Genomic DNA, 57,671 nt, shown 5'->3' on the forward strand with positions numbered 1-57,671 from the left:
GTGATAATGTTCGTATTCAGGCTCAGTCAGGAGTAACTAAGAATTTAGAGAATGGTGCGGCAGTACAAGGTAGTCCAGCATTACCTCATAGTGATTTTTTAAAGTCATATAGTTACTTTAAAAACTTTTCTAAGATTGTTAGTGACATAGAGTCAATTAAAAAGAATATAAAATAAGAGCCTTTCAAAATATTTAAAGAGATTTAATTATGGTTAAACAAAAAACCATCCAAAGCGAAGTAACACTTAGTGGTGTAGGTTTACATACAGGTCAATTGGTAACAATGACTTTAAAACCTGCTCCAATCAATAATGGTTTTACTTTTGTACGTATGGATTTAGAGGGACATCCAATTATAGAAGCGGATGCTAATTATGTTGTAAATACACAACGTGGTACAAACCTTGAAAAAAAGGGAGTAAAAATACAAACAACAGAGCATGTATTAGCAGCTTTTGTAGGATGTGATTTAGATAATGTTATCATTGAGTTAAACGCATCTGAGCCTCCTATTATGGATGGGTCTTCTAAATACTTTGTTGAAGCAGTTGAAAAAGCAGGTATTGTAGAACAAGATGCTGAACGTGAGGAGTACATCGTAAAAGAAGTTATTTCTTTTGTAGATGAACAAACGGGAAGTGAGATAATCGTTATGCCTTCTGATAGTTACCAAGTGACTGCAATGGTTGATTTTGGTACTAAAGTATTGGGTACACAGAATGCTACATTGAAATCAATGTCTGACTTTAAAGAAGAGATTTCTGAAGCACGTACTTTTAGTTTCTTACACGAGCTAGAAGCATTACTTGCTAACGGATTGATTAAAGGAGGAGATTTAAATAATGCTATTGTTTATGTAGATAAGGATATATCTCCAGAAACAATGGAACACCTTAAGAAAGCATTTGGCAAAGAAGAGATTGCTGTTAAGCCAAATGGAGTTTTAGACAACTTAACATTACATTATCCTAATGAAGCTGCACGTCATAAATTACTTGATGTAATCGGAGATTTAGCTTTAATAGGAACAAGAATTAGAGGTAAAGTTATTGCAAATAAACCAGGACATTCAGTGAATACTAACTTTGCTAAGAAAATGTCTAAGATTATTCGCAATGAAAAGCGTAACCAAGTTCCATCTTATGATTTACATGCAGAACCATTAATGGATGTAAATAAAATTATGGCTTTATTACCTCACAGACCTCCATTCTTATTAGTAGATAAGATTTTAGAGATGTCTGATAAGCACGTAGTAGGACTTAAGAATGTAACGATGAATGAACCATTCTTCGTTGGACACTTCCCTGGTGCACCAGTTATGCCAGGAGTTCTTATCTGTGAAGCAATGGCTCAGTCAGGAGGTATCTTGATTCTGAGTACTGTACCAGATCCAGAGAACTATCTTACTTATTTTATGAAAATGGATAATGTGAAGTTTAAAAACAAAGTACACCCTGGTGATACTTTAGTGTTTAAATTAGAGCTTATTACACCGATAAGAAGAGGGATATGCCATATGCAAGGGTATGCGTATGCCAATGGAAAATTAGTAGCTGAGGCTGAATTAATGGCTCAGATTTCAAAAATAACAAATAACTAAGAATATGAATCAGCCTTTAGCATATGTACATCCTGGAGCTAAAATAGCTAGAAATGTTGTTATAGAACCTTTTACAACCATTCATAATAATGTTGAAATAGGGGAAGGAACATGGATAGGATCAAATGTTACTATCATGGAAGGAGCTCGCATCGGAAAGAATTGTAAGATTTTTCCTGGAGCAGTTATTTCAGCAGAACCACAAGATTTAAAATTCGAAGGAGAAGTTACAACAGTAGAGATAGGGGATAATACAACTATTAGAGAATGTGTAACAATCAATAGAGGAACAAAAGATAGATATAAAACTGTTATCGGTGATAACTGTTTAATTCAGGCGTATAGTCATATTGCACACGATTGTATCGTTGGTAATAACTGTATTTTTTCTAACTCTAGTACTTTAGCTGGACACGTTACTATAGGAGATTATGTTGTATTAGCAGGATTAGTTGCTGTACATCAATTCTGTACTATCGGATCACATTCATTTGTGACTGGAGGTACATTAGTACGTAAAGACGTTCCTCCTTATATTAAGGCAGCACGTGAACCTATTTCTTATGCTGGTATTAACTCAGTAGGATTGAGAAGAAGAGGATATTCTCCAGAAAAAATCAGAGAGATTCAAGAGATCTATCGTATTTTATATCAAAAGAACTATAATACAAGTCAAGCACTTGAAATTATAGAGGCAGATATGGAAGCAACTCCAGAAAGAGATGAAGTTTTAATGTTTATCCGTAATTCATCAAGAGGAATTATGAGAGGATATTCAGGAATATATTAGTAATACTAAATAAAATAAAAGAATGGCAACAACAGCTGATATTAGAAATGGTTTATGTATCCAATACAACAATGATATTTATAAAATTGTTGAGTTTTTACACGTTAAACCTGGAAAAGGGCCTGCATTTGTTAGAACTAAAATGAGAAGCGTTACTAATGGAAGAGTATTAGAGAATACTTTTTCTGCTGGTCACAAAATCGATACTGTAAGAGTAGAAACACATAAATTCCAATATTTATACCCAGAGGGAGATCAGTTCCACTTTATGAATGTTGAGACTTATGAGCAAATTACGCTTTTAAAAGACGTATTAGATGCTCCAGGCTTATTAAAAGAAGGAGAAACTGTAATGGTTCAAATTAATTCAGAGACTGAATTACCGTTAGCAGTAGATATGCCTGCTTCTGTAATTCTAGAAGTAACTTATACTGAGCCAGGAGTAAAAGGAAATACAGCTACAAATGCTACAAAACCTGCTACTGTTGAAACAGGTGCTATTGTCAATGTACCTTTATTCATCAACGAAGGTGATAAAATTAAGATTGATACATCAAACAGCGCTTATATGGAGCGTATCAAGGAGTAATCACTTTTTAGAAGAAGAGAGATGCGTTTTGCAAAAGTTCAAGATTTACAGACTATAGCAGAGATTATTGGATGTAAGTTTGTAGGTGATGCTAATTTTCCAGTTTATGGAATGAACGAAATTCACGTTGTACAAGAAGGTGAAATCGTTTTTGTGGATCATCCTAAATATTATGATAAAGCGTTAAACTCTAATGCGACAATCATTTTAATTAATAAAGATGTAGAGTGCCCAGAGGGTAAGGCTTTATTAATATCTGATGATCCGTTTAGAGATTTTAATAAATTATCTAAGTTCTTTAACCCGTTTAAACCAGCAACTGAGGTTCAAGCTAAAGATGCTATTATCGGGGAAGGAACAATCATTCAACCTAATGTATTCATTGGTCATAATGTAGTGATTGGTAAAAATTGTGTTATTCACCCTAATGTAGTTTTATATGATGGAACTATTATAGGGGATAATGTAGTTATTCATGCTGGAGCTATACTGGGTGCTGATGCGTTCTACTATAAAAAGAGACCAGAAGGATTTGATCCATTAGTATCTTGTGGTAGAGTAGTTATCGAAGATAACGTAGGTATCGGTGCTGCATGTACTATAGATAGAGGTGTGACAGGAGATACTACTATTAAAGAAGGTGCTAAAATAGATAATCAAGTTCATATTGGACATGATACTGTGGTAGGTGTACGTTCTTTAATTGCGGCTCAATGTGGTATAGCTGGTTGTGTGGTCATAGAAGATGAAGTAACGCTATGGGGACAAGTAGGTACTACAAGTGGTATCACTATTGGAACTAAAGCTGTTGTTTTAGCTCAATCTGGAGTATCTAAATCGTTAGCTGGAGGTAAAGTTTATTTTGGGTATCCTGCAGAGGAATCAAGAGATAAATTAAAGCAACTAGCTAGTATTAAGAGAATACCAGAATTAGTAGAGAAAACTAAGCATTTATAGTATTTGACATTCGTGTCTGACATAAATCAGGTTTCTTGAGATTGAAAACAAAGAATGTTATTAATTAATCAATTAATCTTATTTATAAGAGGGTAAAAAGTTTTAATAGTAATTAGAATTGTTTATTTTTGTGTAAGTAAGTTTAAATAAATAAAAACAAGATCATGAGTGTTTTAGTAAATAAAGATTCAAAAATAATCGTTCAGGGATTTACTGGAAGTGAAGGTACATTCCACGCTTCACAAATGATTGAGTACGGAACAAACGTAGTAGGTGGTGTAACTCCAGGAAAAGGGGGGACTACTCACTTAGAGCGTCCAGTATTCAACACAGTTTCAGAAGCTGTAGAAAAAGCAGGTGCTGATACATCTATTATTTTCGTACCACCAGCATTTGCTGCTGACGCTATAATGGAAGCTGCTGATGCAGGGATCAAAGTTATTATCTGTATTACAGAAGGTATTCCAGTAGCGGAAATGATCAAAGCTTACGACTATATCAAAGGTAGAGATTGTAGATTAGTTGGACCTAACTGTCCAGGGGTTATTACTCCAGGTGAAGCTAAAGTTGGTATTATGCCAGGTTTCGTATTCAAAAAAGGTACAGTTGGAATCGTTTCTAAATCAGGAACTTTAACTTATGAGGCTGCTGATCAAGTTGTAAAACAAGGTTTAGGTATTACAACAGCTATCGGAATTGGTGGAGACCCAATCATTGGAACAACTACTAAAGAAGCTGTACAATTATTAATGGCTGATCCAGAAACTGAAGCAATCATTATGATTGGTGAGATTGGTGGTCAATTAGAAGCTGATGCTGCTCGTTGGATTAAAGAAAATGGTAATAAAAAACCTGTTATCGGATTCATCGCTGGAGAGACTGCTCCTAAAGGAAGAACAATGGGACACGCTGGTGCTATCGTAGGTGGAGCTGATGATACAGCTGCTGCTAAGAAACGTATCATGAGCGAATGTGGAATCCATGTTGTTGATTCTCCTGCTGAGATCGGTAAAAAAGTAAAAGAAGTTTTAGGATAATTCTATTCTAAAATAAAACAAATAAGGAAGGCCTATACATCATGTATAGGCCTTTTTGTTTAAAAATATTTTTGCTGTATTTTCAATATTCTTGATTACTCATCAGCTTTTTTTAAATATCTCTTTTATAAGAGATCTTCTGTTTAGTATATTTAGGTTTGATATCATAATTTATACTTAATTGAAGGTTAAAAATTAAGTATGTTCTTAATGAATAATTTATTAGCTTGTGTTTAATAATGTAAATTAACAGAATAAAAAAATAATCCATTTTAATGATAGGAGTATTTGTGCTAATAAAAATCTTATGTATATTGTAATGCACTTACAAAATAAGTAATAGTTATGTCTTTTTACTAGTAAGTATTGATTTAGAACCCTAACCAAACTATAACTATAGCAATTGAAAAATTGTTTTATTTCAAAAAGAGACTCTTTATTAAGAGTCTCTTTTTTTATTCTTTATCTAATAAGTATAAGTAAGCAGGAGGTAAGTGGTGTGACATTATATTTTCAGGTTTATGAAACTTGATTTGATATTCTGTATCCTTGAGTCCATCTAATATAATTGGGTTACTACATCTCGCATAGTTACTATTTAGAACATATTTAGGCTCTACTAATTCTGGTAATTGTTTTTGAATTAGGTTAAAGACAAAGGAACCTAGATATTTGTTATATTTCTTGACACTTTTTTCGGTAGGCTTTTTTATACCATTAAAAATACTAGTAGCAACCATTCTCTTAGGCCAAGTTACTTTTTTTAATGCTTTTTTTACCTCATGATCCGCTAAAGGGCTAATTTCGTTAAAGTCTCTAAAAGTCTGTGTTGTTGGTGGAAGTTCAGGAACCCAGTCTTGGGTATTAATAACAGAGTAACTCCAACTTTTAGCTAGTTTCTCATATTGATAACTAAAGTAAAGATTTCCAGGTTTAGGAGGTGCAATCGCATAAGTCTTAAACTGTAAGTCTTTTGGTAATTTTCCTTCTAGTTGTTGATTCATTAGATTTGCTGTTATTAGATAAGCTATAGCAGCACCTTGGCTATGACCAGAGATGATAAAGTCTTTATGGTTTTTCTGAACTAGACTATCCAACTTAGGTTTAATATCTTCCATTAAGTACAGAGAGGCTATAGTCCATCCTGCATGAACAGTAGCTCGTTCATCTTGAGATAGTTTGTAACTAACTTTTTTAGTATTATCTAACTGTATTTCTCCTGATGAAGGAATCATAGCTGCATAGTAATTAGCTAACCAACTAGCTCCCTTGTTTACAGATCCTCTAATAACTATTTCTACAGTATTTGTTTTATCATTGTGGTATAATGCCCACATATTGGTTAACCCCATTTCTGGTGATCTATACGTATTCTTATAACCAGTAAGATTATAAAGTGAATCTGTGGGGAAAGCTTTGTGTATATCAGTAGCTAGTTGTAAGCTATTGTATATTTCTTGTTTATCAGCTATAGGCTTTAAGTTTTGTGCAAAACTGATAGAAGTAGAACAAAGTAAAAGGAGATAAATTCTTTTTATCATAGAAAAGGACTTTACTAGTGTTATTTAGTTAAATATTTACACGATTCAAATCAAAGTTACACTTTTAAATTTTTGAATGCCGTTAAAAATGTATAAATTAGATGTAAACTTTAAAAAAAGAGATATGGCTAATTCATTTGTAAAAACTGTAAAAGATCGAATTAAGAACTGGTATATACCTGTAATCATTGGTATACTTTTTATAATAGGAGGAATATATATGTTTAGTACTCCTATTACAGCATATGCTTCACTAACTATTATCTTTAGTTGTATGTTTTTAATTGCTGGTATTTCAGAGATTATCTTTGCTTTTTCTAATCATGATCAACTTGATGGTTGGGGATGGTTGCTTTTTTCAGGAATTATAGATGTGGTATTAGGTGTTATTTTAATTGGAACGCCTACGTTATCGGCAGTAGTTCTTCCTATTTATGTTGGTTTTGGATTAATGTTTAGATCTATTAGAGGAATGGGAACAGCTTTTGACCTTAAAAACTACGGTGTAAAATCATGGACTAGCTTATTTGTTTTTGCTTTACTTGGGTTAGTATTTTCATTCTGTATGTTATGGAATCTTGAGTTTGGTGCATTTACCATTGTATATTGGACAGCATTCTCATTCATATTATTAGGAGTTTACAGTTTATTGTTTGGTTTCTTCTTGAGAAGGATAAAAAAATATTCAGGAAAGGTTGATCAAGAGCTGTTAGAGCAATATGAAAGGATTCAAGAAGAAGTTCGAAAGAGATTACACGATAAATAAGTATAATTATTTGATAAAGTTTATTGGGTGTTGTAAAAAATCCATATTTTGCAAGTAATAAATAAAAGAGATTATGAAAAAAATTGCAATGCTATTTGCCTTTGTAGCTACATCACTATTAGTTGGGTGTGAAGGGTCTACTGGACCACAAGGACCTCCAGGACCTCCAGGAGTTGGGGAATTTCCTTATGTAATGGAGACAACCCTAAGTTTTGATAAAAATTTAAATGATAGTTATTTAACACTCCCTGTTAAACATCCTGTGGAATTGTTTAAAGGAGATGTTATTTTAGTATTCATTAAGGATGTAGATTCTAGTAGTAAAGAACCAAGATGGTATGCACTACCTAAAAAATTCTATACTAAAGTAGATGGGGTAGAGAAAGATTTAGAATACAGTTATGCTTTTAGCCCAGACCAAGTGGATATTATAGCAGAAGCTAATGCACCATTAATTAATTTTAATGGAAATAATACTACTCCTAGTGTTTTGAGAAATCAAGTATTTAGAATTATGTATATTCCAGGGGCTGACCCAAAAATAAGAAATAATAGCTTAAATGTATCAACTAAAGGTGCTACTACCTTATCATACGAAGAAGCTGTACGCAAGTATAATTTAGAAGATGTAAAAGTAGTTAAGAAGTACTAGAAAATAATATTTAAAAGGTAGAGGCGCTAAGTTTCTACCTTTTTTTGTTTCTATAGGTAAAAATATAAGGGGGAGGGAGTGCTCTTGAGTATACTTTTTTAAAAAATATTACAAAAATATAGGGGGTGTGTGTTGTTTTTAATGACTTTTATTTAAATTTGTACTCATAAAACAGGGGGTGTCCCTTCAAAAACTATTAATTATGTCAACATTTCGTTTTCGAGCAATTGAAAAAGCAGCATCTAGAGAAGCTGTAAAGGTAGAAGAACTGGGTAGAAAATCATTGATCTTTGGTGATCACGTATTTAATGACAAGTCAATGCGACAATTTTTAACTCCAGAAGCTTATCAGGCAGTTAAGAATGCACAACTAGGAATTAAAATAGACCGTCGATTAGCTGAGTACATTGCATTGGGAATGAAAGAGTGGGCTCTATCGAAAGGAGTAAGTCACTATACGCACTGGTTTCAACCACTGACAGGAACGACAGCAGAGAAGCATGATGCTTTCTTTGAGACGTCTTTTGATGGTGATCCTGTTGAAAAATTTAATGGTAGTCAATTAGTACAACAAGAGTCAGATGCATCTAGTTTTCCTAACGGAGGAATTAGAAATACATTTGAAGCAAGAGGGTACACAGCTTGGGATCCTACATCTCCTGCCTTTATCTTTGGTTCTACATTATGTATTCCTACTGTATTTATCTCTTATACTGGTGAGGCTTTAGATAATAAAACTCCTTTATTAAAAGCGCTTAATGCAATAGATGATGCTGCAACTGAAGTAGCTAAATTCTTTGATAAAAATGTAAAGAAAGTAACGACTACTTTAGGGTGGGAGCAAGAGTACTTTTTAGTAGATAGTGCTTTAGCTGCTTCTAGACCTGATATTCTTACTACAGGAAGAACATTATTAGGGCATACAGCTGCTAAAGGACAACAATTAGATGACCACTATTTCGGTTCTATTCCAACTAGAGTACTGAATTATATGCATGATTTAGAGAATCACTGTATCTTATTAGGTATTCCTGTTAAGACTAGACATAATGAAGTAGCTCCTAATCAGTTTGAATTAGCACCTATATTTGAGGAAGCTAATTTAGCAGTGGATCACAACTCTTTATTAATGGATGTAATGAAAAAGGTAGCTGAGAAGCATCACTTTAAAGTATTATTCCATGAGAAACCATTTAAAGGAGTTAATGGTTCTGGTAAACACAATAACTGGTCATTGGCTACTGATACTGGTGTGAACTTGTTGAGTCCTAGTAAAACACCTAAGAGCAACTTACAGTTCTTAACCTTCTTTATCAATACGATTAAAGCTGTAAACGATAATGAAGAGCTTTTAAGATCAGCTATTGCTTCTGCAAGTAATGATCACCGCCTTGGAGCGAATGAAGCACCACCGGCAATTATGTCTGTATTTATTGGACAACAATTGACTAAGGTTCTTAATGAATTGAAAGAGGTGACGGATGGTAAACTTTCTCCAGAAGAAAAAACAGATCTTAAATTAAATGTAGTTGGAAAAATTCCAGATGTATTATTAGATAATACAGATAGAAATAGAACTTCTCCATTCGCTTTTACAGGTAATAAATGGGAATTTAGAGCAGTAGGATCTACAGCTAACTGTGCTGGACCGATGACTGTATTAAATACAATAGTAGCTAAACAGCTTAGAGACTTTAAAAATGAAGTGGATGCACTAGTAGAAAAAGACGGATTAAAAAGAGATGAGGCAATCTTCAATGTATTAAGAGAATATATTAAAGATAGCGAGAGAATCCTTTTTGAAGGTGATGGATACGGTGATGAATGGGAAAAAGAAGCAGTAAAAAGAGGATTGAGTAATAATAAGACAACTCCTTCTGCTTTAAGAATTAAGAAAGACCCTAAAGTGATTTCAATCTTTGAAGAGATGGGAGTGATGACTAGTATAGAGATGCATGCTAGATATGAGATCGAGCTAGAAGAATATGTAAAACGTATTCAGATAGAAGGACGTGTATTAGGAGATATCGCAAGAAATCACGTAATACCAACAGCTATCAAATATCAAAACTTAGTAATTGATAATGTGAAAGGTCTTAAAGAGATATTCGGTGCTGAAGATTTCGGAACGATTGCAGCAGAACAATTACAAATGATTAAAAAGATATCTCATCATATAGAGCAAATTAATGCTAAGGTTACTGAGATGACAAATGAGCGTAAAAAAGCGAATCTAATAGAGGATGTTGAACAACAAGCTCATGCATACTGTGATGTTGTAAAACCTTATTTTGATATTATCCGTTACCACAGTGATAAATTAGAATTAATGGTAGATAATGAGCTTTGGACATTAACGAAGTACAGAGAATTGTTATTTACGAACTAAAAATAGTGATAAATTGAAAAAAAGACGACTTATGCTTCTTAGCTAAGTCGTCTTTTTGTTGGTATATATAAAGAGTTTTATGGTATTATGTATAGTATTACCGCTATTTGAGGATGGTGTTTATTGTATTTTTCGTGATTAAAGTATATTTTATTTATTTTGTTAATTAGTATGTAAAAATATATTACTTTAGAAAATTCTTAAGAATTACGAAATTGACAGTTGTTGTGAAAAAGTAGAGTAGGAATGCTCTATTTTGGAAGACATAATTGTGACACTATGGAACAAAATACATCAATAAAATTATCAGTACAGAAGTATAGTTACTTCAATTATACTTTTTGTATTCAGAAATATCACTTTATACAACGTATCCTAATAGATAATCTAGAAGAAAGTTATGAAGGGGTTAAAGTTCACATCTCATCGCAACTAGGTTTTTTTGAGGATAATGTTGTGCCTATTGAACGCTTAGAGACTAATACTGCCTATACTATAACGAAGTTTGATTTTAAATATAATCTACATTTTATACGTAATGTAGTAGAGAAAGATATTGATACGGTTCAGATAGCTTTAAAGTTAGATGACGAAGTATTAGCAGAGACTTTCTTCCAAATAGAGGTGTTACCTATAGATTACTTTGGAGGAGTGGAGCTTTTTCCACAATTACTAGCGTCGTATATCTTACCTAATCATGATGCTATTTACCCTATTAAGTCTAATGCTGTTAGAATATTAGAGAAGAATAAACTAGTTCCTTCCTTCGAAGGATATCAGTCAGGTAGTCGTGAACGCGTATTACAGATGGTATCTGCTATTTATCGATCTATACAAAGTATGGATTTAGTATATAGTGCTTTGCCACCAAGTTATGAGCGAACAGGCCAGCGTATTCGATTATTAGATCAAGTGATAGAGACCAAGTTTGGTAACTGTATGGATATAACATTGCTCTTTGCAGCATGTTTAGAAGCAATAGATTTAAATCCTATTCTTATTCTGACAAGAGGGCATATATTTGTCGGTGTTTGGTTAGTAGATGATAGATTTGATTCTATGGTTAATTATGACCAGACAGCGATTACTAAACGTGCAGCAACGAGTATCAGCGAACTTATCGTTATAGAATCTACCATGGTCTGTAAGGGGGCTACTTTTACACTTAAAGAAGCAATGGCATCTGCAGAAACTCAGCTGTTACAAGCTTCTGATTTTATCTTGTCTATTGACGTTAAGACTTCTCGCATCAATAATGTATTACCTTTACCAGTATATAGAAAGAGTAGTGGAGAGTTTATTGAGAACCACGATTTTGAAATTAGTAGAAAAAAAGATAGTATAGATAAGCGATTTGCTCAGTCTAATGCTTTTAGTGATTTAGAACTAGGAGAAGGAACTGTTTTATCTAAACAACGTATTTGGGAGAGGAAGCTATTAGATTTATCCCTTAGAAACAATCTTTTAAACACTCGATTTACTAAGAGTGTTCTACAGTTAATCGATGTAAATGTAAGTGATTTAGAAGATTCTTTAGCGGAAGGTAAAGCGTATACTATACAAGGAAGTAGCCAGCAAGAGATATTAAATAAGTACAATCTATATTATCCACCATTACATTCATCAGAAGAGCTATTCGAAGTAGTAAATTCAGAGTTTAAGAATAATAGACTATATAGTTACTACAATGAACATGACTTAGATAATATCTTAGTTAATCTATATCGAAATTCTAAATTAGCTGAAGAAGAAAATGGTAAGAGTACCCTATATCTAGGGATAGGATTGCTTAAGTGGTATGAACCCAAATCTGAGAAAACAGTAAGATATGCCCCTATATTATTAGTGCCTGTGGAGCTTAATAGGAGGTCTATTAACTCTAAGTTTGTACTAAGAGGGAGAGACGAGGAGACGATGATTAATATCACGTTGTTAGAGTATTTACGTCAAGAGTTTAAACTTGATATGACTGCCCTAGAAGATTTGCCGATGGATGATTTAGGTGTTGATGTACCTAAAGTTCTTGCTTTAGTTAGAAAGACGATAATAGATTTAAAAGGTTGGGATGTATTAGATCAGATTATCTTAGGGACTTTTTCGTTTAATAAATTGATTTTATGGCAAGATATTTCTAAGTATGCAGATGAGATTCAAAAGAGCTCTATTGTTAATAGTTTATTGAATGGTAGCTTGTCAGAATCAATAGAAGTACTCGATAGTAATGATGATGAGTTAGAACAATTGACATCATCAGAATTGACATTACCTATCTCTACTGATAATTCTCAATTAGAAGCAGTTAGAAATGCACATGCTAATAAAAGTTTTGTTTTACACGGGCCTCCAGGTACTGGTAAGTCTCAGACGATCACTAATATCATTGCAGATGCATTAGCAAATGGTAAAAAGGTCTTATTTGTAGCTGCTAAAAAAGCTGCACTAGATGTAGTACACCATCGATTAGAAAAGATAGGACTAGGACCATTCTGTTTGGAATTGCATTCTAATAAAACACGTAAATCTGATGTATTAGCGCAGTTCGAAGCTACATTAGAAGTGCCAAAATATAAGGGTAACTATGACTTCAAGGAAGCTTCCAATAGGATAGATCAACGCAAAGCAGAGTTGAGAAAGTATATAACTCAGCTACATCAACGTTTTAGTATTGGATGGAGTTTATATGATACCATAGCCTATTTAGAGCTTAACCATGTGGCTGTTAATAGCGATTTACTTGTAGATATTGATTTAAATGAGATTACACAGTCTACTTATACAAGTTGGAAGGATTGGATAGTACAATTTGCCTCTATATGTCAGCGCATAGAGAGCCCTTTGTCACATCCTTTGCGTTCTTTAACGATAAAAGAACATAAATACGATATCCAGAGTACAGTTAAGACTGTACTGTCTGATTATAAATATACAGCTCGTGAATATGAGCAAATCAGTGCAGAGTTTAACTTTAAACTTTTGTCTGATAAAAGAATTGATGCTAATAGTTTACAGACGATGTTTGAATTATTAGCTAAGAGCAATTTATCTTATGAATTAATTGACTTATACTTTGATGCTAATCAATTCTCTCTGTTACACAAGTGGATGGAGTTACATCAGAAGTGTATACGCATAGAGGATTTAATTACTCAACAATTTAATAAGAAAATACTTGAAGTAGATTTATCACTTCAAGAACAAGAGTGGAATAAATCTAAGCACCTTTGGTTCTTGCCTAAATGGCTTAAAAAGAGAAGAGTAAAGTCTTTCTTGAATGGATATTCTAAAGCAAAAATTAAATCGGAGCATGATGTTAATCTTCTGTTTAATCAATTAGATGACTTCAAGAGGTTAAAACTAAGCTGTGAGGACTCTAATTATAGGGATATTAATAGACTATCTAAAATCTACTATACTAATGATAGATTAGACTTTGAAGCTATTTATACAGAAATAGAGAACCTAAGTGGACTTTCTAAACTGGCTCAACAGCATGGTTATTATGGAATAGATAAATGGTTATTAGATTTTTATAGAAACCAAAATGTAAGAAGAGGAATCTCCGAGATTACGACATTCTTAAAGACATTTATGGTAAAATACCACGATGTTCAGGCATTCTCTTCGACAGCACCTTTAAGTGATGAAGTTGACGGTATCTTAGCGAATCTTGATAAGTTAAGTGATTGGATTAACTATAATGTCTATAGAGAAGAGGGAACTAAGCTTGAACTAGATTGGTTTATTGACTTATTAGAACAAGGTAGAATAGAAAAGGACAATCTAGAAGTAGAGCTAGAGCGAATATTGCACATCAATTTATTTATTAAAACAGTAAGTAACTCTTTTGCACTTAGTGGTTTTGACGCTAAGATATATGAGACTCTAATCAAACAGTATCACGATATTCACAATGAGTATACCGAATTAAATAAGAGTCAATTAGTATTAAAATTAAGTAGTCGTATTCCGAGATCATTCTTTGACTCTATTCAGAGTTCCGAATTAGGAATGCTAAAACGTGCTATTCGCAGTAGAGGACGAGGGTTGAGTTTGAGAAAACTATTCGATCAGATGCCTAATTTACTTTCTCGCTTAAAGCCGTGTATGCTGATGAGTCCTATTTCGGTAGCACAGTACTTTGATGTTAGTACAGAGCATTTCGACTTGGTTATTTTTGATGAGGCTTCTCAGTTACCTACAGCCGAGGCTATTAGTGCCTTAGCTAGAGCTAAGCAGGCTATTATCGTAGGAGATCCTAAGCAGATGCCTCCGACTAGTTTCTTTGCTTCTAATAAGGTAGATGAAGATAATTTAGAATTAGAAGATTTAGAAAGTATTCTAGATGATTGTTTGGCTCTGTCATTGCCGTCTAAGTATTTGTTAAGACACTATAGAAGTAAGCACGAGAGTTTGATATCATTTAGTAATGCTAATTTCTATGACAATAAGTTATTGACTTTCCCGTCTAAGGATGACTTGGATAAGAAAGTAACTTTTGAATTTATAGAAGGCGGTATGTATGAGAAAGGAAAGTCTCGTACAAATAAAAAAGAAGCTATAGCTATCGTAGAATATATAAAACAGCACTATAGTCAAATAAAACCTAAGTCTCTAGGTGTAGTGACTTTTAGTCAAACTCAACAGACTTTGATAGAAGATATGTTGTCAGATATGCTGATCAAGAACCCTGCTGTAGAGGAGAAAATGCTAGGAGCTTCAGAATCGCTTTTTATCAAAAACTTAGAGAATGTACAAGGAGATGAGCGTGATATTATATTGTTTTCTATAGGGTATGGCCCTGATGAAGAAGGTAAGGTATCAATGAATTTCGGACCTTTAAATAGAGATGGAGGATGGAGACGTCTTAATGTAGCTGTGACTAGAGCGAGGTATGAGATGAAGATATTCTCTTCGCTTAGAGGGGATCAGATAGATCTTAGACGTACTAATGCAGAAGGAGTGAAGGGATTGAAGAATTTCTTAGACTTTGCAGAAAAAGGATATGTAAATATTGCTGAGAGTGAATCTGTTAAACAAAGTGATAAATTGATTCAATCCATTGCTACTTATCTTAAAGAGAATGGATTTGATGTTAAAACGAATATTGGTACTTCTAGTTATCGATTAGATATAGGTGTCGTTGATAAGAATAATCCGAATGAGTATGTAATGGGAATCCTAGTAGATGGATTAAATTACTACAACGCAAAAACAACCAATGATAGAGAATTATTAATTCCTGGTGTATTAAAAGGACTTGGATGGAATATATACCGCATATGGACGATTGATTGGTTTAAGAATAAGGAGTTAATTCTACAAGATTTACAAGCTAAGATAGATGAGACCTATCAGAAGGCTGAAGAAGTGGAGATGGAGACAGGATCAAGTGATTTTATTAGCAAACATTTAATCGAAGTGACTGATAAGGCGGCTGTATCTAGACAAAGGCCTTATGAATCTGCTAACTTTAATGCTATAGCGGATGGTAACTCTGAGACAATATACCTTCAAAACAATAGAAATCTAGTACAGAATCAATTGTATCAAATTATTCAGACGGAAGGACCTATTAGTCAGAACTACTTGTTTAAAAAAATGATGACTATATGGAATATTTCTCGTACTGGTACGAAGTTGCAGGCATATTTAGTCGAATTGATTAACGAGATTCCTAATTGTACTAGTGTGCTCTCTTATCAAGAGTTTTATTGGAATGAAGATCTTTATAAAAGAGGGTTGACTCATTATAGAGAAAATACTATAGAAAAGAGAAATATAGAAGACATCTGTCCTGAGGAGATAGAGGTAGCGATAATAGAGTTACTAGAAACTAACTTTAGTGTGCCACATGAAGATTTAACTAAAGCTATCGGAAGAGTTTTTGATTTTACTAAATTAGGAAGTCAGATGGATCAAGTGATTCAACATGTGATTCAGAAGATGATGGTAGAGGACAAGATTATTAATCAATTTGGCAAAATAATATTAAAAGAATAATCACACGATAAAGATAGTTTATAGGATATGCCTTGATAGTTCTTATAAATTCTCCTATTTTTACGTAATCAATTAAATTAGGAAGAAGATGAAGACATTAGAAGTAGGGCAAAAAGCTCCAGCGTTTAAAGCATTAGACCAATCAGGAAAAGTACATCAGTTAAGTGATTATAAAGGAAAGAAATTAGTAGTATTCTTCTACCCAAAAGCAAGTACACCAGGATGTACTTGGGAAGCTTGTAACTTGCGTGACAATTACGCAGAGTTAAAAGCAAAGGGATTCGAATTACTAGGTGTTAGTGCTGACTCAGCTGCTAAACAACAGAAATTTATTGAGAAGAATAACTTGCCTTTTCCTTTATTAGCTGATGAAGAGAAAGAAGTATTAAATGCTTTCGGTGTATGGGGACCTAAGAAATTTATGGGACGCACGTATGACGGTATTCATAGAATGACGTTTGTGATTAATGAAGAGGGAGTTATATCTGATGTGATTAGTAAAGTGAAAACTAAAGATCACGCTGCTCAGATTCTAGAGACAGTATAAGTTTTTAAAAGAAATTATAAAAAAGACAGTATCTAATCGGTTAGATACTGTCTTTTTTTCGTTTTCGACTTAGAATACCATGTGATAGTATCTCCCTTTTTTCAGCTAATCTATGAGCAATCTAGGGTGTATTCTAAGGTGAAGTAATACAACTTTCAATAAATTGTATTACGTTTGAGAAAATAAAAAAGAAGCATGAAAGAAAAGATTGATAAGGGAGATTTATATCTTCTAAAAGAGCATAGCTCACTCTCAGATTCTCAGTTAGGAGAATTGTTAGAGCAGAAGAGTTATGCTAATATCACAGATTGGCAGAAGTTTGTCAAGTATTTGACACTAGCCTTAGGAGCAGGGTTTTTACTGTCAGGTATAGTATTTTTCTTTGCATACAATTGGGCAGATCTACATAAAAACATCAAGTTTTTACTTGTATTCATTCTTTTAACTATCAGTGTTATAGGAGCCGTGTACCCTAAATTGAATACTGTGGTAAGACAAGTTAGTTTGTTAAGTGCGAGTATATTAGTGGGGGTGTTATTCGCTGTATATGGTCAAGTGTATCAGACAGGAGCTAATGCTTACGATCTCTTCTTTATGTGGGTATTAGCTATTACACTATGGACAGTATTGAGCAGATTCTCTCCTCAGTGGTTATTTTATGCTGTACTAGCTAACACAACTTTGATTCTTTATTTCTTACAAGTAACGAGTGATGAACTATTGTTCTATAGTGGATTATTTCTTTTACTATTGAATGTAGTATTATATTTAACACCTATATATTTAGCCAAAAAAACGAATTATAAATTGGATAGATATTATACGGGACTACTTTCTTTAGCCTGTTTTTCAGTTGCAACTAGTGGTATTATTACTTTTATTTTTGTAAGTACAGACCGCTATATTAAAGCTGATTTAAGAGGGTTATATATGCTAGTAATAGCTTCTATCGCTTGGTTTATTGGAAGTTTCTTATGGAGTAGAAAAGCTAAGGATTTATTGTTGTATAGTTATTTTTTACTTTCTGTATTTGCTATTGTATTTGCTTTAATTATCAAGATTGCTGATATCAATGAGGCTTCGTTATTATTATATGCATTATACTGTATAGGAGGAACTTTTGGAATTGTGAAGTTGATTATAAACCAGAAAAAAGTGTGGAGCAATGAACAGTAATCAATTTAAAGATATAGTTACTTCTTTAATCCAAAAAGGAGTAGAAGTAGAGCAAGATGCCCTACAAGTGGCACAAAGCAAATTAGCGCTTAAGTCAATTATAATTAGAGTAATATCAGTAATAGGAAGTCTTATAGGTTTAGGACTATTTATGGGGTTTATTGCTTTGATATCGAGTGATTTGTTTTCTAATAATACCTTTTTAAGTATTATGGGATTACTGTTTTTAGTAGGCTCATTTGCATTGAATAGAAGTAAAGACAGCGCTGTAACAGATAGTATTGCTGTTTCTTTATTTATTATAGGATATGCTTTTTTAGTCTTTGGACTAGCAGAAGCTACAGATTTAGCAGGTCTGATTATGTTAATTACTGGCGGAATCACATTGCTACTTTATAATAATCAGATTATAGCATTTTTGAGTAGCTTATGTGTATTAGTCTCTATTCACGTAATATTATTTCAATTAGAAATAGAAACTTTCTATCATATTTATTTAGCTATTGTACTATTGTTCACTGTTTATTTATTTTGGCAAGAACAAGGATTAAGAACAATAAATAAACTGATAAGAGATAGATATTTAGCTGTTTTTACTGCTTCTTTTTGCTATACACTTGTAATGGGGATTATTGCTTCTACTATGAAGTATGGTTATTATTATTTTAGTGAATATAGAGGAGTTCACCTTTTTTTAGTTATTACCATATTAGCCCTAGTAGTAGCAACGGTTTATTTAGTACTAAATAAAATGAAAGTAACTCAAGTCAGCATTAAAGTGATGGCTTATGGCTTAGTCCTTATCTTTAATGTACTAGTAGCATTTAATTATCCAGCATTTGGTATTGCATTTTTATTGATGCTTTGGAGCTTTAAAAGGCAATATAAAGTAGGTTTTGCTTTAAGTATTGCAACTCTAATTTGGGCAATGGGCATGTTTTATTATGACTTAGGCATCTCTTTATTAGAGAAATCTCTATCTATGATGGGCATAGGAGTGTTATTCTTAGGTATCTATTATTTAATTCAAAAAGGTGAGGGACAGACAAATGAAAAATAAGAAGAACATAATTATCCTAGTTGTATTTGTACTTATTGGTATCTTCTTTGTAAAAGCAGTATTACAAAAGGAAAAGACAATAAAAGAGGGGCAATTCGTATTGCTAGAATTAGCTCCTGTAGATCCTAGATCCTTAATGCAAGGAGATTATATGAGTCTTAACTATGCGATATCAACTAGAACAAGTACTTTTGATCAAAGTATTCTAGATTCAATAACACCTGTTAGTGAGAATGAGATTCTTACAACTACAGAAGAAGAACTATCAGCTAGAGCTGTGAACGATATTGAGGAGGCTGTAGAAAAGAGCAAATTGAATAAGCGTGGATATGTCTTACTGTCTTTAGATAAGGATAATGTAGGGAGTCTGGTGAAGATGGTCAATGAATTGGGAGAGAAGAAAGCTAATCAAGTTTACATCAAATACTTTAACTATGAAGGCTGGAGATTTAATATTGGGGCAGAGAGTTTCTTCTTTCAAGAGGGGGATGCAGAGAAGTATGAACAAGCTAAATATGGTGGACTACGCGTAGATGAAGACGGGAATAGCGTTTTGGTAGGGATGTACGATAAAGACCGCAAATTAATTGGGAATTAGGAATTTAAAATTAAGAATTATTTGCCTACGGCATTTAGTATAAACAAACAGGGAGTTTATCCTGATGATAACCTCCCTGTTTGTTTTACCTATTTCGCTTCGAAAGTTAGCGTATGTGTTTCTTCTGAAATTTCTTCTAAATAATTGTAATTACTACTGATGGTAATCTCAGTAAAACCAACAGCTCTTAAGGCTAGTTTAAATTCTTTTACTCCCCAAAAGCGAAGGGAGAACAAATCTATTTCAGAGTTAACTAATCCTTTCTCATTATCCCAATGCTCATACCTCAATTGAGATATAGTAGTCTGCTTAAGATAAGATGTTTCTACTCTAGATTCTGTTAGTGTAAGCATTCCATTTTCTACATTCCACTGTCTAGCTAGCATAGGAGCTTCTGCTAATGCAGATAAAGGAGATAAGTCTATTATTAATCGGCCACCTTCTTTTAGAGCTGATTTAAAGCGTCTTAATACCTCAATAGCTTCATCAGTATCCGTTATAAGCTGAAATGACCCTGCAGGGATTATAATTGCTTCATAAGAGGTAGTAGAGGTGAAGGTATTAAACATTTCTTGTCTAAAGATACCATTGAGACCTCTTTGTTTACATTCTTGCTCACAGTAAGAAAGCATTGCTGCAGAAGCGTCAAACCCTTCTATTTTTAATCCTTTTTCTAATAGAGGGATTAGTATTCTTCCATTTCCAGATGCAGGTTCTAGGATTACTCCTTCTGTGTTTTTTAATCTTTCACTATAGTATTCTACATCTCCAAAGGATCTTCCAATAGGTTTATCGATATGATACACCCATGAAGCTAGTGATCCATATCTATTTGTTAATTCTTTATTACTCATATTTTTTGATTATAGGACTGTAAACATAGAATAAAAAAAACTTTTAATCTGATTTTGATTAAAGAAAAGACAGTTTTGTTCTGACCTGCTAGAGGATTGCTTGAGGGGTTCTTGCACCTTTCTTCGAGAAAACCACCTTCTAGGCAAGCAAAGTGCTAGAAAACTGCAAGGAATCCCCTAGAAAGTGCAAGCTACGTACAGGTACTTACATCATTCTAAAACAACATTATTATACAATTAGGTATAAGACCTTTTTAGTCAAACAGCCTTTTTTAATAAAAATATCGTTCAAATAATTGTTTAAAACTAAAAGTAGATATACATTTGCATCAGTATTAACGAATAATAGTCTAAATGTACACAACTAAGTAAAGATTGGTTATATATAACCAATAGATAAAAGGACAAACTTCAGTCCGACGAGTGGTTATCATCTTTATAAATTGACAACAGTCTTGTGTTGTCATAATACTTAGTATCGTGTAAATACATATTTTTTGACCGTGAGGAGTGGTGTACGGGCCACGTATGGATTATTCACAGCAGTAAACCAAGAATCAGCCTCAGCCAAATACTATAAAGCAGTTCTACTTCATAGCTCTTTCATTAGTTCTAAAACCATACTACAGTATGATTGTATCGCTAATTCAGACCTATTTTGTATACTTACTTTTCGTTTATTGGTCTATTACTTATTCTGGGTTAAATTTTAAAAGACTATGAGCATAGTTATATCAAATTTATCTTATTATCACGCAGATAAGACACCTTTATTTACAAATATTAGTTTATCTATTAATGCAGGAGAGAAGGTTAGTATCATCGGTCAAAATGGTACTGGCAAAACAACATTACTTAAACTAATCGCTAGAGAATTAGAGTTAGCGGAACCTGCTATTCATATTAATGGGACAGTATTCTACTTGCCACAAAATAAACAATTAGTTGAATCTCACACTATTTATGAAGCAGTAGGGGTAGTTGATAAGGTTAGGGCACTCCGTGCTATACTAGCGGGTTCTGTAGAAGAACAGGACTACGAAGTACTTAATGATCAATGGGACATAGAAGAACAGATCGCTAAGGTATTAGCGTATTGGGGATTAGAGACGATATCACCAGATACTACGATGGATTGTCTGAGTGGAGGACAGCAGACGAAGGTTCTATTTGCGAAGATGATGCTAAGTCAGGCAGACACACTGTTATTAGACGAACCTACTAATCACTTAGACTTAGAAACCAAGGAATTATTCTATAAGTATATACAAGAGTTTAAAGGTACTATCGTTATTGTCAGCCATGATAGGGTATTACTTGAGTTAATGCCTATTACTTTTGAGCTAACACCTAATGGAGTGTTTAAGTATGGAGGGAATTACAGCCTATACAAAGAACAAAAAGAACTGCGTCTACAAGGTATCCAGAGTAAAGTAGATCATCTGTCTAAAGAAATGAAAGATGCTAAAAAAGCGGATATTAAACGTACAGAGCAAATAAGTAAAGATAAGGCTCAGAACAAAAAAGCAGAGAAAAAAGCAGGTCTTCCAAAGATTGTTATTAATGCGATGCGCAATAAAACAGAGAACAGCGTAGCTAAGCTACAGGATGTTCACCAACAAAAGAAAGAGGGAATACAATCTGAATTATTAGAATTAAGAACCCAATTAGAACGAGATAAACTGTTTGCTATTCGTTTTCCCCAATCTACTTTGCATAAAGGGAAGTTGTTATGGGAAGCTAAAGAAATGAACTATCGTTATTCTCCTGCATTTGCTCCAATATTTAAGACGAATCTTGACTTTAAAATCATGAGCGGAGATAGAATCTTGCTCAAAGGAAAGAATGGTTCTGGTAAGTCTACGCTGTTTAAATTGTTACAAGGAATTTATCTACCTACTACAGGAGAATTATACCGTGCAGATGCTAAGGTGGTCTATTTGGATCAATTTTACTCTTTACTAGATCATAGTTTAACGCCTATAGATCAGTTAGAACTGGCTAATAAAGGGAAACACTCTCTGGCGGATCTTCGCAATCTATTATTTCAGTACGGAATAGGGGTAGGCTTATGGACAAATAAGATAAGTACATTTAGTGGAGGAGAGAAACTGAAGCTCGTGTTGTGTTATCTGACTATTTTAGCTTCAGAGATAGATGTGTTACTATTAGATGAACCTACGAATAACTTAGATATTATTAGTATTGAGAGTTTAACTAAAGCTTTAAGTGAGTTTAATGGAACCTTAGTAGTTGTTAGCCATGATGAGAGTTTTATTAAGGAATTGGGAATAGTAGACGTGATAAATTTAAATTAAGTCAAAAGTAAAGCTTGTTTTTGACTTAATTCTAACAAATATTAATTTTAGATTTCACTAAAAAAGATTTAAATTGCGAGAACAAAAACAATACAAAAACAATTATAATGTCGAACAAAATGACTTCAGCTCATGCTATTGAGCTAGAAAATAAATACGGAGCACATAATTACCACCCACTACCAGTAGTATTATCTAAAGGAGAAGGAGTATATGTATGGGACGTAGAAGGTAAGAAATATTATGATTTTTTATCAGCATATTCTGCTGTAAACCAAGGACACTGCCACCCAGCTATCGTTAAAGCGATCGCTGATCAAGCGGGTACACTAGCATTGACTTCTAGAGCATTCTACAATGATAAATTAGGATTATACGAAGAGAAAATCACTAAGCTTTTTGGTTTTGATAAAGTTCTTCCGATGAACTCTGGGGCAGAAGCTGTAGAGACTGCTTTAAAAATCTGTAGAAAATGGGCTTATGAAGTAAAAGGTATTGCTGAGAATCAAGCGAAAATCATCGTATGTGAGAACAACTTCCACGGAAGAACGACTACGATTATTTCTTTCTCTAACGATCCTGATGCTCGTAAAAACTACGGACCTTATACAGACGGATTTATCCGTGTAGCTTATAATGATGTAGAAGCTTTAAAAGCAGCTTTAGAAGCTAACAAAGGAACTATTGCAGGTTTCTTAGTTGAGCCTATTCAAGGTGAGGCTGGAGTTTATGTACCAGACGCAGGTTATTTAACTGCTGCTAAAGCGTTATGTGAGGAGCACAATGCTTTATTCATTGCAGATGAAGTACAAACAGGTATCGCTCGTACAGGTAAAATGTTAGCTATCGACCACGAAAATATCAAAGCTGATATCATCGTATTAGGTAAAGCATTATCAGGAGGAGCATATCCTATCTCTGCTGTGTTAGCAAATGATGAGATTATGAATGTAATCAAACCTGGACAACACGGTTCTACTTTTGGAGGTAACCCTACTGCTGCTGCTGTAGCTATGGCTGCTCTAGATGTAGTATTAGACGAGAAATTAGCGGATAACGCTGAGAAACTTGGACAATTATTCAGAGCGGAGCTTAACAAGTATATTGCTACTAGTAATATCTGTACTTTAGTACGTGGTAAAGGTTTATTAAACGCTATTATCATCAACGATACTGAAGAAAGTGATACAGCTTGGAACATCTGTCTTAAATTAAGAGACAACGGATTATTAGCAAAACCAACGCATGGTAACATCATCCGTTTCGCTCCGCCATTAGTAATGAACGAAGAGCAGTTATTAGACTGTGTAAGTATTATTACTAAAACATTAAAAGAATTCGAGAAATAGTATATCTCTTTATAAATATAAAAGCTCACGTTAATTCGTGGGCTTTTTTTAGTTTAGGAAGGTTGTAAATAGATTGAGACAATTTGTGATTTATTTATAAGAATAAGGCTATTTTTGTTGTTGAGAACAATAGATTCTCCGATGTGATTTTTAAGAAAGTAAGTATGAAAAGAGTTTTGTGTATTTTATTTATTTCAGTTTTATTCATAAACTGTGCTAAAAAAGAAGTTCATATCAATGATCTTCAAGAGCGTAATGGCTTGATGTATGAAGTGAATTCAAAAGAGGTATTTACAGGAAGTGCAAAGAGCTATTATGCCAATGGAGAAGTAGATTTAGAAGAAAACTATACGCAAGGAAAGTTAGATGGAATAACTAAACGCTATTATGAGGATGGACAAGTAAAAGCTGAGGCAAACTATAAGAATGGAGTATTGGATGGCAGTTTTAAGGAATATTATAAAAGTGGAAAGCTAGAGCTAGAGAAAACGTATAAGGATGGAAAGCTAGAGGGAAGTAAGAGAAGCTATTTTGAGGATGGACAAGCTGCAATTGAAATGACGTATAAGCATGGGAAGCTGGAGGGAATGACTAAGAAGTATTATGAAGATGGGCAACTAGAGATAGAAATGACGTATAAGAATGGGGTAGAACACGGTATTATCAAAGGATACTATGAGCATGGTCAAGTAAAAGTAGAGGCGAGTTATAAGAATGGAGAATTGGATGGAGTGAGTAAGGAGTATTATAAAAACGGACAATTACAAGGCGAAACAAGCTATAAGGATGGTGTCTTAGACGGAGCGATGAAAGGATATTATGAGGATGGAAGATTAAAAGGAGAGGTAAATTATAAAAATGGAGTAATAGACGGAGAAATAAAGAGGTATTAATCAAGAGAGGTATCTTAAAGCTTCTTTATTTGAAATTATTTAATATTTATTCTATACTAGAAGAAGAGTTCATGACTTTTTAGAGTTAAGATATTATAAAAAATAAAACATGTTAAAAGACACTGCTACATTAGAAGCAAAGTATAAGAGATTTATAAAGAGAATCTGTGAGACCGAAATAATCTATGCCTTAAAAGAACCTCGTGTTTTTGCTTTCTTATATTCTAATGATTTTGAAGACGAAGAGGGGGAAGAGGCTTTATTATTATGCTTTTGGTCAGCGAATGCTTATGCAAATGCATGTAGACAAGAAGGATGGGCTAATCATGAAATAGTCGAAATACCATTAGATTTATTCTTAAAGAATTGGGCGATAGGTATGAAAAGAGACTCTAATTATGCAGGAATAGAATGCGATAGTAACCTATTTTGTATTGAGAAAGATCCTATTCGGTTAGCCCTAGATATCTTAGATGAATTGGTTAACCAAGAGAAACTAGAAGGATTTGTTGAATATGCCAAAATGTATAATGAATACTTATCTTAAAGATTAGGATAAAATAAAATGTCTGCCGATATCGGCAGACATTTTATTTTATTCAATACAGAGGTCAGACTCTTATTCTTAGTTCGATGAAGTTTCTTGACTTTGAGGTATTCGAAGTGCTTAATGAAAAAGCCCGTCTGTGAAGATGGGCTTTTTCTTGTTTTTGAGGGTAGTAAGAAAAGTGGTATATTTAAAATCAATGTATTAGGTGATTTAGGTAACAACTATGTGGCCATGAATAACTATAAGATGAATAACTATCAACAAAGGGGATCTATACGCTTAAAAGGGTATGATTATGCATCTGAGGGATTATACTTTATCACGCTATGTGTACAGGATAGGGAGAATATCTTCGGATCTATCCAAGACGGGGTGGTAACATTGAATGAGATAGGTGAGATTGCAAGGGATGAATGGCTGAATACAGCAAATGTGAGAGATAATGTGATTTTGCATGAGTTTATCATTATGCCTAATTCATATGCATGCGATAATCGAGATTGCGAAGAATAAAACAAAGGCAGGTGATAATAAAGGGTTTAAATCTCCGTCTCAAACGATCGGGGCTATCGTCAGAGGTTATAAAATAGCCACAATAAAAAGAATAAAGGTAGGGATGAATTGCAATTCGTTTTGTGTGGGCGAATTGCAATTCGCCCGTTTATAATTGGGTAAACAATATGCCATATAATGTTTGGGACAAACAATTCACGATGTGGGTATTTGTGGTGCAGGTATTCGTTGTGTGGGCGAATTGCAATTCGCCCCTACGACGCACAATTGGTAATACGTTGTGTCTGTAAATTACCTGATATTGGGGTGGGCATTCACGCTGTGGGCGAATTGCAATTCGTTTTGTGTGGTTTTTTCTGTTTTACTTAATTATTCGTAGCCTTTATGGTTTTCCTCTTGTATGGTCAAGGGGGAGGTGGTATATTTACAGTTACTTACCAAATTTAGTATGAATAAAAAAGCTTTATCAGAAAGAAAAGGAGATATTAGATGTTGTCTCTAAGAAAGAGAATAAAAACTTCGTTATGGCTATAAATAACTTGTTACAGATTTATAGTTTGCCTTTTATTAATAAAGAGACCGATAAAATAGAGTTGTTTAATACTGTATTGAAGATTTACGCAGACTTAAAAACAACTAACGTTGATTTTGTGTATCAAGCAATGAAAGATTGGAAGATTAAACAAAGTGGTTTTAAGTCAAAAGCAGAGAAGTTTAGCAAGGAAGATACAGAGAAGATGATAGAATTATTACTTAATAGAGGAGTGATAAAATAGATATTAGAAAGCCCACTCATCGAGTGGGCTTTTTCATTTATACTTCTAGAGATAGGAGATTTCTGTTATCTGGTGAAATTTGCTAAGGAGCAGACATTTTTACCTTAACACATAGATCAAAAAGAAGTTAATCACTAAACATTTTAAGGATAGGAAGGTAAAGGATTGTATTGAGAACTTTCTATTAATCATGGTTGCTACTACTAAGACTGGTAGGATAAATAAGGCATATAGCATCGGGGTATATGCTTCTTCATAGATCCATTGGAAGGTCTCAGAAGTATTCGTCCTGATAACGTATAAGCCACGCATGATCCATAGAATCAGATTAAGGGTGCACAATAGAAATAAACTTATATCTATAGTTTTGATCCAAATCATTTTCATATCTAAAAGAGATTTAGCGTTATATTTAGTCTAAACGAGGTTTGTGCTCTGCATTTAGAATAGTCCACGCTGTAGCAAAAGCTAATTGTGTACGTTTTTTCATTAATTCAAACTCTATTTTGTCATAGGTATCTGTAGGTTGATGATAGTCAGCATGTGTTCCATTAAAGTAGAACATAGCAGGGATATTGTGCTTTGCGAAACTGTAATGGTCAGAACGATAGTAAATTTGTTCAGGATGATTGACATCGTTATAAGTATAATCAAGATCGATATTGACTGAGTTTGCATTTGATTGTTCAGACATTTGATGTAATTCTTTACTCAACCTATCAGCGCCTACTACATAAATATAGTCCCCATCTTTCTTATATTTATCACTTGTACGCCCGATCATATCAATATTAATATTCGCTACGATATTTTCTAATGGTATAATAGGGTTTTGAACATAGTACTCAGATCCAAATAGTCCAAATTCTTCTCCTGTTACATGTAAGAATAGAATGGATCTTTTAGGTTTTATTCCTTTGCTTTCAAGGTCTTTAAATACACGAGCTAACTCCATTACAGCTACTGTGCCAGAGCCATTGTCATCAGCACCATAGTAGATTTTGTCAAGCAATATTCCCATATGGTCAAAGTGAGCTGAGATGACTAGTACTTCTTCAGGTTTTTCACTTCCTTCTATAAAAGCCATAATATTCTCGCTATCCTTTAATCTCATCATGCTATTTCTCATAAAAGCACTAGGAACAGGCTGTAGGTAGCCATCTGCTTGTTTAGGATACGCTATATTTCTCTTTTTATAGAAGTTGGTAATATATTCAGTCGCTTTTTTTTGTCCAGGTTCTCCTGTTCTTCTTCCTTCAAATTCTTCTGAGGCTAATACTTTTAGGTTTACAGCCATAGAGTCAGCAGATATTTCTTGCCAATAAGTAGAAGAAACTGTATGGTTGTTAGAAATAGAACTAGTTGTTTTACAGCTAGTCATTGACATACTAAGTGCTAATAGGCTAGCAGCTAATATAATTTTATTCATGAGTGAGTCTTAATGTGTTTGGGGTAAAGATAAGAAGAATTAGTATGTTTTGCTTGGTTGACAGTTTACAGTTTACAGGGAACAGGGAATAGGGAATAGGGAACGGGGAACAGGGAACAGGAAACAGGGAACGGGGAACAGGGAACGGGGAACAGGGAACGGGGAACAGGGAACGGGGAACGGGGAACAGGAAACGGGGAACAGGAAACGGGGAACAGGAAACGGGGAACGGGGAACAGGAGGTGTGGTGGTTCTGGGGGAATAGAAAAAGAAAACAACAAAGCGACAGTAAGTATTCTTCATTGAATATTTTTATCTTTGTTCTAAATCAAGAAATACAATGAGTAAAATCGTTTTTATTACAGGAGGATCTTCTGGTATAGGTAGGAGTGTAGGAGAATATTTGACACAACATGGGTGTAAAGTATATGGAACAAGTAGAAATCCTGAGAGAGTAGTAGATTCAACAATTCCTTTAGTACGCTTAGATGTACGCGATACGGCTAGTATTCAATCTGCTATAGAAGAAGTCATTGCGATAGAAGGAAAAATAGATGTATTAATCAATAATGCTGGTGTAGGAATCACAGGACCAATTGAAGAAATCCCTGCTGATCAAATCTTAAATAACTTCCAAACGAATGTATTTGGGCCTATTGAAGTTATGAAAGCTGTATTACCTCATATGCGTGCTAGAAAAGAAGGTTTAATTATTAATGTTACTTCGATAGCAGGATATATGGGATTGCCATTTAGAGGGATCTATTCTTCTTCTAAAGGTGCTCTTGAGTTAATTACAGAAGCTATGCGAATGGAGTTAAAGCCCTTTAATGTAGAAGTGACTAATGTAGCACCTGGTGATTTTGCAACTAATATTGCTGCAGGTCGCTATCATGCTCCTGTATTAGACCATTCGGCTTATAAAGAAGTTTACCAAATGTCATTAGACATGATGGATGAGCATGTAGACAGTGGTGGAGATCCAATAGAGATGGCTAAAGCTATTCATAAAGTGATCAATACACCTAAGCCAAAAGTGAGGTATAAAGTAGGGGAGCCTTTGCAGAAGTTCTCATTAATCCTCAAAAAAATACTACCAGGGAAGGTGTATGAGAAGATGCTGATGAATCACTACAAGATTAAAGGCTAATAAAGGGAAAATCATTACTATTTGGGACTCAGTGAATAGGGATTAGAGGTGTAAGTATTGTTATAAAAACTCTCTAAGAATCGCTCTAGTGATGAATATATATCGTACTTTTGGGTTACAACATAACATAATATAATAATATAGATTATGAAGTTTTTTATTGACACAGCTAATTTGGATCAAATTAGAGAAGCTGAGGCACTGGGGGTATTAGATGGTGTTACCACTAACCCTTCTTTAATGGCTAAAGAAGGAATCACAGGAGCTGAAAACATTTTAAATCACTACAAAGCTATCTGTGAGATAGTAGAAGGTGATGTAAGTGCAGAGGTTATTTCTGTAGATTACGAAGGGATGATTAAAGAAGGTGAGCAACTAGCTGCACTTAATCCTCAGATCGTAGTAAAATTACCAATGACTAAAGAAGGAGTAAAAGCATGTAAATACTTTTCTTCTAAAGGAATCAAAACTAATGTAACATTAGTATTCTCTGCAGGGCAAGCTTTATTAGCGGCTAAAGCAGGTGCTACTTATGTATCTCCATTCATTGGAAGATTAGATGATATCTCTACTGATGGTCTAATATTAATCGAAGATATCCGTCTTATCTATGATAACTACGGATTTGAAACACAAATCTTAGCTGCGTCTGTACGCCATACTATGCACATCGTAAACTGTGCTAAGTTAGGTGCGGATGTAATGACAGGACCTTTAAGTGCTATCACAGGTCTTTTAAAACACCCATTAACTGATAATGGATTAGCTCAGTTCTTAGCTGACTACGCTAAAGGAAATAAATAAGAAGAAAATTCTTATACACATATTACAAACTACAAACAAAGAAAAAGGTTACCCTACGGTAGCCTTTTTTGATTCAATCAAGTAAGTCTTCTTCTATTCTAGTAAATATAAAACAATAGTTATGCTATAGGAATTGAAAAACATCCCCACTAATAGGGATTGTCTCCTTCTGCTTATCTCTTTAATATTGTTACTTATCCAATACAAAAATGAAAAGTATGAAAGTAGCTGTATTAAGTACCCTTTTGATATTGATATCTATTATAACTTATGCTCAATTGAGAAAAGACAAATCCTCTTTAAATATGCCTCAAGTAGAACCTACTCAACTTATTCCGTTTTTAACTAAACAGAATGACTTCATCTATGTAAATAAGGATAATTTAAAACCTTTTAACGGGATAAAGTATAACAGCGCATCTGCTTATACTTCGACAGGTTATGCGATGGTTATAGATAATAAGGGAGCTTCTGTTGTTATAGATACCAATGGAAAAGAAGTACTTGAAGTAGGAGAGAGTGAGATAGAGGTAGAAGTGGTGAATGGGCTGACATTCTATAAGAAACAGAGGGAATATGAGAGAAAAATGCCTATTTGGAATTGGGAGTGGAATATCTTAGGTGGAGCTATTAAAAAAGAACAAACCTATCATAGTATAGAGATTGGGGTAATTGAAACCAAGCAGATCTTATTGCAAAAAGAAGTCCCTTATTTAGAAGATAGTTACACTCTAAATCCTGAAGCAGTAGATGGTGAGCATATTTATTGGAATGAGACAATTTATACAATTAAGAATCAATATTTAAAGAAAAAGGAGTCTGATATCATCACAACCTTAGCTGATAAGCGATTTATAAAAGGTTCTAATGGTTCTTTTTCTATTTATGATATACAGCAGAAGAAAGCAATATATCAGGGCTTAAAAGGTATTAATACGCTTACTATAAAGTGTGGTAATGAAGACCTTGTACTTGATCAGTTGATGCAAGAACGCTTTGAACCAATCGTTCCTAAGTTATTAAAAGATAGAAATACAGGAAGTGTCTACCCATATCCTCAATATGATAAAGCCTTTCCAAAAGAAATTACAAAGGCTACAACAGAACAAGTAGCCTTTATAAAGAATGCCACCCTTGTGTATTCTATTCACAATTCTCCTTATTTTTTAATAGGTGTTTTTAATTATGATCACGATATTTGGGCTTATGATTGGTTGTATCTAGATATAAACGGGCAAGTGCTAGAACAGCTTGATTTGGATAGTTTTAAGGTGTCAGATCAAATAGGGAGGCTTGTATGGCCTGCTAAAGAAATGGTTATACCTCATCAGAAGGTCGCTTCAGTAAAGTATTATACCGATAGTGATGAATTGTATCTTGTCAATATAGAATGCACAGAGGGAGATAGTAAGTATGGGGTATGGGATAAAAGCGCTCAACTATGGAGTATAGAGCCTGAGTACACTTCTATACTTGCTTTGGATATTGCTAAAGGTATTTATGCCTTGCAGAAAGAGAAGGATGAGAATTATACACTTTACAATCAGATAAAGAAGGAAAATATAGGTGTGAAGGCTTATAAATACATCTATTCAGACGGTTTAGTTCAAGTAAAACTTGAAGGTGAAACAGTAAGTTATTATATAGATATTTATACGGGTAGAGCGTATTTAGAAGAATAGAAAGGTGATGAGCATTTCCAAGAAATATAAAGATAAAGTTATGATGAAAATTAATTTAAAATCACTTTTCTGTTTTAAAAAGAAACCAAAAGAAGAACCAAGTGGAAAGATAGATTATGACCAACACGTTGATTTTTATTATTCATGTCTGATAAATTCAATTATATTGTTTGCATTGAATGTTAGTCAATTAGACGAATTATCAGAACCTACATTTGATCCTTTGTTTGAATTAGAATCTGAAATTGATTATGCCTTCACTCCAGTTATTTTTGAAACAGTCTTTAGAAATAAAAGAATAGATATTTTGTTAAGACAGGAGTTACTTGAGTTTAAGAAGGAGATAGATGATATTCCTCAAGAACTTTGGGAATGAGAATATCTGAATACGCATCAAGTATGGAATAAAATAAGAGCTAAGGCAAACTTATTATTAGATAAATTAGAGATAACAGATAGAAATTATAATAAATAGTTTTATAACTCTAAAACCACTGTAATTAGGGATGTTTAATCTTGAATGCTTGTACTACCTTAGAACAATGAAATACCTTATGATTTTAGCATCTATATTTAGCTTATTTGGTTGTCAGATTAAGGCTCAAACATTGCAAGTCTCAGCGATATATACTGCACCTAAACAAGTGACAAGAGAAGTGCCTGAAACAGGTAAACAACATACTTATACCACTTATCAGGAGGTTACAGAGAGATTTGTACCTGCTGTTTCTTTAGTTTCTAAAGAGGATAAAGTGTTGCGATTTAGCATACAAGGGAATATTAAGTCTAGAGGGTTACAGATTCGCAAAGTTTCTAAGATACGCTTTGAACAAGGAGAACAGTTTGGCAATGGTATAACGCTTAAGTACTATGTAAATATTAAGCATATAGCTGGTAAAGAAGGAGCTTCTATAGCTGGGTATAACTACAGTGAAGAAAAGGAGTATAGGATACCTACTCATGTGAAAGTGATCCATATAGAAGTATATGAAGAACATCCGAATCAAGAACCTAAGTTAATAGCAGAGAAAAAGTTTGACTTCTTTGCCAAAATATAAGTTTAAAAAACAATAAATGAACTTAGAACAATTAAAAGAGAAAGCGCAGACTTTGATCAGAGAATCACACCTTTTTGTAAAAGCAATACCAGGTGATGAGCAAATCGCTTATGTCAATGAAGAAGAAAGTATCAGCTTTATAATCAAATACCTAAATCAATGGATGGCTTTAATAGAGAAGGATGAAATATTCTCGTTCGAATCCATTGATATCCAATCAATAGATTTAAAGAAATACACAGCTCTAACAACTAAAATTCAACAAGTATACCCAAACTTCGAGCATTTGATGCATTTTGGAGATGCTGAAGTTCAACAGTGGGTTATAGATAATGACTGTAATAGTGATGATCTATCTGATTTACAATCTATTTATAATGACGATTATATAGACTTATGGATGCAGAGCCATCCGATGTATCATAATGAGGGAATATATGGATATGCAGGAGGCTGGGCTATGATTTGGCCAGAAGAAGATACTCCGATGCAATGGGATGAAAACTTAGAGTTTAAATATCAAATAGGATTACAATATGAGCCTTTTATAGATATTTATTTCAATAAGAAACAGAATAAATATATTTGTATTGAGCGTAATACCTAATATCTTGTATTTTTTGAAGAAATCTTTATATACCTTATCGCATTTAAAGTTGAGCATGAAGAGAGTTTCTCTTTTGACACTTGTGTTATTGGCTACTGCCATAGAGCCTGTGCTTGCTCAATCTTTAGAAAGTTGGGAACAAAAGTATAAAGCAGAAGTAAGTACTGGTACTGTTCAGAATACTGTGGTAGTGTCTTATATTTCTGCTCTTTATACGAATAAACAATATGATAAAGCTGAGCAGGTATTCACCCAAAATCTAAATACAGCCTTAAAAAAAGGAGATTATAATAGTGTAAGTATATTATATTGTATAGAGGCTGTAAATAGGCGTATTAGAGAGAATAATTTGGGTGCAGTAAAAAGCCTTGAATTAGCCAAACAGTATAGCCTAAAGTTAAACGATGCCGAGACTAAGGGCTATGTAGCTTATTGTGAGGGATGGTTATACAGTAGGGATGGTAAGCAGGATAAGGCTGTACACAGTATTATATCAGCTATTAAGCTTTATGAGGCTGCTAGTAGTTCGCCTACATTAAATAAGAGAAAAGCATTTGCTAATAGTGAGTTAGGTGTTATTTATGGTCAGTTAGGAGAGAAAGAGCTACATGAAAAGTATACTAAAACAGCACTTAAATATGCGTTATCACAGTCAGATCCGCAAGTAAAGTTTACAACCTTTATGCAAATGGGGAATCTGTATAATCGTCTATATGAGAGTCATTCTTCAGATATTAATTATAGAGATTTAGCGGAGCGATATTTCTTGCAATCGATAGACATCTTTAATCAGAATAAGGACGTAATGTATAACTTATCTGATTTATCTTTTGCCAATAATAATTTAGCGAGTTTATACCTATATTCTTTCCCAGATAGTTATCGTACGAAAGCTTTAGAATACGCTAAAAAAGCTAATCAGATTGCCCTGAAAATAGACCAAGCAGATCATATAGCTTCTTCGTATGGTATTATTTCTACTATCCATTTGGCTAATGGTGATAGTGATGCGGCTATATTATATTTATTAGAAGCGCAACAAGCTATCCAAAAGTCAAGTATTGTTGATCACAATATAGAATTGAATATTTACGAATCCTTAGTAGAGATTTATGTAGAACAAGGGAATTATAAGGAAGCTTTTTACTATCAACAAGAGTATTTAGCCCTATTCAAAAAGCTTTATAACCAAGATAAACTACAAATTGTAAAGAAATTAGAAGCTGAGTTTGATAAAGAAAGACAACAACAGAAGCTGATCAAACTTCAGTTTCAATCGGATCAAAATACACAAAAGATTCAACTGATGAGCGCTTTAGCTCAGCAGAGAGAACAACTGTTGAGCAATCTAAAATTGACAGAAGAGAATCAACGTAGTAGATTAAAATTTTCTGAGCTTGAAGCACAGAAGAATGCACAGCAACTACGTCTATCACAGTTAGAAACAGAACAGAAGAATAAGGACTTATTGACTTATAAGAGTATTGTAGCTTATAAGGATAAGCTCAACACCTTCTACGTTGCTTCTATGATATTCTTTATTTTAGTCGTGTTTTTATTGTTATATGCCTATAGACAACGTCTAAAGACGATGAAGCAGAGAGATACGCTACATAACTTAGCCATAGAACAAGAAAAACAAAATTCTAAAATATCTACTTTAACGGCTCTATTAGAAGGACAAGAGCAAGAGAGAGGGCGTTTGGCTCGTGATTTACACGATGGTTTAGGTGGTCTGTTATCAGGTACCAAATTACATCTTACGCAGTTAAATGATAAAGTAGAAGGTCAGGCTAAGCAGGGATTAGATAAATCCATTAATCAGATAGATGCTGCAGTCACAGAACTTCGTAAGGTAGCACATAATTTAATGCCTGATTTATTGGTTAATTATGGTTTAAAAGAAGCTTTAGACGAATTTGGAATTCGTATGTCTAATGATACTTTAGATATTCATATCGAATTTTTGAGCTATACGAATTCTCTATCTCAAGATCAACAATTGTTAGTCTATCGCATTATACAAGAGTTAGTAAACAACGCTATAAAGCACGCTGCTGCCTCTCAGATTATTATTCAGTTGGTAGAAGAAGAACACGAGATTATTGTCACAGTAGAAGATGATGGAAGAGGTTTTGATATTAATAAATTAGACTTAAAGAAGTCAGCAGGCTTCCACAATATACAATCGCGTATACAGTTTATGAAAGGTACATTAGCTGTACACTCAGAAGAAAATATAGGAACAAGTGTGGAATTTAAATTTCCTAAAAAGTAATTATGATAAAAGTTGCCATTACAGACGATCATCCTTTATTATTAGAAGGATTAAAAAATATATTAGGGTATCAATCAGAAATAGAAGTAGTCGCTTGTTTTTCGGATAAAGAAAGCATGATGCAAGGGCTCTTAACTACAGACACGGATATTATACTATTAGATATCAATTTAGCAGATATCAATACATTGGAGTTAATTAAACCACTTAAACAGAAATTTCCTCAGTTAGAGATTATCATGTTGAGTGTGCACAATGAATATGCTGTTATTAATAGTAGCTTAGCAGAAGGAGCGAAGGGGTACATTCAGAAGAATGCTTCTGTAGAAGAGATTATCTCAGGAATTAAAACTGTATTTGCAGGAGAAAAATACCTTTGTTCACAGTCTAAAATAGTCTTAGACAAAAAAGAAGAAGTAGGCTTAAAGCAAATCCCAAAACTGACTCGCCGTGAGAAAGAAATCTTAATAGAAGCCGCATCAGGTCTAACCACAAACCAGATAGCAGAGAAACTGTTTATCAGCCATCATACAGTAGAGAGTCACCGCAAAAACTTAATCGAGAAGTTTCAAACTTCTAATCTGAGTACAGCTATTAAAATGGCAATAGAGTATAATCTGATACAGAAATAGAGACCAATATATTCTAATCGATGTATGATTAATACAATTCTGCTCAGTAGTTAAGTTTGTTTTCGTTTAGCTGAATTTATGCTATTGCAGTTATTCTTTACATACCTATTTATAATCGAGTTGTTTATGATTCTTTTATATGTATTGATAGGATATGCTTGGGGAGTGCTAGAGGTATGCTTGCACCTTTCTTCGACAAAACGGCCTTTTAGGCTAGAAAACTCGAAGAAGACCCCTAGCATACTCCTAGAATCAGCAAGCGAAGCATGGAGTACTATTATTAAGAATAGATATAACAGAAATATATTATAAAATATTGTTTATTAATGCTTTAGTTTGGTAAATTTGTATTTGATATTATATGTGGTTATTCTAATATATTTAAAAACGCAGAGATATAATGATTCATTTAAGAGATTTAGAAGAGACAATAAGAATTAAAAAGAATTTAATTACGTCTCTAGAAGTTGTGGTGGCTAGCGGTAAAGATGGTGAGTATTATGTAGCTATTTCTCCTTCATTTCTAATAAGTGGATATGGAGAATCTGAAGATAAGGCTTTAGATGATTTTAAGTATAATGTAAATGTTTTTATAGAGGATTTAAATAAAATATCACTGAAAGAAAAAGTTGATTACATCCAATCACTAGGTTTTAAAAATGATAAATTACATAAAAAGAATTACTCAAAGGTTTCTATAGATGATAATGGTGTCCTACAAGGGCTTGAAAGACCTAGTCTAAAAACATTAGAACTAGATGTAGTCTAAAGAATAGGAGGATGGGAAATAATAGACCTGTTAAAACTAAAGATTGGGTGGCATACTTAAAGTTTCTAGGATGTACTTATATTAGAACAACAGCATCCCATGATCACTATAGATGCCCCAAATGTATCAGAACTATTACCCACAGAGAAAAAGATAAAGAAATACCAGCACTTCATTTAAGAACTAATCTTGCAACACTAGGGAAGAAGTTAAGTGATTTATATGAATGGATAGAAAGTAATAGATAATATATTTTATTATAAAGTAGTATGTATAAAAAATAAAGCCGAGAACTATGTCTCGGCTTTACTGTTTATGATAATACTATTTTGTATTCGGTTTCTCTAGGTAATCAAAGAAATACTGTGCTATCTTGTCATTTAAGTGAACTCTGTCTACTCCCATAACATTGTGTTCATGAGAAGGGTATAAGAAGTAATCTACTTGTTTCTTTGCTTTAATAGCCGCTTCTATAAACTCCATAGAATGCTGCTGAACCACTACAGGGTCTTGAGCTCCATGAATAATTAAAAGCTTGTTGTTTATTTTATCTGCTTTGTTAAGTAAGCTTGTTTTTTCGTATCCATCAGGATTTTCGCTTGGCATATCCATATAGCGTTCTCCATACATGATTTCGTACATTTTCCAATCCATTACAGGGCCACCTGCTACACCTACTTTAAATACTTCTGGGTGGTTAACAGATAAAGTTGTAGTCATAAAACCTCCGAAACTCCATCCATATACACCTATCTTATCTTGGTTTACATAAGGAATTGATTTTAAGTAATCTACCCCTTTCATTTGATCTGCCATCTCAGCTTGACCTAATTGTCTGTGGATTACTTGTTCGAAGTCACGTCCTCTATTAAAACTACCTCTACTATCTACCGTAAATACGATGTAGCCATGCTGTGCCATATAGTTAAAGAACAAGTTCGCTCCACCTAACCATGTGTTGGTTACTAACTGTGCATGAGGCCCTCCATATACGTATACCATCACAGGGTATTGTTTGTTTGCGTCGAAGTTAGTAGGGTAGATGATACGTGCATTTAAAGGAGTTTTTCCATCTGCAGCTGTAATCGTCTTAATCTCTGTCTTAGGCATTGTCACAACACCATCAAAAGGATTTTTAGACTCTAACACTTGTTGCTCTTTTTTAGAATCAGCATTGACAATAGTAACTTTGTTAGGGGTCTCTAAGTTGTTAAACTGATCTAAGAACAATGACTTACTCTTGTTTAAGACAACACTATGTGTTCCTGATAACGTAGTGATCTGTTCTGTTTTACCTTTTTTAAGGTTTGTTTTGAATAACTGTCTATCTAATCCTTGATTCGTAACTCCTATATAGTAAAGGTTTTTAGCGTCTTCGTCGAAACCTAAGAACTCGTTTACTATCACGTTTTCATGCCCTAATTTCTTGATTAGCTTGCCATTTGTGTCGTATAAGAATAGTTGTCTATATCCATCTACTTCAGAGAAGTATAAGAATTGATCAGGTGCACCAGGTACAAATACTAGACTATTAGAAGGTTCTGTATACGTTTTAGATTTTTCTTCGAATAACGTTTTTTCAAAGGCACCTGTAGCAGCGTTGTATTGATTTACTTTTAAATGATTTTGTTCTCTATTAAGAACTCCTACATAAACATAGTTTCCTGAAGGATCCCAAGTAACCATGGTTAGGAATTGGTCTGCTTCACCAGTTTGTAGAGTTACCTTTTTACCAGTATATACATCATAGATTACTAATGATACTTGCTCATTAGCCATACCAGCCATAGGGTATTTGATGTTTTTTACTTCTGCCACGCGCTCACTCCATTGAATGATAGGGTATGAAGTCACCATACTTTGGTCTTTTCTATAGTATAGAAGTTGGTCTTGTTTTGGGCTCCACCACATTCCTTTTTTTATACCAAACTCATTGCGGTGAGTATCACTACTTCCGTTGATGATATCTAGAGCAGGATCATCAGTTACTTTAACATCACCACCTTTATTAGTAGTCACTACGATATTATTATCTTGTAACCAAGCGATGTGATCTCCATTGCGAGAGATGATTTGTTGGTCACCATTAAGATCAAATTTAAATGAGTTGACTACCTTTTTATCAGTAAGGTTAACCTTGAAGTAATACTTTGATTTAAAAGTAGAATCAGGAGTATAAAACTCGATTTCATTGTCATTTAACCAAGTTAGGTTAGTCGGGATGATTCTAAGGTTAAATGTAGTCCCTTTAACTGTATTATTGATTACTTCTTCTAATTGTTTAGCAGTAAGAGCTGTTTGTGACTCCCATTTGTTAGCTTGACTTTTTATTAAAAGGCTATCTCTATTTTTAGTTACAAAACTCAGGGTATTGTCATTCTTCCAAGATGGTTGAAGTATTCTTTCTGTAGCAAACTGTCTACCTTGTCCTAGTGTAGCCTCTGTCATATCAAAGTTGCGTTGTGCAAACATGATGTTTCCAGCTAGCAAAAAGAATAATACTGATTTGTTCTTCATAATTACTATAGTTGTTTTTATCGTCGCTAATTTAAATCCAAATATGTCACTAGCCAAATTAGAGTATAAAAAAAAACAATGTATGAGCCTTTATGACAAGAGAGAATAGTTCTTTTTTTATATCTTTATTCTTTAAATAATCCATAAAGAATAGTATATGCAAAAAGTAGTGTACATCACAGGAGGTACTAAAGGTATAGGAAAGGGAATTGCTCAAGCTCTTTTAGAACAAGGATATAAAGTAGCAATATCAGGTAGGAATATAGATACAGTTAACGAAGCTATTGCTGAATTAAAGCATACAGATAATATATTAGCAATTCAATCTGATGTAAGGAAGTATGAAGATGAAGAGAAGGCAGTGGAACTAATCGTAGAGAAATTCGGAAAATTAGATATTGTGATTGCCAATGCGGGAGTTGGTATCTTCTCATCTATAGAAGATATGAGTCTTGAGGATTGGAATACAATGATAGATACGAATCTAACTGGGGTATTTCACACTTTAAAGGCGTCTGTAAAGCAATTAAAGCAGCACAAAGGGTATTATATCAGTATTGCCAGTCTAGCAGGGATAAACTTTTTCGCTAATGGAAGTGGTTATAACGCTAGTAAGTTTGGTGTAGTAGGTTTTACTCAAGCAGCTATGTTAGACCTTAGAAATGCAGATGTAAAGGTGACAACAATATTGCCTGGTTCTGTGACTTCTAATTTTAATAACCACCAGCCGTCTGATGCAGATCACTGGAAAATACAGCCAGAAGATATGGGACAGTTGGTAGTAGATATCTTAGCGATGAATCCTCGTGTGCTTCCTAGTAAAATAGAAATAAGACCAACTAAAACTAGCTAATATATCTCAAAGTCACAAGACTTTAAGGAGAATTAAGAAAGATCAATTAACACAAGGTATTATTTCGGTTTTTTGTATTACAAAATCACGAAATAACAGAATTACAAAAAAACAGTAGTATATGAATGCAGATTTTGGAAAATTCCTATTGAGATTAGGTGTTGGAGGACTAATGATCTTCCACGGGATCCATAAATTAATACATGGACATGATTTTATTATTAACCAGTTGAAAGCACATAATCTACCAGAGCTGCTTTGGATAGGAGTGCCTATCGGTGAGATAGTAGCACCTATATTTTTACTGGTGGGGTTTGCTACACGTATTTCTGCTTCTATTATAGCATTTACGATGTTTATGTCTCTATTCTTAGTAAAGGGAATGGGAAGCTTTGGCTTAGATCCTAATACAGGAGGGGTAAATGCTGAGCTGAACTTATTATATCTATTAGCTGCCTTAGCTATAGCCTTTATAGGCCCTGGAACTATTCGTTTTTATAAAGGGAAAAAAGGGATGTGGGTCTAGATGTTTATGTGATGTTGTTTTCTTGTAAAACAAAATATCTCCTTAAAAGAGTAAAATCACAAAACAATATCACGATATCACAGCATCACAAAAAAACAATAAAATGAGAGTATCATTTGATTTTGATGGAACATTGACAGAAGCAGAAGTAGCTCAATATGCAAAAGAGTTAACTAATAAAGGAATAGACGTTTTTATCGTAACGGGGAGGTATAATGAATTGCTTTGTGCTATGAATGGAGGGGGAAGTAATGATGATTTATTCTTACTAGCAGATAAAATAGGTATCGCGCATAAGCATATTATATTTACCAATAGAGCAGATAAAAGCTACACTATAGGTGGTAGTGGTCTTATTTGGCATTTAGACGACGATTTAAACGCTCTAAATGATATTAACAGATATTCTGATGTTAAGGGAATTTGGATAGGAGAGGACAACTGGAAAGAGCAATGTGATAAATTAATAAAGGAGGCTAGTATCTAATACATAGCCTCTTATTTTTTTCGTAAGACAACTAATCTCTCGGTAAGCGTCTCAATTTGATAATCAAAATGCTCTGCTATATATTCAATAGTTTTGAAGGTGTAAATAAAAACATGGGTTTGATCCTTGCGATAATACCAATTTTTAAAATCAGCTTGTTCTGTAAACAAATGCGTTTTAATGATGAGTAAGCCTGATTGTTTTAAAATCTTCGTTAGTTTATCAATTTCTTTATAAGGGGTATAAAAATGCTCAAATACTTCACAGCTAAAGATATAATCATATACTCTATCTAGATAAGTAAGGTCTGGATGAAAGAAAGGATCATAAAGATCGACAGTATAGCCTTGTTCTACCAGTTGTTTTGTAATTACAGGGCCTTTCCCACATCCATAATCTAGACCTAGCATAGCTGGTGTGCAGTGTGCTAATACAGTATTCGTTACAGGAGCTGTAAAATGTTGATAACCGATATCATTCACATCATTATTATGACATTCATAGTGGCTTTTTTCTTTGTCTTGATCAAAGTAAAGTACTTCATCCTTTAGGTATGCATTACACGTATGGCAGATATAATACTCTTCATCTGCCTTAGTACTTAAAGGTGTATTACACAGTGTACAATTCATGTTTATGTTTTAATTAGAGTACAAAAGTAAGTATTTAAGTCCATTGCCTCTCTAAAATGATTAAATGGATATTGAGACATCGTTTTTTGTAGTTTCATTCTATAAAACAGTAAGCTGGTGTATTGATTATGTTGCTTGATGTCTTCTTATAACAACAAACTAAAAGAGAATACTCGTTTGTTATACATTTACTCCTTACTAATTAATAGGGAAGTTATATAAATAATTATGGCTAAAAATAACAACACACAATGGATTCCATATCCAACAGTATTAGAAGGTACAACGGTAGATCTTATTCCTTTAGAAAAAGAACATTTAGAAGAATTATATCAAGCTAGTGCGGATAAAGAACTTTGGAGATTAGTACCTACAGATTGTTCTGATAGAGATATTTTTTATGACAACTATCAAAATGCTTTAGCTGCAAGAGAAAAAGGAATACAATATCCATTCGTTATTATCGATAAAAGAACACAGAAGATCGTAGGTTCTACACGATTCTTTGAGATATATGAAGCAGATAAGAAGTTAGAAATAGGGTGGACTTGGATAACACAAGAGTATTGGGGGAGTGTAGTAAATCTAGAGTGTAAATTACTACTCTTAACCTATTGCTTTGAAGTACTAAAAACAAATCGTGTACAACTGAAAACGAAAGATACTAATATTCGCTCTAGAAAAGCCATAGAGAAGATAGGAGGAGTCTTTGAAGGTATTCTGAGAAAGGATAAAATACAGAATGATGGTACTACTCGTAATGCGGCTTACTATAGTATATTAGACGATGAGTGGGTAATATCTAAAGAAAAGATACAGTTATTGATTAAAAATATAATTTAGGTTGTATTTATACTGTTAAGTTTAATCTATTTTTAACACATAATTGAGTTGTATGAGCTAATTATATGATAATAATCATACACTAGCAATTATTCTCTTTTTGAACTACTTAATTAACAATATATATTCTTGTTCTGGCATATAATGTGATATATTTAATATTGACCAATAATTTATCATTATGATGAATATGAGATTATTAAAAAAATATGGGGCTGAGACAGTTGTTTATGAAAAAGATGATTTCATTTTTGAAAAAGGCATGAAGGCAGAATACTTTTATTATATCGTAAATGGAGAAGTGAAGTTAAATATTTATGACGACGATGATAGTAGAGAATTTATATTTAGTTTTTATTCTCAAGGACAAAACTTCGGAGAAGGAACTATATTTTTAGAGACAACCTATATCTGTAATGCCATTGCTGTTGAAGAGACAAAAGTATTAAAATTAGACAAAGAAAACTTTCTAAACCTTATTAAGGAGGATCATGATTTCTCTTTACTGATAAACTATAATCTATCTAAGAAATTGTATTTTCAAGGAGTGATGGCACCTAAGATTTCTGCTCAGGATGCAGAATTGCGCGTACTAACGTTATTAAATTACTTAAAGACCAATTGGCAACATCCTTTGATTCAACAGGAGCTGTATATTGTAGATTTAACTCGACAAGAAATTGCTGACATGACAGGTTTAAGAGTAGAAACGGTAATCAGGAGTATTAAGAGATTGAGAGAAGACAATAAATTAAGAATTATAAAAGGAAGAATTGTATTATAGAAAAGCCTCTATTTTTTAGAGGCTTTTATTTTAGTTCATGTTCTAATCTTTTTGCTAACCTATTTAAATGTTCTTTCCATTCTTCAAAACAGTCTGAGTCTCTCCATAATTCAACAGATTCTCTTTCTCCATCTTCATCAGGTACTTCATTTATCATATCTTGCATATATCGCAGTAAGAATCCTAGGGCTAATTTATCTCCCTTAAATTCGGTTAGACGTAGCTTAAGCCCTTCTTGGATCTCATTACCATTACCGTAATGAAGATAGCCATCATCTTTAAAAATAAAGTATAGCTCCGTTAAAGCCATAGCTGTATTATCATAGTAAAAATCTATATCGTCAAAGCTCTTACCTAGAGCCCCTATGTCTTGTAGTCTTTGGACTAGCTTCCCTAGATCTAAGTGAAACTTATCAGATGAGGAATAATTATCCTCGATATAGTCTTCGATGTAATTAATTGTGTCAAATCCATCATCGCTTTCTAATGCTTTATATCCCCATGCTCCCCCCATAGTTGTTTAAGTTCGAAGTATTTTTTCCATTGTTTTTCCTTTTGCGAGTTCATCAATTAATTTGTCTAGGTAGCGTATATTTTGCATAAGTGGATGTTCAATATCCTCTACGCGGTAACCGCAGATAACTCCTTTGATAAGCTTAACATTAGGGTTCATGAGAGGAGCATTAGCAAAGAAATCCTCAAAGTTTACTTTCTTTTCTATTATTTGCTTCAAATCATCCTGATTATACCCTGTAAGCCATTTTATGATCTTATCTACTTCTTCTTTTGTTCTGCCTTTTTTTTCTGCTTTAGTAATATAATGAGGATAGACACTCGCAAAGGAGGTGCTGTATATTCTATGATTCTCCATGTCTTTACTTACCATATTTCAATTTCTTTTGTGAATACTTGATCACCATCTACTTCTATAATAACCTTAGAAGGAACAAAACTATTGCCTTTATACTCCGGAAAAGCTTTGTATTGTACTTTATAGCCTTGTTGAAGTAAGTCAACAATATAATTATCTATTTCTCTTTTTTGAAGAGCAGCTTCTGGTGAAACATATAAAATATTAAAAGGGGAGTCATCTCCACCAAAAACTAAACCAATAAGATGTAGCTTATCTAAATGACCTTTATTAAAATGTCTTTCTGCTTCCTTATGACTACATATTTGAGTGTAATCACAAGTATCTGTTGGTTCAACAGCAGGTGGTTTTCTTTTAAAAATATCAAAAATCCCCATTGTATAATCGTTTAGTTAGTTAATAGTGAGTTCAATATAAACTATTTTTTTGATTCTACAATCGATAAATATACTAGGAGTAGTCATTATATTAAAATAGCACTCTAGAATTAAAAGTTACATCTTTTAACTCTAGAGTGCTATAGGTTAAACCAATAAAGTGGGGACTATAGTTTTCCTTTTTTAGATAGAAATACAATACCTAGTGCTAAGAAACTCCACAACAGCATTTGGGTTAAGGATCCGAGCCATCCATTGATACTCCAGCTAATCAACCCAAAGAACGTTCCTATACCAGCTCCTATGAAATAAGCAGTCATATAGACTGTGTTTAATCTACTATGAGCTTCTTCACTAAGCGCGTAGATACGAGTAAAATTAGTGATTTGTGTTGCTTGGACTCCAATGTCTAATAAGAATATAGCGATAATCAAGATTATAATAGAGTTGGGGAAAATAAGCATTCCCACAAGACTAATAATTACTAATGATATAGTAAGGAACAAGTTTTGAAAGACTTGTCCTTTATCTGCTAATTTACCAAAATAAGGGGCTACTAAGGCTCCTCCGATAGCGACTATCGCAAACATACCTATCATAGAAGGGGTATAGTTAAAGGGCGCTCCACTTAAGTGAAAAGTAAGTGTAGTCCAGAAAGAACAGAAAATCCCAAAGGTTAAGGAACCTAATAAGGCGGCTTGTCGCAGTGTTTTGTGTTCTTTGACTAAGCGTAGTGTAGATTGCAATAACTGAATATAACTACCCTTAAACTTAATAGGTGCATTAGGTAGAAATTGCCACATCAATATAATACTAATGCAGATCATAATTGCAGAGAAAGTAAAGACGCTCTGCCATCCCCATAGATCTGTTAACCATCCACTGACTAGACGTGAGCCAAGAATACCACATAGTATTCCACTAAAAACAATCCCTACACTTTTCCCTCTATTCTCTTTGTTTAACAGAGCTGCCATAGGTAAGATAATTTGGGCAGGAGTAGAGCATACCCCGGCTAAAAAACTCAAGATTAGCAAGAAGTTTAAATGAGTGGTATTAGCAATACACATTAATACAAATATCTGTATGATGGATATCGCAATGATTAATTTTTTTCTATTGATCTTATCTCCTAAAGGAAGTAGGAAGAACATACCTATACCATAACCTATCTGAGCTAGCATAGATACTTTGCCTACTGTAGCTTCAGATTCTCCGAGTGTTTCAGCAATGTTTTTTAGAATGGGTTGGCTATAGTAGACATTAGCTACAATAGTCCCCGCAGTAAATGCCATAATAGGGATAGCATATTTTTCTTTGTTTTTGATTGACATATTGTTTAGTTTGTTAAGTTGGCAAATGTAGTAGAGTTATCAAATACACTTTTGTATATTCTGTTATATTAATAGTATATTTCGCTATGTTTGTAAGATGAAGTTAGTACAGTTCGAACCTTTGTTTTTAAGGCATTTTCGCACAGAAGAGTGGCCATTTACTTACCATAATCACAATCATTATGAATTAATGCTGATCAGTGAGGGGAGTGGTATACACGATTTAAATAAAGAACAAAGAAGAACAAACACGATTTAGAGTCATCAAGTTTTTGCCTAGCGCAGTTAAAGATGGAGTTAATTCTAGTATAACAGATTATTGGGATAACCTACTGATTAACTTAGGCAGGAAGTGGGAAGTTAGCAAACAAAATAGTATTGATATAGAGTTGGTTAATAAGATTATTTCAATTGTTGATTTAATGATTACAGAGTGGGAACAGAATGATCATAGAACGACAGAATTACATACTAACTTATTGAGAAGTGTACTAATTCTGATGGATCAATCTACCTCTCAATCGACAGTATTAGCAGAACAATATAATACTTCTAAAATAGAGCGAATACAGAATTATATTCATGCTTATATTCATTTGCCAGATTGTTTAGGAGTAAAGCATTTAAGTCATGAATTTGGTCTTTCAGAGTCAGGATTTAGAAACTATTTTTCAACCAATATGGGGATGAGTCTGACACAATATGTAAATGGTTTAAAAATAGAAATGATCAAAAAGAGAATTAAGCATAGTGATCATAATTTATCAGCAATAGCATTAGAGTTTGGTTTTACTGATGCTAGTCATTTTACGAAGTATTTTATGAAGCACACTGCCCTAACTCCATTACAGTTTAAAAGAGATAATAAAGTATAAAAAAGGGACACTCCATCTTTAGGATAAAGTGTCCCCAAAAAAATATATATGAAAAAATCTACTTCTTATTTCTATAAGCCCAATAGAATACTTGTGGTAAGATAGTAAAGGATAAAATCATACAGATAATTAGTCCTCCTACGATCATAATTGCTAATGGTTTCTGTATTTCAGATCCCATTCCATTTGATAAGGCTGCTGGAAGTAATCCCATAGACCCCATCAATGCAATCATTACTACTGGTCTTATTCGGCTTTTTACTCCTTCTTTTATTGCTTCTTTTAATGGCATACGATGTTGTAAGTTTTCTCTCATAACTCCAATAAGTACAATACCATCAATAGTAGCTACTCCAAAAAGAATAATAAATCCTATCCCTGCTGATATTCCAAATATCGTGCCAGTTGCCCAAAGTGATACAAAACCACCGATAAAAGCGAAAGGAATAGTTAAGGCTGCTATAGCAGTATCTTTTACATTACCAAAGTTGAAGTACAACAACACAAGAATTAGAATTAAAGAAACAGGAACAACAAGCATTAATTGATTTGCAGCACGTTCTTTACTTTCAAACTCTCCTGCCCATTCCATTTTATTGATAGCAGGCAGTTTTACTTCTTTCTCTACTTTAGCTCTTGCTTCAGCGATAGTACTTCCTAAATCTCTTCCTTCAATACTAAACCCTATACCGATATATCTACTACCACCTTCTCTATAGATAAAGGCAGGTCCTGTGTGATAATCTATCGTAGCAATCTCTTTTAGTGGGACTTGTTTACCATCTAATGAAGGAATTAAAATATCCCCGATTTTATCAGCAGAATCTCTATATTCTTTGTTGAAACGAAGTACAACATCAAACATTCTTTCATTCTCATATAGTGTAGTAGCTGCCTGTCCACCAATAGTCATAGCTATAACAGCCTGAGCATCTGCTGTAGTTACAGCATATTTAGCCATTTTGTGATCATGCAGCTTAATTCTCAATTCTGGTTGCCCAATATTCTTAAATACATTTAAGTCTGTAATACCTTCAACATCTTTGATACTTTTTGCTACTTGATTTGCATACTTTTCTAACTCAAATAAATCATCTCCAAATATCTTAATTACAAGAGAACTCTTTACTCCAGCTACATATTCTTCTACGTTATCTTGTATGGGTTGACTGAATCCAAAATTAACACCAGGGTAGTTCTCTAATTTCAGACGAATCTCTTCTAGAAGTTTGTCTTTTGTTATCTTACGCGTCCATTCACTTTCTGGTTTTAGTTCAGTGTGAAATTCAATATTAAAGAATCCTGTAGGGTCAGTACCATCATTAGGACGACCAGTTTGAGTCAAGACAAATTTTACTTCATCGAATTCTCTAATTTTAGCTTTCATTTCTTTAGCTAATCTTACAGATTCATCTAGATTAATACTACTAGGCAATGTCGCTCTAATATATAAAGCTCCTTCGTTTAACTTAGGTAAGAATTCTGAACCATAATAATGAAATCTAACTCCACAGATAACAAGTAAACCTATAAACATAGAAAGAGTTAACTTCTTATGAGTAAAACTCCAGTTAAACATCTTATAGATATTGTTCTTAAAGAATCGAGAGATAACATTCTCACGTTCTTTGATATCTTTAGTCAGTAAAAGTTTACACATCGCTGGTACATAAGTCAAACTCAATATTAGGGATCCTAATAAAGCATAACCTAACGTAAAGGCTAGGGGAGAGAACATCTTTCCTTCTACTTTTTGGAAAGAGAAAATAGGCATTAAGGCTACGATTAGAATTAATAGTGCAAAGAAAATATATCTCGCTACACTACTTGCACTTTTCTTAATAGTACCTAGTTTAGACATTCTATTAAACCTTGCCATTCCCACTTGTTCAGCTCGTTTCTCTAGACCTACAAAGACATGTTCTACAATAACTAAAGTTCCTTCTAGTAGCAATCCAAAGTCTAATGCTCCCATTGAAATTAGGTTGGCAGGTAACCCTTGTATCTTCAGCATGATGATAGCAAATAAGAAAGCCAGTGGAATAACAGAAGCAACGATAAATGTAGTACGCCAATTATATAAGAAAATAAATACAATAATGGATACTAAAATAACACCTTCTACTAAGTTCTTAGATACGGTGTGTACTGTTGTATTTACAAGGTTCGTTCTATCTACTACTGTTTCTATTTGAACATTTTTAGGTAAAATACGCTCGTTTAAGTCTGCTATTTTATCTTTTAGCCCTTCGATAACAGCACTTGGGTTTTCACCTCTAAGCATTACTACGATTCCTTGTACGACATCATCATCATCTTGAAAAGCAACTTGCCCTAAGCGTGGTTTGGCTGATACCACGACATTAGCTACGTGTTTTACTAGAATGGGAGTACTTCCTTTTACCTCGATAAGGATATTCTCGATATCTTCAACATTGTCTAATAATCCTACACCTCTTACTACATAAGCTTGATCACCACGTTGGATAACATCTCCTCCTACATTAATATTGCTCTTTTCTACGGCTTCGTATACATCTAAAGGAGATAAGTCGTAATTGATTAATTCAGTAGGGTTTATCTGTATTTCAAATATCTTTTCTTCACCACCGAAGCTTACTACATCTGCCACTCCAGGTACAGATAGTAATTCTCGTTCTATTACCCAGTCTTGAATAGCAGTAACTTCTTTGATAGGAAGATCGCTCTTAATGATGTATCTAAAGATTTCTCCTGTTGCTCCAGAAGGCGGCTCTATTTCAAAATCAGCTCCTTCAGGCAGATTTACATTTCCCATTCTGTTAGAAGCATATTGTTGAGCGAAGAAGTCATCTACTTCATCATTAAACAATACTGTTACAACAGATAGCCCAAATAAAGAGATAGATCTTACCTCTGCTTTATTAGGAATGGTGTTAACCTCCTTTGAAATAGGAAGGGTAATAAACTTTTCTACTTCTTCTGCACTACGACCAGGCCACTGTGTGATAATACGTGCACGAGTATTAGTCACATCAGGAAAAGCTTCAATAGGCGTGTGTATATAACTATAAATCCCTCCAAACAATAATAACAATACACCGAAGATGACGATGAATGTGTTTTTAAGTGAAAAGGATACTATATTTTTGACGAATTTTTGCATAAATAAAGGCTTTTACGAATTACAATTTATTAGTTAGCTGCTCATAAATAAGTAATTCATTAGTAGTTACAACCATCTCATTCTCTTTTACACCATCTGCTATATAGGTATAAATATTGTTTTTAGAGACAGGGGTGATCTTTCTAACTTCTTGTTCACAATCATTTTTATAGACTACCACATAATTTTGGTTGTTATCAAATATGATAGCGGTATTAGGGATGGCAAGAGATTTACCCTCGTTTGTTTCTAACTGAATAATGATATCAGCAGACATTCCAGGCTTTAATTTCATCTCTTTATTTTCCATTGAAATACGAGCTTTTAAGACTCTTTCTTCTGTATCGAATACTTGAGATACTTTAGTTACTTTTCCTGCAAAGTATTCATCAGGATAAGCTAGGGTAGATACTTTTACCTCTTGATTTGGTTGTACATGACGCATATTAGCGGCATATACATTAGCCATAATCCATACATCAGATAAATCAGCTACTGTAAATAGGGGTTCATCACCTGCATTTACAGTCATTCCTGTACTTACATTTTTTGTAACGATATAACCAGACTGAGGAGCTACTACATTTACTACTCCAGATTCGCCACGACTATTGAATATCGCTAGACTACTTCTTACTGCAGCTACTTTACTATTAAGTGTTTTGACTTCTTCTTGAGCTTCGATTAACTCTTTTTGAGAAGCAATCCCATCTTTATACATTGATTCTACTGATTCTAACTCGCGCTTAGCTACTTTTAATTCAGCTTCACTACTTTTTAACTCACTGTATATCTCATTCGTATCAGTACTTTTTATTTCAGCTAATAATTGTCCCTTCTTTACATAGTCTCCTAACGAAAAGTAAGTATTAGCAACTAATCCATCTACTAAGCTATGATATGGAACAGTTTTATCTTGATTGTAATCAATGTATCCATTAAGTGTAATACTTCGCTCTATAGGTCTTAGAGTTACTTTTTCAACATCTAAGGTATTTTTAATAGCTTCTGAAAGGCATTCTTGTGTAGTAGAAACCTCTTCATTAGTTTTATTTTCTTTATTACAGCTTATTAAAACAGCATTTAATAATACTAGTGTAAGTATAGAATATTTTGTCATTGTCTTTTTATTTAATTCTTATAAGTCTTTTCCTACAGCGTATTGTAGTTTTTCAAAGTGATCGTTTAAATCTTTTCTTGTTTCTAATAGAATTGTTTTGTTCTCTATATAAGCTTCTACAAAGTCTAAATATTCTATGAGGCTCACATTTTTCTTTTGAAAATTCTTGTGATATGCATCTAGTAATTGATCTAGTTGGCTTTCGTATTCGCTATCTATATCTTTGTACAACTGTTCAGCATGATAATAATTTCTAAAAGCTTCCACTATATCATTAGCAATCTCATTTAGTTTGCTTTGTGTATCCAGTTTTGCTAATTCTATATCTATTTTAGCTTCTTTAATACCTCCTTTATTTCTATCAAAGATGGGTAAGTCAAACGAAATCCCAAAACCAACAAAATCACGCATAATATTACCACCTCTGTCATAATCTACTCCTAGTGTAATATCTGGAACTCGCTGTGCTTTCTCAATCTCTAATCGCTTTTCTGATTGCTTTTCTAGAGTTTTGCTTTTTAAGGCATCTGGACGTTGTTCCTGAGCAGTGATAATCCAATTTTCTAATTCTAATTCAGATACCTCTTTCTCAGGAGCTACTAGTTTATCAGTAATAACGACCAGGGTGCTATTCCCAATATTGATAAAGTTTTTAAAGTCTTTTATAGCTTCTTCAAGTTCTTTATTGATATTAACCAATTCTTTTTTAAACTGAAGTTCAGCTGCTTTTAAGCGGATGTATTGTGCTTGACTTATATTCCCTTGATCTAATTGGTTCTTGTATGCACTAATTAGGGACTTAGTACTTTCTATTTGTTTTTCGTATATCTTTTGTTGCTCTTGAAGTATTTGTAAGTTAGATAGATTACCTCTTAGTTCTAACTTAAGCTCACGAATAATACTTTCGAACTCCTGTTGTTTCTCTTCTATAGTTAATTTCTGAAGGTCAATTGTCTTTCTACGTTTACCGCCTGTTTGAATCAATTGTTCTACTCTAAAAGCATATTGTTGTGCTTCACCCCAGTTACCTATAAGCTTAGGTTGTTCTTCTATATCTGTAGTCTTCCAGAAGTTGATTTCAGAAACTTCAAAAGTAGGGTTAGGCCATAATTTTGCTTGTAACAATTGTGCTTCTGCTTGTGAGATTTCTAAATTCTTTGCAATAAGTTCTAAGTTCTGCTCTAAGAAAAGTGCTTCAGCTTCTTCTTTAGATAATGTCAGTGCTTTAACTGAGTTATCTTGTGCATAAGTACTTAGTACAAAAGTAGATAGAATGGTTAATAAAGTGTTTTTAAACATTGTTTTTTATTTTAAGGTCAAAATTATTGTTTAGGACTTATAGAGAACTTTGAGTTCCATTAGAGAGAGATTAAAACAACATTAGAAAATGATTAGAAAGCTAATTACTCCTCCTCTTTATAGTCGCAATTTTCAATCTATTTAACTTGATTTTGTTTTCTACTTTTTCGTTGAGTTGTCATTATTCTATTTAATCTAAAAGTTTAACAAGAACTCTCTTTAATCCAAAACCCTTATTCTTTATAGAATGACTATTACAAAAAAGAAGCCAAAAAGGGTTTTGATCCTAAAAAATATACAATTGTTCAGTATTATTTTTTAAATGGCTTTACGTTTTGTGATGTTTAAATGTGTCAATCAGCTTTGTAATCAATGCTTTATTGTGAATAGTTGACAAAATGTAGTCTCTTAAAAATTAAGAAATGTTGGCAATATTATTGTAAAAGGTCTTTATAGGTACATTATTGCGAATTATTACACACCTAATACTTTGTATTGTTTGAATATTATGATTTATTAGTATTTATATTTTGTAATTTGTACTATATAAGTAGTAATAAGCTAAAGATTTAATTCTTTGTTTAAAAATCAATAATAGCCTTAGGTAAGCCTTATAACGAGGTTTTGGAGTAGATAAATAATAGGGCAGTTTATGCTACTATACTAGAATTAGTGTACAAATAGCCACTCATTAAAATATTTGATTATTATCATTTATGGCTTATAAAGTGCCTTAATCACATGAGAAAAGTAAAAAAAATTAAAACAAACACTAAAAAATTAAAGCTATGCAAAATGCAACAGGAGTAATTAAGAAACTAAAGAGAATGCTAGGGATTAAAACAGATTTACAGTTAGCAGATATTCTTGATGTTAAACCTAATACTATCTCTTCATGGAAAAAGAGAGATAGCTTACAGTATGAAGGCTTAATAGCGTTGTGTAAAGAACACAAAATTGATTTAAATGAATTATTCTTCTCAGATTCTACAGCTGTATACAACAGTAGTTATCACAAGAGAAAAGTAAAAATGATTTCTATTGATCACCACTTTGAATATTTTTTGGATCCAGAGAAGACATTAGCTACAGCTCCAAGTTATGTTTTTCCAACGGTAGAGGAAGTAGATACAGCTTTTCAAGTATCTGTAGATAATATGTATCCAACTATTAAAATGACTTCTTATGTGATTACTAAGCATATTAGTGTAGAGGACTTACAGTTATGGCATGTTTATCTATTTGTACTTAAAGGAAAAGGGATTGTTATTTACAGATTTAAAAGAAAAGTAGATGATAATACACTGTTATTGATCAGTGATAATCCTGCATTTGAAAATATCCAGGTAAAAATAGACGATATAAAAGAACTCTTCTGTATTCGAGGCGCTTTTTTACCACAGATGAAAGGTATATCTGAGATATAATCAATGAGAGATACTAAAAGAAAAGAGTAGACAAATAATAGTGATTAGCTACTCTTTTCTTTTAGTATTTCACTCTAAATCTTGTTTAATATTTTAGTTGAAAGCTTATATTTGAAGAAAAAAAGAATGAAACTAAAAGCAAAAGGTTGGAATAAGCATTTAGCAACTGAAATGGCATCTCCATATTTTAAAACACTACTAGAGAATATTAATTGTTTATATGAAACTACTATGGTCTATCCTCCTAAAGAGGAGGTTTATAAAGCATTTGAGCTAGTAGATTTTGACGATGTGAAGGTAGTCATCATTGGTCAAGACCCTTATCATGGGGCATTTCAGGCAAATGGTCTTTCTTTTAGCGTAAGTAAAGGAGTAAAGTTACCACCTAGCTTACAAAATATCTATAAAGAACTAGAAGGTGATTTAGGCATTAAGAATATTAATGGAGATCTGACCAAATGGGCAGAACAAGGTGTATTCTTATTAAATGCAACATTAACTGTACAGGAGAAGAAAGCAGGTTCTCATCAGAAGTTAGGTTGGGAGAAATTCACAGATGCTGTAATAGAACAATTAAGTGAGCACAGAGAGAATATTGTATTTATTTTATGGGGCAGTTATGCTCAAAAGAAAGGAAAGAATATTGATCGTTCTAAACATTTTGTAATAGAGACAGTACACCCTTCTCCTTTATCTGTTTACAGAGGATTTTATGGTAGTAAACCCTTTTCTCAAACCAATGCTTACTTGGAGTCTAAAGGAATCAAATCAATTGATTGGAAGATTTAGTAAGAATTAGGAATTAGGAATTAGGAATTAGGAATTTTTTCAGCCTATAGTACTTTTCTCTTATGCAGGACTGTATATAAGGTAATATTATCTAATAACAGGAAGTCAGGAGACTTCGCGTAGCAGTATATTCCATCTTTTAAGTAAAGAATGTAATTAACTAAGTTTGTTTTGATATGTTTAAAATAAAAAACCAAGAGTTTGAAGTAAAGTATGCTTATTTAGATGCTTTTATGGATAGTTCAATAAAACAGTTAGTCTTCGGATTACAAATAAAGGCTGAAGACACTAAGGGTAGATTAAATAGAAGGGGCCTGTATTTTAATTCAGAGCTATTATTATTTGTTAACCCTAATGAACTGAACCAATGGCAAGATATTGCAGGATATGATATAGAATGGGAAGATTATCAAGAAGAAGAGGGGAAGCCTAGAGCTCTTTTTTATGTTTATGAACATACAGGAGTGTATAATGCAAAAATCAACTTTAGAAAAGTTAATGACAAAATAATAGTGAAGGTGTCTGCTACTATTGACATTTATGCAGATGATGATTTTGATGAACAATTATCTCTTGAAATAGAAACAGAGGTTCAATTTTTTGGTATACTCTGCGGAAAGAGAAGTGCAGAAGAATGCGCTGAATTAATTGGCAATTATTTAAATATTGACCATTTAAAGTATGTCCAGAACCAATACAACGTTTCACTACTAGTTCCTAAAGATACAGATATGGAAACAAACTTATTAGTACTAGGTGATTAATAGAGGGTATGTATGAATATTAACCCAGATACTACAAAAGCAATTCTACTTTATATATTAGTATTATAGCCGGCTCTACTGTTATGTGTACTTAGTATCGTGAAGAGAGAAGAAATTAGAGTAAGCTTTTTGAAGAAGCAGGATTTTAATCAATATCATAAAAAAACGGAAGCTGATAAGGCTTCCGTTTTTTATAATGAATTACCCTAGGCAGGTAATTGTATTTCTAAAACTGTAATTAATTACAGTTTTCTTCTTTTTAGTTCAGTTTCGATAAGATCTAACTCTCTATTTGTTTGACCAGCAACAGAAGTGTTTTCTTCTGCACGTCTGATTAAGTAAGGAATTACATCACGTACAGGTCCGAATGGTAAGTATTTAGCTACATTAAACTTCTCTTTCGCTAAGTTAAAGCTAATATTATCACTCATTCCGTACAGCTGTCCGAAGTATAATCTACGGTCTGTATGAGAGATATTGTGTTTTTCCATTAAGTCCATGATTAAGTAAGAACTTTTCTCGTTATGAGTACCAGCGAAGATAGCCATAGAGTCAATGTTCTCTAACATATAAGTAACTCCAGCATCATAGTTTACATCAGTAGCAGCTTTGTCTACACAGATAGGAGATTTATATCCTCTCTCTGTAGCTCTTTCGCGTTCTACCTCCATATAAGCACCACGTACTACCTTCATACCTACATGGAATCCTTCTGCCTTAGCGATAGCGTGTAGATCTTTTAAATACTGTAATCTATCCCAACGATACATTTGAGCAGTATTATAGATTAATGCTTTCTCTTTGTTATACTTTCTCATCATGTCTAGTACGATATCATCAGCAGCATCTTGCATCCAGCTGTGTTCAGCATCGATTAATAAAAGTACACCATGGTCATAAGCAAACTTACAAGCCATGTTAAAACGGTAAACGATACGTTCCCATTCTTTTTCTTCTTCAGCAGTGAAAGCTACTTTCTCTCCTTTTTTTACAAACATATCAAATCTACCAAATCCAGTAGGTTTAAATACAGCAAAAGGAATAGAGTCTGGACGTTGTTTAGCATACTCGATTGTTTTAATCGTCATGTTTAGAGCAGCGTCGAATTGCTTTTCAGTTTCTTTACCTTCTACAGAATAATCTAAAACTGATGCCACACCACCTTTAGCGTACATATTATCTACTACAGTTAAGCAGTCATCTTCACTAATACCGCCACAGAAGTGATCGAATACAGTAGAACGGATTAAACCAGTAACAGGCAAATGAGTTTTAATTGCAAAATTTGCAAGGGAAGAACCAAGTTTTACTAAAGTTGGTTTGCTGATCATTTTAAATAAAAAATGTGCTCTTTTTAATTCTTTATTATTTTTAAGAGCAAAAGCTACTTCAGTATTATTAAATAAATTTTTCATTATAAAAAGTAAATTCGTTAGGCAAATATAATTACTCTTTTAGTAATAATTTAATAGTTTTTGGTATTTATCTTCTTATTTAAAATATGTGATATTTTTTAATCGCTTAGTGATTATAAAGTGTTAAATACTTTTAATCCTTATCGAACAAGAACTAAACTCTTAAATTCTTTGATATATCTAATTATAACTTCTTTTAAAAGTTATAAAAAAATAGAGATACTCCGTTGTTTAGTCTTGTTTAGA

At 33.3% G+C, this 57,671-nt stretch carries 53 protein-coding genes (1 of these 53 cut by a window edge); 40 read left to right on the forward strand and 13 right to left on the reverse strand.

Annotated features, from left to right (window positions below):
- From lpxD to sucD, 6 genes are all read left to right on the forward strand, one after another.
- Positions 1–176: the 3' portion of a UDP-3-O-(3-hydroxymyristoyl)glucosamine N-acyltransferase gene (gene lpxD / locus AABL87_RS04255; RefSeq protein ID WP_286415716.1), read on the forward strand. Its footprint begins 844 nt before the window's first position; 176 of the gene's 1,020 nt are visible here — the last part of the coding sequence; the start codon falls outside the window, past its left edge; the stop codon is at positions 174–176.
- Between the two features lie 32 nt (positions 177–208).
- Entirely contained in the window at positions 209–1,603 is a 1,395-nt protein-coding gene (locus AABL87_RS04260; RefSeq protein WP_006258922.1) for a bifunctional UDP-3-O-[3-hydroxymyristoyl] N-acetylglucosamine deacetylase/3-hydroxyacyl-ACP dehydratase, read from the forward strand.
- A 4-nt stretch (positions 1,604–1,607) separates the two neighbouring features.
- Positions 1,608–2,393 (forward strand): acyl-ACP--UDP-N-acetylglucosamine O-acyltransferase, encoded by a 786-nt coding sequence (gene lpxA / locus AABL87_RS04265; RefSeq protein WP_006258921.1) that lies wholly within the window; start codon positions 1,608–1,610, stop codon positions 2,391–2,393.
- A 22-nt stretch (positions 2,394–2,415) separates the two neighbouring features.
- Positions 2,416–2,982, forward strand: a complete 567-nt coding sequence (gene efp, locus AABL87_RS04270; protein WP_006258920.1) for an elongation factor P — start codon at positions 2,416–2,418, stop codon at positions 2,980–2,982.
- 21 nt (positions 2,983–3,003) lie between these two features.
- The gene (locus tag AABL87_RS04275) at positions 3,004–3,939 is read left to right on the forward strand and encodes a UDP-3-O-(3-hydroxymyristoyl)glucosamine N-acyltransferase (protein ID WP_025124333.1); all 936 of its coding nucleotides are present in this window, start codon (positions 3,004–3,006) and stop codon (positions 3,937–3,939) included.
- Positions 3,940–4,103: 164 nt separating this feature from the next.
- The gene (gene sucD / locus AABL87_RS04280) at positions 4,104–4,976 is read left to right on the forward strand and encodes a succinate--CoA ligase subunit alpha (protein ID WP_025124332.1); all 873 of its coding nucleotides are present in this window, start codon (positions 4,104–4,106) and stop codon (positions 4,974–4,976) included.
- 455 nt (positions 4,977–5,431) lie between these two features.
- On the opposite strand, the gene AABL87_RS04285 is transcribed toward sucD, so the two are convergent.
- Complete coding sequence (locus AABL87_RS04285) at positions 5,432–6,517, reverse strand: lipase family protein (protein ID WP_006258917.1); 1,086 nt, start codon at positions 6,515–6,517, stop codon at positions 5,432–5,434.
- Between the two features lie 124 nt (positions 6,518–6,641).
- Between AABL87_RS04285 and AABL87_RS04290 the strand changes: the two genes are divergently transcribed.
- From AABL87_RS04290 to AABL87_RS04325, 8 genes are all read left to right on the forward strand, one after another.
- Positions 6,642–7,283, forward strand: coding sequence for an HdeD family acid-resistance protein (locus AABL87_RS04290; RefSeq protein ID WP_225581548.1), 642 nt, complete (start codon positions 6,642–6,644; stop codon positions 7,281–7,283).
- 73 nt (positions 7,284–7,356) lie between these two features.
- Positions 7,357–7,935 (forward strand): hypothetical protein, encoded by a 579-nt coding sequence (locus AABL87_RS04295; protein ID WP_006261162.1) that lies wholly within the window; start codon positions 7,357–7,359, stop codon positions 7,933–7,935.
- 202 nt (positions 7,936–8,137) lie between these two features.
- The gene (locus AABL87_RS04300; protein ID WP_006258914.1) at positions 8,138–10,324 is read left to right on the forward strand and encodes a glutamine synthetase III family protein; all 2,187 of its coding nucleotides are present in this window, start codon (positions 8,138–8,140) and stop codon (positions 10,322–10,324) included.
- A gap of 279 nt (positions 10,325–10,603) precedes the next feature.
- Positions 10,604–16,324, forward strand: a complete 5,721-nt coding sequence (locus AABL87_RS04305) for a DUF3320 domain-containing protein (protein WP_341276991.1) — start codon at positions 10,604–10,606, stop codon at positions 16,322–16,324.
- Positions 16,325–16,412: 88 nt separating this feature from the next.
- The gene (gene bcp, locus AABL87_RS04310; protein WP_006261164.1) at positions 16,413–16,871 is read left to right on the forward strand and encodes a thioredoxin-dependent thiol peroxidase; all 459 of its coding nucleotides are present in this window, start codon (positions 16,413–16,415) and stop codon (positions 16,869–16,871) included.
- Positions 16,872–17,066: 195 nt separating this feature from the next.
- Positions 17,067–18,047 (forward strand): DUF2157 domain-containing protein, encoded by a 981-nt coding sequence (locus AABL87_RS04315; protein ID WP_341276992.1) that lies wholly within the window; start codon positions 17,067–17,069, stop codon positions 18,045–18,047.
- Positions 18,037–19,107, forward strand: a complete 1,071-nt coding sequence (locus AABL87_RS04320) for a DUF4401 domain-containing protein (protein WP_006258910.1) — start codon at positions 18,037–18,039, stop codon at positions 19,105–19,107. Before AABL87_RS04315 ends, AABL87_RS04320 begins: the two co-directional genes overlap by 11 nt.
- Positions 19,097–19,705 carry a GDYXXLXY domain-containing protein gene (locus AABL87_RS04325; RefSeq protein ID WP_039329488.1) on the forward strand — a complete coding sequence of 203 codons (609 nt, stop codon included), beginning with the start codon at positions 19,097–19,099 and terminating at the stop codon, positions 19,703–19,705. Before AABL87_RS04320 ends, AABL87_RS04325 begins: the two co-directional genes overlap by 11 nt.
- Before the next feature lie 89 nt (positions 19,706–19,794).
- On the opposite strand, the gene AABL87_RS04330 is transcribed toward AABL87_RS04325, so the two are convergent.
- Positions 19,795–20,559: a class I SAM-dependent methyltransferase gene (locus tag AABL87_RS04330; protein ID WP_039329490.1), complete on the reverse strand. Its 765-nt coding sequence runs from the start codon at positions 20,557–20,559 to the stop codon at positions 19,795–19,797.
- Between the two features lie 719 nt (positions 20,560–21,278).
- On the opposite strand from AABL87_RS04330, the gene AABL87_RS04335 reads away from it, so the two are divergent.
- From AABL87_RS04335 to AABL87_RS04360, 6 genes are all read left to right on the forward strand, one after another.
- Positions 21,279–22,877, forward strand: a complete 1,599-nt coding sequence (locus AABL87_RS04335; protein WP_006258907.1) for an ABC-F family ATP-binding cassette domain-containing protein — start codon at positions 21,279–21,281, stop codon at positions 22,875–22,877.
- Positions 22,878–22,984: 107 nt separating this feature from the next.
- Positions 22,985–24,226 (forward strand): ornithine--oxo-acid transaminase, encoded by a 1,242-nt coding sequence (gene rocD / locus AABL87_RS04340; protein WP_006258906.1) that lies wholly within the window; start codon positions 22,985–22,987, stop codon positions 24,224–24,226.
- A gap of 164 nt (positions 24,227–24,390) precedes the next feature.
- Entirely contained in the window at positions 24,391–25,119 is a 729-nt protein-coding gene (locus tag AABL87_RS04345) for a toxin-antitoxin system YwqK family antitoxin (RefSeq protein ID WP_341276993.1), read from the forward strand.
- A 109-nt stretch (positions 25,120–25,228) separates the two neighbouring features.
- On the forward strand, positions 25,229–25,666 hold the full coding sequence (locus tag AABL87_RS04350) for a DUF2750 domain-containing protein (protein WP_341276994.1): 438 nt from the start codon (positions 25,229–25,231) through the stop codon (positions 25,664–25,666).
- 123 nt (positions 25,667–25,789) lie between these two features.
- Positions 25,790–26,182 (forward strand): hypothetical protein, encoded by a 393-nt coding sequence (locus tag AABL87_RS04355; RefSeq protein ID WP_341276995.1) that lies wholly within the window; start codon positions 25,790–25,792, stop codon positions 26,180–26,182.
- A gap of 524 nt (positions 26,183–26,706) precedes the next feature.
- Entirely contained in the window at positions 26,707–26,958 is a 252-nt protein-coding gene (locus AABL87_RS04360; RefSeq protein WP_341276996.1) for a hypothetical protein, read from the forward strand.
- 412 nt (positions 26,959–27,370) lie between these two features.
- Here AABL87_RS04360 and AABL87_RS04365 read toward each other — a convergent pair whose 3' ends face one another.
- The gene (locus AABL87_RS04365) at positions 27,371–28,387 is read right to left on the reverse strand and encodes a M28 family metallopeptidase (RefSeq protein WP_059050723.1); all 1,017 of its coding nucleotides are present in this window, start codon (positions 28,385–28,387) and stop codon (positions 27,371–27,373) included.
- Between the two features lie 340 nt (positions 28,388–28,727).
- On the opposite strand from AABL87_RS04365, the gene AABL87_RS04370 reads away from it, so the two are divergent.
- The 10 genes from AABL87_RS04370 (at position 28,728) to AABL87_RS04415 (ending at position 37,615) form a co-directional block, all read left to right on the forward strand.
- A complete protein-coding gene (locus AABL87_RS04370; protein WP_016649436.1) occupies positions 28,728–29,537 on the forward strand; it encodes an SDR family oxidoreductase in 810 nt (269 codons plus the stop codon).
- Between the two features lie 147 nt (positions 29,538–29,684).
- A complete protein-coding gene (gene fsa, locus AABL87_RS04375; protein WP_006261176.1) occupies positions 29,685–30,341 on the forward strand; it encodes a fructose-6-phosphate aldolase in 657 nt (218 codons plus the stop codon).
- A 218-nt stretch (positions 30,342–30,559) separates the two neighbouring features.
- A complete protein-coding gene (locus AABL87_RS04380) occupies positions 30,560–32,023 on the forward strand; it encodes a hypothetical protein (RefSeq protein WP_341276997.1) in 1,464 nt (487 codons plus the stop codon).
- 40 nt (positions 32,024–32,063) lie between these two features.
- Positions 32,064–32,399 (forward strand): hypothetical protein, encoded by a 336-nt coding sequence (locus tag AABL87_RS04385; protein ID WP_341276998.1) that lies wholly within the window; start codon positions 32,064–32,066, stop codon positions 32,397–32,399.
- A gap of 130 nt (positions 32,400–32,529) precedes the next feature.
- Complete coding sequence (locus tag AABL87_RS04390) at positions 32,530–33,081, forward strand: hypothetical protein (protein ID WP_341276999.1); 552 nt, start codon at positions 32,530–32,532, stop codon at positions 33,079–33,081.
- A 16-nt stretch (positions 33,082–33,097) separates the two neighbouring features.
- Positions 33,098–33,688: a hypothetical protein gene (locus AABL87_RS04395; RefSeq protein ID WP_341277000.1), complete on the forward strand. Its 591-nt coding sequence runs from the start codon at positions 33,098–33,100 to the stop codon at positions 33,686–33,688.
- The gene (locus tag AABL87_RS04400; RefSeq protein WP_445929833.1) at positions 33,672–35,966 is read left to right on the forward strand and encodes an ATP-binding protein; all 2,295 of its coding nucleotides are present in this window, start codon (positions 33,672–33,674) and stop codon (positions 35,964–35,966) included. Before AABL87_RS04395 ends, AABL87_RS04400 begins: the two co-directional genes overlap by 17 nt.
- A 2-nt stretch (positions 35,967–35,968) precedes the next feature.
- On the forward strand, positions 35,969–36,598 hold the full coding sequence (locus tag AABL87_RS04405) for a response regulator transcription factor (protein ID WP_006258892.1): 630 nt from the start codon (positions 35,969–35,971) through the stop codon (positions 36,596–36,598).
- A 400-nt stretch (positions 36,599–36,998) separates the two neighbouring features.
- The gene (locus AABL87_RS04410; RefSeq protein WP_006263552.1) at positions 36,999–37,367 is read left to right on the forward strand and encodes a hypothetical protein; all 369 of its coding nucleotides are present in this window, start codon (positions 36,999–37,001) and stop codon (positions 37,365–37,367) included.
- A gap of 11 nt (positions 37,368–37,378) precedes the next feature.
- Positions 37,379–37,615: a hypothetical protein gene (locus AABL87_RS04415; protein ID WP_006265267.1), complete on the forward strand. Its 237-nt coding sequence runs from the start codon at positions 37,379–37,381 to the stop codon at positions 37,613–37,615.
- A gap of 76 nt (positions 37,616–37,691) precedes the next feature.
- Here AABL87_RS04415 and AABL87_RS04420 read toward each other — a convergent pair whose 3' ends face one another.
- Complete coding sequence (locus AABL87_RS04420) at positions 37,692–39,884, reverse strand: S9 family peptidase (protein WP_341277002.1); 2,193 nt, start codon at positions 39,882–39,884, stop codon at positions 37,692–37,694.
- Between the two features lie 157 nt (positions 39,885–40,041).
- Between AABL87_RS04420 and AABL87_RS04425 the strand changes: the two genes are divergently transcribed.
- From AABL87_RS04425 to AABL87_RS04435, 3 genes are all read left to right on the forward strand, one after another.
- A complete protein-coding gene (locus AABL87_RS04425) occupies positions 40,042–40,737 on the forward strand; it encodes an SDR family oxidoreductase (RefSeq protein ID WP_006258888.1) in 696 nt (231 codons plus the stop codon).
- Positions 40,738–40,858: 121 nt separating this feature from the next.
- Positions 40,859–41,263, forward strand: a complete 405-nt coding sequence (locus AABL87_RS04430) for a DoxX family protein (protein ID WP_006258887.1) — start codon at positions 40,859–40,861, stop codon at positions 41,261–41,263.
- Between the two features lie 103 nt (positions 41,264–41,366).
- A complete protein-coding gene (locus tag AABL87_RS04435; protein ID WP_341277003.1) occupies positions 41,367–41,750 on the forward strand; it encodes a hypothetical protein in 384 nt (127 codons plus the stop codon).
- 11 nt (positions 41,751–41,761) lie between these two features.
- Here the strand turns inward: AABL87_RS04435 and AABL87_RS04440 are convergent, their stop codons facing one another.
- Entirely contained in the window at positions 41,762–42,382 is a 621-nt protein-coding gene (locus AABL87_RS04440; protein WP_341277004.1) for a class I SAM-dependent methyltransferase, read from the reverse strand.
- A 228-nt stretch (positions 42,383–42,610) separates the two neighbouring features.
- On the opposite strand from AABL87_RS04440, the gene AABL87_RS04445 reads away from it, so the two are divergent.
- Together AABL87_RS04445 and AABL87_RS04450 are read left to right on the forward strand one after the other, a co-directional pair.
- Entirely contained in the window at positions 42,611–43,225 is a 615-nt protein-coding gene (locus AABL87_RS04445; protein WP_341277005.1) for a GNAT family N-acetyltransferase, read from the forward strand.
- Positions 43,226–43,415: 190 nt separating this feature from the next.
- Positions 43,416–44,009 (forward strand): Crp/Fnr family transcriptional regulator, encoded by a 594-nt coding sequence (locus AABL87_RS04450; RefSeq protein ID WP_341277006.1) that lies wholly within the window; start codon positions 43,416–43,418, stop codon positions 44,007–44,009.
- A 25-nt stretch (positions 44,010–44,034) separates the two neighbouring features.
- Here AABL87_RS04450 and AABL87_RS04455 read toward each other — a convergent pair whose 3' ends face one another.
- The 4 genes from AABL87_RS04455 to AABL87_RS04470 all read right to left on the reverse strand — a co-directional run bounded on the left by AABL87_RS04455 (position 44,035) and on the right by AABL87_RS04470 (position 46,591).
- A complete protein-coding gene (locus tag AABL87_RS04455) occupies positions 44,035–44,523 on the reverse strand; it encodes a DUF4259 domain-containing protein (protein WP_341277007.1) in 489 nt (162 codons plus the stop codon).
- 6 nt (positions 44,524–44,529) lie between these two features.
- Entirely contained in the window at positions 44,530–44,895 is a 366-nt protein-coding gene (locus AABL87_RS04460) for a DUF2200 domain-containing protein (RefSeq protein WP_341277008.1), read from the reverse strand.
- Positions 44,889–45,257, reverse strand: a complete 369-nt coding sequence (locus AABL87_RS04465) for a hypothetical protein (RefSeq protein WP_341277009.1) — start codon at positions 45,255–45,257, stop codon at positions 44,889–44,891. The genes AABL87_RS04460 and AABL87_RS04465 overlap by 7 nt, the downstream gene beginning before the upstream one ends.
- A 167-nt stretch (positions 45,258–45,424) precedes the next feature.
- The gene (locus tag AABL87_RS04470) at positions 45,425–46,591 is read right to left on the reverse strand and encodes an MFS transporter (RefSeq protein WP_341277010.1); all 1,167 of its coding nucleotides are present in this window, start codon (positions 46,589–46,591) and stop codon (positions 45,425–45,427) included.
- A gap of 97 nt (positions 46,592–46,688) precedes the next feature.
- On the opposite strand from AABL87_RS04470, the gene AABL87_RS04475 reads away from it, so the two are divergent.
- A complete protein-coding gene (locus tag AABL87_RS04475; protein WP_341277011.1) occupies positions 46,689–46,850 on the forward strand; it encodes an AraC family ligand binding domain-containing protein in 162 nt (53 codons plus the stop codon).
- A gap of 13 nt (positions 46,851–46,863) precedes the next feature.
- Complete coding sequence (locus AABL87_RS04480; RefSeq protein WP_341277012.1) at positions 46,864–47,466, forward strand: helix-turn-helix domain-containing protein; 603 nt, start codon at positions 46,864–46,866, stop codon at positions 47,464–47,466.
- 58 nt (positions 47,467–47,524) lie between these two features.
- On the opposite strand, the gene AABL87_RS04485 is transcribed toward AABL87_RS04480, so the two are convergent.
- The 3 genes from AABL87_RS04485 to AABL87_RS04495 are packed head-to-tail and all read right to left on the reverse strand — an operon-like array spanning position 47,525 to position 53,030.
- Positions 47,525–50,611: an efflux RND transporter permease subunit gene (locus tag AABL87_RS04485; protein WP_286420880.1), complete on the reverse strand. Its 3,087-nt coding sequence runs from the start codon at positions 50,609–50,611 to the stop codon at positions 47,525–47,527.
- Between the two features lie 19 nt (positions 50,612–50,630).
- Positions 50,631–51,731, reverse strand: coding sequence for an efflux RND transporter periplasmic adaptor subunit (locus tag AABL87_RS04490; RefSeq protein ID WP_341277013.1), 1,101 nt, complete (start codon positions 51,729–51,731; stop codon positions 50,631–50,633).
- 18 nt (positions 51,732–51,749) lie between these two features.
- Positions 51,750–53,030 carry a TolC family protein gene (locus tag AABL87_RS04495; RefSeq protein ID WP_341277014.1) on the reverse strand — a complete coding sequence of 427 codons (1,281 nt, stop codon included), beginning with the start codon at positions 53,028–53,030 and terminating at the stop codon, positions 51,750–51,752.
- 788 nt (positions 53,031–53,818) lie between these two features.
- On the opposite strand from AABL87_RS04495, the gene AABL87_RS04500 reads away from it, so the two are divergent.
- From AABL87_RS04500 to AABL87_RS04510, 3 genes are all read left to right on the forward strand, one after another.
- Positions 53,819–54,457 (forward strand): LexA family transcriptional regulator, encoded by a 639-nt coding sequence (locus AABL87_RS04500; RefSeq protein WP_039329537.1) that lies wholly within the window; start codon positions 53,819–53,821, stop codon positions 54,455–54,457.
- Positions 54,458–54,583: 126 nt separating this feature from the next.
- Positions 54,584–55,246: a uracil-DNA glycosylase gene (ung, locus tag AABL87_RS04505; protein WP_341277015.1), complete on the forward strand. Its 663-nt coding sequence runs from the start codon at positions 54,584–54,586 to the stop codon at positions 55,244–55,246.
- Positions 55,247–55,422: 176 nt separating this feature from the next.
- Positions 55,423–56,010 (forward strand): hypothetical protein, encoded by a 588-nt coding sequence (locus AABL87_RS04510; RefSeq protein ID WP_341277016.1) that lies wholly within the window; start codon positions 55,423–55,425, stop codon positions 56,008–56,010.
- 242 nt (positions 56,011–56,252) lie between these two features.
- Here the strand turns inward: AABL87_RS04510 and AABL87_RS04515 are convergent, their stop codons facing one another.
- The gene (locus AABL87_RS04515) at positions 56,253–57,425 is read right to left on the reverse strand and encodes a proline dehydrogenase family protein (RefSeq protein WP_341277017.1); all 1,173 of its coding nucleotides are present in this window, start codon (positions 57,423–57,425) and stop codon (positions 56,253–56,255) included.
- Positions 57,426–57,671: the final 246 nt, after the last annotated feature.

The sequence above is a fragment of the Myroides sp. C4067 genome, assembly GCF_038039665.1.
Classification (GTDB): Bacteria; Bacteroidota; Bacteroidia; order Flavobacteriales; family Flavobacteriaceae; genus Flavobacterium; species Flavobacterium odoratimimum.

Coding starts and splice junctions, on each gene's coding strand:
- AABL87_RS04490 (WP_341277013.1), bottom strand. CDS start 51,731: ATGACAAAATATTCTATACTTACACTAGTATTATTAAATGCTGTTTTA.
- sucD (WP_025124332.1), top strand. CDS start 4,104: ATGAGTGTTTTAGTAAATAAAGATTCAAAAATAATCGTTCAGGGATTT.
- AABL87_RS04425 (WP_006258888.1), top strand. CDS start 40,042: ATGCAAAAAGTAGTGTACATCACAGGAGGTACTAAAGGTATAGGAAAG.
- AABL87_RS04455 (WP_341277007.1), bottom strand. CDS start 44,523: ATGGGGGGAGCATGGGGATATAAAGCATTAGAAAGCGATGATGGATTT.
- AABL87_RS04385 (WP_341276998.1), top strand. CDS start 32,064: ATGATGAAAATTAATTTAAAATCACTTTTCTGTTTTAAAAAGAAACCA.
- AABL87_RS04450 (WP_341277006.1), top strand. CDS start 43,416: ATGAGATTATTAAAAAAATATGGGGCTGAGACAGTTGTTTATGAAAAA.
- AABL87_RS04315 (WP_341276992.1), top strand. CDS start 17,067: ATGAAAGAAAAGATTGATAAGGGAGATTTATATCTTCTAAAAGAGCAT.
- AABL87_RS04475 (WP_341277011.1), top strand. CDS start 46,689: ATGAAGTTAGTACAGTTCGAACCTTTGTTTTTAAGGCATTTTCGCACA.
- AABL87_RS04355 (WP_341276995.1), top strand. CDS start 25,790: ATGAAAAAGCCCGTCTGTGAAGATGGGCTTTTTCTTGTTTTTGAGGGT.
- AABL87_RS04365 (WP_059050723.1), bottom strand. CDS start 28,387: ATGAATAAAATTATATTAGCTGCTAGCCTATTAGCACTTAGTATGTCA.
- AABL87_RS04440 (WP_341277004.1), bottom strand. CDS start 42,382: ATGAATTGTACACTGTGTAATACACCTTTAAGTACTAAGGCAGATGAA.
- AABL87_RS04320 (WP_006258910.1), top strand. CDS start 18,037: ATGAACAGTAATCAATTTAAAGATATAGTTACTTCTTTAATCCAAAAA.
- ung (WP_341277015.1), top strand. CDS start 54,584: ATGAAACTAAAAGCAAAAGGTTGGAATAAGCATTTAGCAACTGAAATG.
- AABL87_RS04350 (WP_341276994.1), top strand. CDS start 25,229: ATGTTAAAAGACACTGCTACATTAGAAGCAAAGTATAAGAGATTTATA.
- AABL87_RS04510 (WP_341277016.1), top strand. CDS start 55,423: ATGTTTAAAATAAAAAACCAAGAGTTTGAAGTAAAGTATGCTTATTTA.
- AABL87_RS04260 (WP_006258922.1), top strand. CDS start 209: ATGGTTAAACAAAAAACCATCCAAAGCGAAGTAACACTTAGTGGTGTA.
- AABL87_RS04485 (WP_286420880.1), bottom strand. CDS start 50,611: ATGCAAAAATTCGTCAAAAATATAGTATCCTTTTCACTTAAAAACACA.
- AABL87_RS04500 (WP_039329537.1), top strand. CDS start 53,819: ATGCAAAATGCAACAGGAGTAATTAAGAAACTAAAGAGAATGCTAGGG.
- AABL87_RS04445 (WP_341277005.1), top strand. CDS start 42,611: ATGGCTAAAAATAACAACACACAATGGATTCCATATCCAACAGTATTA.
- AABL87_RS04285 (WP_006258917.1), bottom strand. CDS start 6,517: ATGATAAAAAGAATTTATCTCCTTTTACTTTGTTCTACTTCTATCAGT.
- lpxA (WP_006258921.1), top strand. CDS start 1,608: ATGAATCAGCCTTTAGCATATGTACATCCTGGAGCTAAAATAGCTAGA.
- AABL87_RS04460 (WP_341277008.1), bottom strand. CDS start 44,895: ATGGTAAGTAAAGACATGGAGAATCATAGAATATACAGCACCTCCTTT.
- AABL87_RS04435 (WP_341277003.1), top strand. CDS start 41,367: ATGAGAGTATCATTTGATTTTGATGGAACATTGACAGAAGCAGAAGTA.
- fsa (WP_006261176.1), top strand. CDS start 29,685: ATGAAGTTTTTTATTGACACAGCTAATTTGGATCAAATTAGAGAAGCT.
- rocD (WP_006258906.1), top strand. CDS start 22,985: ATGTCGAACAAAATGACTTCAGCTCATGCTATTGAGCTAGAAAATAAA.
- AABL87_RS04405 (WP_006258892.1), top strand. CDS start 35,969: ATGATAAAAGTTGCCATTACAGACGATCATCCTTTATTATTAGAAGGA.
- AABL87_RS04430 (WP_006258887.1), top strand. CDS start 40,859: ATGAATGCAGATTTTGGAAAATTCCTATTGAGATTAGGTGTTGGAGGA.
- AABL87_RS04330 (WP_039329490.1), bottom strand. CDS start 20,559: ATGAGTAATAAAGAATTAACAAATAGATATGGATCACTAGCTTCATGG.
- bcp (WP_006261164.1), top strand. CDS start 16,413: ATGAAGACATTAGAAGTAGGGCAAAAAGCTCCAGCGTTTAAAGCATTA.
- AABL87_RS04335 (WP_006258907.1), top strand. CDS start 21,279: ATGAGCATAGTTATATCAAATTTATCTTATTATCACGCAGATAAGACA.
- AABL87_RS04465 (WP_341277009.1), bottom strand. CDS start 45,257: ATGGGGATTTTTGATATTTTTAAAAGAAAACCACCTGCTGTTGAACCA.
- AABL87_RS04275 (WP_025124333.1), top strand. CDS start 3,004: ATGCGTTTTGCAAAAGTTCAAGATTTACAGACTATAGCAGAGATTATT.
- AABL87_RS04325 (WP_039329488.1), top strand. CDS start 19,097: ATGAAAAATAAGAAGAACATAATTATCCTAGTTGTATTTGTACTTATT.
- AABL87_RS04390 (WP_341276999.1), top strand. CDS start 32,530: ATGTTTAATCTTGAATGCTTGTACTACCTTAGAACAATGAAATACCTT.
- AABL87_RS04380 (WP_341276997.1), top strand. CDS start 30,560: ATGAAAGTAGCTGTATTAAGTACCCTTTTGATATTGATATCTATTATA.
- AABL87_RS04420 (WP_341277002.1), bottom strand. CDS start 39,884: ATGAAGAACAAATCAGTATTATTCTTTTTGCTAGCTGGAAACATCATG.
- AABL87_RS04515 (WP_341277017.1), bottom strand. CDS start 57,425: ATGAAAAATTTATTTAATAATACTGAAGTAGCTTTTGCTCTTAAAAAT.
- AABL87_RS04495 (WP_341277014.1), bottom strand. CDS start 53,030: ATGTTTAAAAACACTTTATTAACCATTCTATCTACTTTTGTACTAAGT.
- AABL87_RS04410 (WP_006263552.1), top strand. CDS start 36,999: ATGATTCATTTAAGAGATTTAGAAGAGACAATAAGAATTAAAAAGAAT.
- AABL87_RS04470 (WP_341277010.1), bottom strand. CDS start 46,591: ATGTCAATCAAAAACAAAGAAAAATATGCTATCCCTATTATGGCATTT.
- AABL87_RS04395 (WP_341277000.1), top strand. CDS start 33,098: ATGAACTTAGAACAATTAAAAGAGAAAGCGCAGACTTTGATCAGAGAA.
- AABL87_RS04345 (WP_341276993.1), top strand. CDS start 24,391: ATGAAAAGAGTTTTGTGTATTTTATTTATTTCAGTTTTATTCATAAAC.
- AABL87_RS04290 (WP_225581548.1), top strand. CDS start 6,642: ATGGCTAATTCATTTGTAAAAACTGTAAAAGATCGAATTAAGAACTGG.
- AABL87_RS04360 (WP_341276996.1), top strand. CDS start 26,707: ATGGCTATAAATAACTTGTTACAGATTTATAGTTTGCCTTTTATTAAT.
- AABL87_RS04305 (WP_341276991.1), top strand. CDS start 10,604: ATGGAACAAAATACATCAATAAAATTATCAGTACAGAAGTATAGTTAC.
- AABL87_RS04300 (WP_006258914.1), top strand. CDS start 8,138: ATGTCAACATTTCGTTTTCGAGCAATTGAAAAAGCAGCATCTAGAGAA.
- AABL87_RS04415 (WP_006265267.1), top strand. CDS start 37,379: ATGGGAAATAATAGACCTGTTAAAACTAAAGATTGGGTGGCATACTTA.
- AABL87_RS04295 (WP_006261162.1), top strand. CDS start 7,357: ATGAAAAAAATTGCAATGCTATTTGCCTTTGTAGCTACATCACTATTA.
- efp (WP_006258920.1), top strand. CDS start 2,416: ATGGCAACAACAGCTGATATTAGAAATGGTTTATGTATCCAATACAAC.
- AABL87_RS04370 (WP_016649436.1), top strand. CDS start 28,728: ATGAGTAAAATCGTTTTTATTACAGGAGGATCTTCTGGTATAGGTAGG.